Below are 57671 nucleotides of genomic sequence, written 5' to 3' on the forward strand. Positions count from 1 at the left end.
ATTCTACGGTCATTTGATTCGGGATATTCTATTTGTCGTCTGTACTTTGCTCTTATGGTAACAAATAGAATCTTCTCAGCAATTGTGCTATAATTAGATAAAATTTTTTAGGAGACATATCAATGAACTTTTTTAAGGATTTTCGTAAACGACTCGCTTGGTTTGGGATCTTGTTAGTAGCTATCTTTCTCTCTCAAATCCCGATGCAAACTCTAGCTCTACTAGCACTAAGTCAGATCGATCCTATCTGGTCAACACTTATCGTAGCTCTTATTTCGATTCTTGTCATCGCCATCTTTTTGTTCGGTGCCCATAAGAGCAAGTTGCTGGTATTTAAACCTAAACTCTTAGCGATTAACGATGTCCCTCGTATTGTTTTGAGTTATTTGACAATCTTTGTTGGAAATCTTGTAGGTGGCATCTGGCTACAACTCATAAAACAAACAACAACTTCTAATCAGCAAGTAATTAACAACCTTATTTCTGAAAGCTCTCTGATTAGCAGTTTCTTCCTCATCGTTTTAATCGCACCTATTTGTGAAGAAATCATCTGTCGCGGGATTATTCCTACCAAACTCTTCCAAGGCTACGAAAAGTTTGGCTATGTTATTGGTTGGTTGATCTTCCTCCTTGCACACAGACCTTCTAATCTCCCTTCCTTCTTGATTTATGGCTGGATGTCTGCTGTCCTCACTTGGACTGCTTATCGTACCAGACGTTTGGAAATGTCTATCTCAGTCCATATGCTACTTAATAGTATCAGTTTCATCTTACTGGCACTCTTTACAATTTTTATGAAAAATTTCGGTATCTAATACCCAACTATTCTTCCCTTAGGCTAGATCAATCGTCCTAGTCTAAGGGATTTTTTTATTTCAACAAACTTTTCACCTCAGAAAAGCCACTTTTTTCTACAATCTCAAAATTTTTTTAAAAAAATTTTAAAAATATTTTTATGCATAAATTTTATAGAATATAAAAATAAGTTAAATTAACATACATGTCTATGAATAATCTTATAAAAAAATGTAAGAAATCCTTTAAAATAGCCATTTTAAAGCCTTTTAGGCCTTATCATATCCCTTGTAATGCATATTAAATTGTGATACTATTAACTTGTAAGCGATACCAATATCATTTGGTACACACGAGAAAAAAAGGAGGATACACATGTCTTCACATCCAATTCATGTTTTCTCAGAAATTGGGAAACTGAAAAAAGTTATGTTGCACCGTCCGGGTCAAGAATTAGAAAACTTGATGCCAGATCACCTTGAGAGGTTGCTCTTTGATGACATTCCATTTTTAGCAGATGCCCAAAGTGAACACGACGCCTTTGCTCAAGCACTCCGTGACGAAGGAATCGAAGTGCTCTATCTTGAACAGTTGGCTGCTGAATCATTAACTTCTCCAGAAATACGCGACCAGTTCATCGAAGAATATCTCAACGAAGCAAATATTCGTGGTCGACAAACTAAAAATGCCATCCGAAAACTGCTTCATGATATTGACGACAATCTTGAACTGATCAAGAAAACAATGGCAGGTGTTCAAAAAGTTGAATTACCTGACATCCCTGAAGAAGGCAAAGGATTAACTGACTTGGTTGAATCTGACTATCCGTTTGCCATTGATCCAATGCCAAATCTTTACTTCACCCGCGACCCATTTGCGACTATCGGGAATGCAGTATCACTTAATCACATGTACGCCGATACACGCAATCGCGAAACACTTTATGGTAAGTACATCTTCAAGCATCACCCAATTTATGGTGGCAAAGTAGAGCTCATCTATAACCGTGAAGAAACTACTCGGATTGAAGGTGGAGATGAACTTGTTCTTTCAAAAGATGTCCTAGCAGTTGGGATCTCTCAACGGACTGATGCCGCTTCTATCGAAAAACTTTTGGTTAATATCTTCAAAAAGAATGTTGGCTTCAAGAAAGTTTTAGCTTTTGAATTTTCAAACAGCCGTAAGTTCATGCACTTGGATACTGTCTTCACCATGGTAGACTATGACAAATTTACAATCCACCCAGAAATCCAAGGCAATCTTCGCGTCTATTCCGTCACTTACGAAAATGAAGAACTCAAGATTGTTGAAGAAAAAGGAGATTTAGCAGAGCTCCTTGCTCAAAACCTTGGTTTAGAAAAAGTTACACTCATTCCTTGTGGTGATGGGAATATCGTTGCAGCTGCTCGTGAACAATGGAATGATGGCTCTAACACACTCGCTATCGCACCAGGTGTCGTAGTTGTTTATGAACGCAACACTGTGACCAATAAGAAACTTGAAGAACATGGACTTCGTCTCATTAAGATTCGCGGCAGGGAGTTGGTACGCGGTCGTGGTGGACCTCGTTGTATGTCAATGCCGTTTGAACGCGAAGACATTTAAATTCTTCCTATTTCTGCCTAGCATCTGCTAGCAGAATCATGCTTGTTAGAAAAGGATATATAGAATGATACATTCAGTATTTCAAGGAAGAAGTTTTCTAGCTGAAAAAGATTTTACCCGTGCAGAGCTCGAATATTTGATTGGACTTTCAGCTCACTTGAAGGATCTTAAAAAACGAAACATCGAACACCGCTATCTAGCTGGTAAAAATATTGCTCTTTTATTCGAAAAAACTTCTACCCGTACACGCGCAGCATTCACAACTGCTGCAATCGATCTTGGTGCACATCCAGAATACCTGGGGGCAAACGATATTCAACTAGGTAAAAAAGAAACTACGGAAGATACCGCAAAAGTTTTGGGACGTATGTTTGATGGTATTGAATTCCGTGGTTTTAGTCAAGATATGGTTGAAGAATTAGCTAAATTTTCTGGTGTTCCTGTTTGGAATGGCTTGACGGATAAATGGCACCCAACTCAAATGCTTGCAGACTACTTGACAGTACTAGAAAATTTCGGACACCTTGAAGGTTTGACATTGGTTTACTGTGGTGACGGTCGTAACAATGTTGCCAATAGCCTTCTAGTAACAGGAGCCATCCTTGGTGTGAACGTTCATGTCTTTTCACCAAAAGAACTCTTCCCAGATCAAGCAGTTGTTGCACTGGCTGAGGGATATGCCAAAGAAAGTGGGGCTCACATCCTCATCACAGAAGATGCTGATCAAGCTGTAAAAGGGGCTGATGTCCTTTACACTGATGTTTGGGTATCTATGGGCGAAGAAGATAAGTTTGCAGAACGCGTCGCTTTGCTAAAACCTTATCAAGTCAATATGGATCTTGTTAAGAAAGCAGGCAATGAAAACTTAATCTTCCTTCACTGCTTACCAGCCTTTCATGATACGAACACAATCTACGGCAGACAAGTAGCTGAGAAATTTGGCGTAAAAGAAATGGAAGTAACTGATGAGGTCTTCCATAGCAAATATGCTCGTCAGTTTGATCAAGCAGAAAATCGTATGCACACCATCAAAGCCGTTATGACTGCTACACTAGGAAATCTCTACATTCCTAAAGTGTGATACCCACTATAAGAAACAGCTTAGGGGCTGAGACTAGTGTTTTAGTCCGGTCCCTTTTTGTAATAGTTACGAGCTCTGAGTTGGAATTCCCCAATAGTCACCATTCAAGCAAAAACCTCATAACAAGTAACTGCCTTCCAGTTATTCGCATTTCGAAATTCCAACTCAACTCGTCCCTACAAAGTCTTTCTTCTCAATTTCCAAATCCAAGCTTTTAACCAAAATTAGCTTTTGTTCATCCAAAAGAAAGGAGCGCTCATGTCTCATCGTAAAATCGTTGTCGCTCTTGGAGGAAATGCCATTCTTTCCACAGATCCATCTGCTCAAGCTCAAGAAGCCGCTCTGGCAGAAACAGCACGCCATCTGGTGAAACTCATCCAAAATGGTGATGAATTGATTATCACCCATGGCAATGGACCGCAAGTTGGTAACCTTCTCCTCCAACACCTAGCAGCGAATTCCGAAAAAAATCCTGCCTTTCCTCTCGATTCACTTGTTGCTATGACTGAGGGTAGCATCGGTTTTTGGCTCCAGAATGCTCTGGAAAATGCTTTACAGGATATTCATCTTGATAAAACTGTCGTTTCTGTTGTCACACAAGTTGTCGTGGACAAGAATGATCCTGCCTTTCTCAATCCAAGTAAACCCATTGGTCCATTCTACTCAGAAGAAGAGGCTAAAGCAGAAAGCGAAAAAACTGGGGCTAACTTTAAAGAAGATGCAGGACGTGGCTGGCGTAAGGTAGTGGCTTCTCCAAAACCTGTTTATATCAAAGAAATCGATAGTATACGCGCACTCTTAGATAAGGGACAAATTGTCATCGCAGCAGGCGGTGGAGGTATTCCTGTAACCAAAAATGAAAACGGTTACTTCTCAGGAGTAGAAGCTGTCATCGATAAGGATTTTGCATCGCAATGCTTGGCAGAGCTAGTCGAAGCAGATCTCTTCATCATTTTAACTGGCGTCGATTATGCCTATATCAACTATAACAAACCAAATCAAGAAAAATTGGAGCAGGTAACTGTTAACCAACTTCAAGAATACATCAAAGAGGGGCAATTTGCTCCTGGTAGTATGCTACCAAAAATCCAAGCTGCCATTGATTTTGTGACCAATCGTCCAGCAGGAAAAGCCGTCATCACTTCCCTCAGCAATTTGGGAGCCTTGATTGAATCTGATAGCGGAACAATCATCGTGAAAGAATAATAGTTTAGTCATACCTTTCAAGAAAGTTTAGTCAGCACTCTTGCCACATCATTCGTTTTTATACTGTGTGACATAGTTTAGGAGGAAAAACAAATGAGTGAAAATAAAAAAAGGTTTCAAATGCCCTCATCATACACTGTTTTGATCATCATCATTGCCATTATGGCATTTTTGACCTGGGTCATTCCTGCAGGTAAGTATGATACCAATGAAGCAGGTAACCTCATCGCAGGTACCTATCAAACTGTTGACTCAAATCCTCAAGGGATTTACGATGTCTTTATGGCACCAATTCGTGCCATGCTCGGTCACGAACCAACTAGCGCAGCAATCGATGTTGCCTTCTTTATCCTTATGGTCGGAGGTTTCCTTGGTGTCGTAAACGCTACTGGTACACTCGATGTAGGGATTGCCTCCATCGTTAAAAAATACAAGGGCCGCGAAAAAATGTTGATTCTCATCCTCATGCCCCTCTTCGCACTTGGAGGAACTACCTATGGTATGGGAGAAGAAACCATGGCCTTCTATCCCCTTCTTATTCCTGTAATGATGGCAGTTGGTTTTGACAGTATCACTGCCGTAGCCATCATCTTACTAGGTTCTCAAGTTGGTTGTTTGGCATCTACATTGAATCCATTTGCTACTGTTATCGCTTCTGATACTGCAGGAATCTCTTCTATGGATGGGGTTATTCTCCGTGTTATCTTCTGGTTTGTAATGACAGGTATCAGCACTTACTTTGTCTATCGTTATGCAGAAAAGATTCAGAAAAATCCGACTAAATCACTCGTTTACGCTCAACGCGAAGAAGATATCAAACACTTCAATGTTTCAGAAAATGATGATGCACCATCTACTTTGAGCAAGAAACAAAAACATGTCCTCGCTTTATTTGTATTAACCTTTATCATTATGATTGCAAGTTTCATCCCTTGGGTTGATTTGCATGTTACTGTATTTGAAGACTTCAAGAATTGGTTAATCGGCCTTCCTGTAATTGGAGGAGTTATCGGTTCATCTGCTCTACCATTTGGTAGCTGGTACTTCCCAGAAGGCGCTATGCTCTTTGCCGTTATGGGGATTTTGATCGGGGTTGTCTATGGTCTCAAAGAAAGCAAGATTGTCTCAACCTTCCTAACTGGTGCTGCAGATTTACTTTCAGTTGCCTTGATTTGTGCGGTTGCTCGTGGTATCCAAGTTATCATGAACGATGGTATGATTACTGCAACCATCCTACACTGGGGTGAAGTTGGCCTTCAAGGTCTCTCTCCTCAAGTCTTCATCGTATTGACCTATATCTTCTACCTACCTATGTCCTTCCTTATTCCTTCTTCATCTGGTCTTGCTAGTGCAACTATGGGTATCATGGCTCCTCTTGGAGAGTTCGTCAATGTTAAAGCAAGTCTTATCGTCACTGCCTACCAATCTGCATCTGGTGTCCTTAACCTTGTGACTCCTACTTCAGGTATTGTTATGGGTGCTCTTGCTCTTGGTCGTGTCAGCCTTGGAACTTGGTGGAAATTTGTTGGAAAACTCGTCATCGTCATTGTCGTTGCAAGTATTCTACTTCTCATCTTAGGTACCTTAGTGCCATTCTTATAGTAAAGAGGGAAATACGGATGAAATCCTATATTACAGAATCAATCAAAGAAGATTTTCTTCAAAGTTTGAAAACAATCATCTCTTATCCTTCTGTTCTCAATGAAGGCGAAAATGGCACTCCCTTTGGTCAAGCCATTCAAGATGTCCTGAAAAAAACTCTGGACTTGTGTCAAGAACTTGGTTTTAAAACCTATCTGGATCCTCAAGGATATTATGGTTATGCAGAAGTTGGTGAGGGGGATCTCCTTGCTATCCTCTGCCACCTAGATGTCGTTCCTGCAGGCGATTTGACAGACTGGGAAACTCCTCCATTTGAAGCTAGTATCAGAGATGGACGGATTTATGGTCGGGGTGCGCAGGATGATAAAGGACCTTCTCTTGCAGCCCTTTACGCAGTCAAAAGCTTGCTTGACCAAGGAATTCAATTCAAAAAACGGGTTCGTTTCATATTTGGTACTGATGAAGAAACCCTTTGGCGTTGTATGGCAAGATATAATGCCATTGAAGAACAGGCCAGCATGGGATTTGCTCCTGACTCATCATTCCCATTAACCTATGCAGAAAAAGGGCTCCTTCAAGTCAAACTTCATGGACCTGGGTCAGAACAACTCTCCTTAGATATAGGTGGAGCCTTTAATGTCGTACCTGATAAGGCAACTTATCAAGGACCACTTATGGAACAACTCCAAGAAGGTCTAGTAGTTGCTTGTTATGATTATCAACAAAATGATCAGTCCCTTACTGTTCTAGGACTATCTAAGCATGCCAAGGATGCCAGTCAAGGGATTAATGCAGTCATTCGTCTAGCCACCATCCTTGATTCTATTCAATCCCATCCTGCACTTACATTTCTTGCCAAAGAAGTTGGTCAAGATGGTCAAGGAAAAGGAATCTTTGGTGATATCAGCGACCAGCCTTCTGGACATTTATCCTTTAATGTGGCCGCCTTAACCATTACTCCCGAAAGTTCTGAGATTCGAATTGATATCCGAATCCCAGTCCTTGCAGACAAGGATGCCCTTGTTCATCAGCTGATAGAGTGCGCAAAAGCTTACCAACTTAGCTACCAAGAATTTGACTACCTAGCACCACTTTACGTGGCAAGAGATAGTATGCTCGTCACTACTCTCATGCAAGTTTATGAAGAAAAAACTGGTGACAAGAGTCCCGCTCTATCATCTGGCGGTGCAACCTTTGCACGTACGATGCCAAACTGTGTCGCTTTTGGCGCCCTCTTCCCAGGAAGAGAGCAAACAGAACATCAAGCAAATGAATATGCTATCTTAGATGATCTCTATCAGGCTATGGATATCTATGCTGAAGCTGTTTACCGATTAGCGACCTAAAAGACCTCCTAAACTCCGTCCCAAATCGGGACGGAGTTTTAGGAAAATTCTAAATAGCAAGTCACAACAAAAGCCAAGGAAGGGATTTTCTTGGCTTTTTGCAATAGTTTTAAGGTAAGTTACAAACTCAGATACTCTTTTTCACTACGACACTGAGTTTGGCAAATCGATTCTATTTGGCAAACGAAGTTAGTAAGGCAGTTAGCTAGGCCACTTTCTACACGTTACGACACTGAGTTTTACAAATCGATTTTATTTGCCAAACGTAGTTAGAAAGGCAGGCAGCTAGACCGCTTCCTTTCTGTTACTAGGCAAACTGCCATAGCGGTTACCGATTGTTACACTACAACACGGAGTTTAGCAAATCGATCATATTTGCCAAACGAAGTTAGTGAGATAGGCAGACACTTTGCTTCCTTGCCATTACGACGGAAAAATCCACGAATCAAAACCATTCGCGGGTTTTGCCTAGTGAAGCGTTTAGGCAAATCGCCTTAACGGTTACCAATTGATAGATTACGACACGAAGAGGAGAAAACGATTATTTTTCGTCGATGAGTTAGTAAGGCAATCAGGCCACTTTCTACCCATCACGATGTAAAGTTTTACGAATCGATAATATTCGTAAAACTTTACTAGTGGAGCGCCTAGCCAAGTTCTATAGAAACTTGGCGTTAGTTACTTAGATTGTTATACAACCACATAAATTTACTGAACTACGACACGGAGTTTAGCAAATCAATTTCATTTGCCAAACGCAGTTAGTAAGGCAGGTAGCTAGACCGCTTCCTTACCATTACGACGGAAAAATCCACGAATCGATACCATTCGTGGATTTTTCCTAGTGAAGCGTTTAGGTAAACCGCCATAGCGGTTACCGATTATTGGATTACGACACAGAGTTTAGCAAATCGATCATATTTGCCAAATGTAGTTAGCAAGGCAGTTAGGACATACACTATCTAATCGTTACGACGTAAAGTTTTACGAATCGATAATATTCGTAAAACTTTACTAGTGGAGCGCCTAGCCAAGTTCCATAGAAACTTGGCGTTAGTTACTTAGATTGTTACACAATCAAGTAACTTTGGAGATCTACATCTTTTCCTCCAACTCTACATCTGGATACTTGTCCGCAAACCAACGGAGGGCAAAGTCATTCTCAAAGAGGAAGACTGGTTGGTCAAAACGGTCCTTGGCCAAGATATTACGACTAGATGACATCCGTTCATCCAAGTCCTCAGGCTTGATCCAGCGAACGGTCTTTTTACCCATTGGGCTCATAACCACTTCTGCATTGTACTCATTTTCCATACGATGTTTGAAGACTTCAAACTGCAATTGACCAACGGCACCCAACATATATTCACCTGTTTGGTAGTTGGTATAAAGCTGAATAGCTCCTTCTTGCACCAATTGCTCGATTCCCTTGTGGAAGGATTTTTGCTTCATAACATTCTTAGCAGAAACTTTCATGAAAATCTCAGGAGTAAAGGTTGGCAGCGGTTCAAATTCAAACTTGTTTTTTCCAACTGTCAAAGTATCCCCAACCTGATAAGTACCGGTATCGTAAACTCCAATAATATCACCTGCCACGGCATTGGTCACATTCTCACGACTTTCCGCCATAAACTGAGTGACATTAGACAGTTTAGCCCCCTTACCAGTACGAGGCAGATTAACACTCATCCCACGCTCAAATTCACCTGACACGATACGGACAAAGGCAATACGGTCACGGTGACGAGGGTCCATGTTGGCTTGGATTTTAAAGACAAATCCTGAGAAATCCTTGTCGTAAGGATCCACAATTTCGCCATCTGTTTTCTTATGCCCATGTGGTTCTGGAGCAAACTTGAGGAAGGTTTCAAGGAAGGTCTGCACACCAAAGTTTGTCAGGGCTGAACCGAAGAAGACAGGCGTCAATTCTCCAGCAAGGATTGCTTCCTCTGAAAACTCATTCCCAGCTTCATTTAAAAGCTCAATATCGTCTTTGACTTGCTCATAGAAAGGATTGCTTCCAAAAAGCTTGTCTCCATCTTCTAGGCTAGCAAAACGCTCATCCCCCTTGTAAAGTTCCAAGCGTTGGTTATAAAGATCATACAAGCCTTCGAAGGCTTTCCCCATCCCGATTGGCCAGTTCATCGGATAGCTCGCAATGCCCAAGACTTCTTCTAATTCTTGCAAGAGGTCCAGTGGCTCACGACCGTCACGGTCTAGCTTGTTCATAAAGGTAAAGACTGGAATGCCACGGTGTTTCACGACCTCAAACAATTTCTTGGTTTGAGCCTCGATACCCTTGGCAGAGTCCACGACCATAACAGCAGCATCCACCGCCATCAAGGTACGATAGGTGTCTTCTGAGAAGTCCTCGTGCCCTGGTGTGTCTAGGATATTCACGCGCTTGCCGTCGTAGTCAAATTGCATAACAGATGAAGTAACGGAAATCCCACGCTGCTTCTCGATATCCATCCAGTCAGACTTGGCAAAAGTCCCAGTTTTCTTTCCTTTTACGGTACCAGCCTCACGAATCTCGCCCCCAAAGTAGAGCAACTGCTCAGTAATGGTTGTTTTCCCCGCGTCCGGGTGAGAGATGATGGCAAAGGTACGACGTTTCTTAATTTCTTCTTGAATATTCATAAGTTCTCTTTCTTTGATTCTCTATTTTTCTTGTTTCAATAACTAAGAATGATTTCTACATTGGATTTTACCATTCCTTTCAACACTCCATTATATCGGATTTTGCCATTTTTTTCAATTTCTATTTTATGTTAGACTATACTTAGACTATACTTGAATAAAAGCTATTCCTTGTAGTCAAATATATCGAAAACCGTGACAATTCTAGCAAAAATGATATAATAAAAGAAAAAGGAGAAGCACTCATGTTCAAGGAATTTGGTGTAACTAATTTAGAAGTGACAAAAGATGATATTTACAAGAATCCAAGCAACCCTATTTTACGCATGTATGATGACGATGAATTAATTGGAACCTTTAGTATTCTAACTGGAGAAGTATTAGAAAATTTGGACTTGGCAGACTATGACATTCGTTTTGCTCAAAAGCAAATTGAGTTAAATCGCGATAACTACCTTGAAACATGGAAGGACTACGTGGGACTACTACATGCCTAAATATTCTTTCCTAATACTCTTCAAAAATCAAATTCAAACCACGTCAGCGTCGGCTTGTCGTACTCAAGTACTGCCTGTGCCTAGCTTTCTAGTTTTCTCTTTGATTTTTATTGAGTATAAAAGTATGGTATTGAAATTCATCCTAACGAACATAACCATAAAGGTCAAAAAGCGCATATTCACTTTTATATCCACGGAAAAGAAGTGGATTCAATGTTTCTGAACGGTGAACTGAGAGATGGTAAAGCAAAAGCAAAAGACCTAAAAATGATAAGGCAATATGTCTTAGAAAATGCAGATGAACTTCAGGATTTATGGAATGAATACCAAAAGAGTGCATATTAAAATCAAAGAATCTTAGTTTGCTAATCAACAACAAACAAAAACTATCTAGCAATTTTAATGCCTACTATTCAACTATTGCCCCACTTAGGTGCTAACCATCCTACTCCCCTTGCAATTTTTAAAGTAAATGTTGCAATGAATATAGAAAAAGGTGTTGCGACAACAACACCCCACAGAGCCGTTTAAGACGGTGGCTGTAATTACATAACTAAAAAATAGCTCGTTAACTCGCCAAAGTTAGGACGGCTATTTTTTTGTCTCTTTAAAAATCTCTTTCTTGACTTGCCAGATGTCTTTTTTCAGCTTTACCTCCCTTATTTATAGGAAAATATGGTAAAATAGAACAGATAAATAATCATCATTTCACGAAAGGATATCAGATGAAAATTACGCAAGAAGAGGTAACACACGTTGCCAATCTTTCAAAATTAAAATTCTCAGAAGAAGAAACTGCTGCCTTTGCGACTACCTTGTCTAAGATTGTTGATATGGTCGAATTGCTGGGCGAAGTCGACACTACTGGTGTTGAACCAACGACTACCATGGCAGATCGCAAGACCGTTCTTCGCCCAGACGTAGCCGAAGAAGGAACTGACCGTGACCGCTTATTTAAAAATGTACCTGAAAAAGATAACTACTATATCAAGGTACCAGCTATCCTGGATGATGGAGGAGATGCCTAATGACTTTTAACAATAAAACGATTGAAGACTTGCACAATCTCCTTGTTTCTAAGGAAATTTCAGCAACTGAGTTGACACAAGCAACTCTTGAAGATATCAAGTCTCGCGAGGAAGCCCTCAATTCTTTTGTTACAATCGCTGAAGATCAAGCTCTTGCTCAGGCTAAAGCTATTGATGAAGCTGGAATCGATGCTGACAATGTTCTTTCTGGAATTCCCCTGGCTGTTAAGGATAACATTTCTACAGATGGTCTCTTAACAACAGCAGCTTCAAAAATGCTCTATAACTACGAGCCTATCTTTGATGCCACAGCTGTTGCCAATGCAAAATCTAAGGGCTTGATCGTTGTTGGGAAAACCAACATGGACGAGTTTGCCATGGGTGGATCAGGTGAGACTTCTTACTACGGTGCTACTAAAAATGCTTGGGACCACAGCAAGGTTCCTGGTGGATCATCAAGTGGTTCAGCTGCAGCTGTAGCTTCTGGACAAGTCCGCTTATCACTTGGTTCTGATACTGGTGGTTCTATCCGCCAACCTGCTGCCTTTAACGGGATTGTTGGTCTCAAACCAACTTACGGAACAGTTTCACGTTTCGGTCTCATTGCCTTTGGTAGCTCATTAGACCAAATTGGTCCTTTTGCTCCAACTGTTAAGGAAAATGCCCTCTTGCTCAATGCTATTGCCAGCGAAGATGCAAAAGACTCTACTTCTGCTCCAGTCCGAATTGCTGACTTTACTTCAAAAATCGGTCAAGACATTAAGGGCATGAAAATTGCTTTGCCTAAGGAATACCTTGGCGAAGGGATTGACCCAGAAGTTAAGGAAACTATCCTCAACGCCGCTAAGCACTTTGAAAAACTTGGTGCTATCGTTGAAGAAGTGAGCCTTCCTCACTCTAAATACGGTGTGGCAGTCTACTACATCATCGCTTCATCAGAAGCTTCATCAAACTTACAACGTTTTGACGGTATCCGCTATGGTTTCCGTGCTGAAGATGCTAAAAACTTGGACGAGATTTACGTTAATACTCGCAGCCAAGGATTTGGTGATGAAGTGAAACGTCGTATCATGCTTGGAACTTTCAGCCTTTCATCAGGTTATTACGATGCCTACTACAAGAAGGCTGGTCAAGTTCGTACCCTCATCATCCAAGATTTTGAAAAAGTCTTTGCAGATTACGATCTCATCCTTGGTCCAACAGCTCCAAGCGTGGCCTTTGATTTGGATTCACTCAACCACGATCCAGTTGCCATGTACTTGGCTGACCTCTTGACCATCCCAGTCAACTTGGCTGGACTTCCAGGAATTTCAATTCCTGCAGGATTTGCCCAAGGTCTACCTGTCGGGCTCCAATTGATTGGTCCTAAATACTCAGAAGAGACTATCTACCAAGCTGCTGCTGCTTTTGAAGCAACAACAGACTACCACAAGCAACAACCCGTGATTTTTGGAGGTGATAACTAATGAACTTTGAAACAGTCATTGGACTTGAAGTCCACGTAGAGCTCAACACCAATTCAAAAATCTTCTCACCTACTTCTGCTCACTTTGGAAATGACCAAAATGCCAACACTAACGTGATTGACTGGTCTTTCCCAGGCGTACTACCAGTTCTCAATAAAGGTGTTGTCGATGCTGGTATCAAGGCTGCACTCGCTCTTAACATGGACATCCACAAAAAGATGCACTTTGACCGCAAGAACTACTTCTATCCTGATAATCCCAAAGCCTACCAAATTTCTCAGTTTGATGAACCAATCGGTTACAACGGTTGGATTGAAGTGGAACTAGAAGATGGTACGACTAAGAAAATCGGTATCGAACGTGCTCACCTAGAAGAAGATGCAGGTAAAAACACGCATGGTACAGATGGTTACTCTTATGTTGACCTCAACCGCCAAGGGGTGCCTTTGATTGAAATCGTATCTGAAGCAGACATGCGTTCACCAGAAGAAGCTTATGCTTATCTAACAGCTCTTAAGGAAGTGATCCAGTATGCTGGTATTTCTGACGTTAAGATGGAAGAAGGCTCTATGCGTGTGGATGCCAACATCTCGCTTCGTCCTTATGGTCAAGAGAAATTCGGTACCAAGACTGAATTGAAGAACCTTAACTCCTTCTCAAACGTTCGTAAGGGTCTCGAATACGAGGTTCAACGCCAAGCTGAAATCCTTCGCTCTGGTGGTCAAATCCGCCAAGAAACACGTCGTTATGACGAAGCTAACAAGGCAACTATCCTCATGCGTGTTAAGGAAGGAGCTGCAGACTACCGTTACTTCCCAGAACCAGACCTACCGCTCTTTGAAATCTCTGATGAGTGGATCGAAGAAATGCGTACGGAGTTACCAGAGTTTCCAAAAGAGCGCCGTGCACGCTATGTCTCTCAACTCGGATTATCAGACTACGATGCTAGTCAGTTGACAGCTAATAAAGTTACTTCTGACTTCTTTGAGAAAGCTGTTGCCCTCGGTGGCGATGCCAAACAAGTATCTAACTGGCTCCAAGGTGAAGTCGCTCAATTCTTGAACGCGGAAGGCAAGACACTGGAACAAATCGAATTGACACCAGAAAACTTGGTTGAAATGATTGCCATCATCGAAGACGGTACGATTTCGTCTAAGATTGCCAAGAAAGTCTTTGTTCACCTGGCTAAAAATGGCGGAGGTGCGCGTGAATACGTGGAGAAAGCAGGTATGGTTCAAATCTCAGATCCAGAAATCTTGATTCCAATTATCCACCAAGTCTTTGCAGATAACGAAGCTGCTGTTGCCGACTTCAAGTCAGGCAAACGCAACGCAGACAAGGCCTTCACAGGCTTCCTTATGAAAGCAACCAAAGGACAAGCCAACCCACAGGTTGCCCTCAAGCTACTTGCCCAAGAACTGGCTAAGTTGAAAGAAAATTAATATGTAAAAGAAACCAGCCCTGAGGTTGGTTTTTCTTGACAAATACAAGGAAAGCGTTTACAATATTACATGTAAAGTTTCCTAAAAGGAAAACTAAAAATCGCAACAATAAGGAGTTATTCATATAACTACAATGAAAGCAGCTCGCTGGCATGCAGCAAAAGATGTTCGTATTCAAGAAGTAGAAGTTCCTGAGGTACTTCCGCACCAAGTAAAAGTTGCTGTTAAATTCACAGGAATTTGTGGTACTGACCTCCACGAATTTTTAGATGGCCCTATCTTCATCCCAACAGAAGAACATGTCTATTCTGGTCAAAAAGCACCAGTAACACTGGGACATGAATTTTCTGGTGAAATTGTAGAAGTCGGAAGCGATGTTACTCGTGTTAAAATTGGTGATCGTGTTGCTGTAGAACCAATTCTAGCTAAGAATAACTTAGTTGGTAATTATAATTTGGATCCAAACCTTAATTTTGTCGGTTTGGCTGCAGACGGTGGATTTGCCAAATATTGTGTTTTAGACGGTGACTTAGTACATGTCATTCCAGATAGCTTAAGCTATGAGCAAGCTGCTCTCACTGAGCCAGCTGCTGTTGCAGTTTATGCAGTTCGTCAATCAGCACTAAAAACTGGTGATACTGCTGCTGTCTTTGGCTTAGGTCCGATTGGTCTCTTAATTGTAGAAGCCCTTCGTGCAGCGGGTGCTTCTAAGATTTATGCTGTTGAACTATCACCTGAACGTCAAGCAAAAGCTGAAGAGTTAGGAGCTATCGTTGTCCGTCCGGAAGAAGGTGAAACAGCTGTTGAAGCTATTCATCGTTTAACAAACGGTGGTGTAGATGTTTCTTATGAAGTAACGGGTGTGCCAGTAGTTTTAGGACAAGCCTTAGCTGCCGTACATAAAGCAGGTGAGTGCATGGTGGTCTCTATCTGGGAACGAGAAGCAAATATTAATCCGAATGAATTTGCAATCCAAGAAAAGACACTAAAAGGAATCATTGCTTATCGTCATATCTTCCCTAAAGTATTAGAATTGATGGAACAAGGCTACTTCTCTGCTGAAAAATTAGTTACTAAGAAAATTAAATTGGAAAATATCATCGAAGAAGGCTTTATCGAATTAACTCAAGATAAGTCACAAATTAAAATTTTGGTAGAACCAGAATAAAAATCAATCTTTTTAAGACAATACTAACAGGTCGGAGTAAGCTTACTACGGCCTTTTGAAATATAATACTCTTCGAAAATCTCTTCAAACCACGTCAGCTTCCATCTGCAACCTCAAAACAGTGTTTTGAGCAGCCTGCGGCTTGCTTCCTAGTTTGCTCTTTGATTTCCATTGAGTATGAGAAGAAATATAGTGGATACTATTTAACATTAACCACTCCACCTGACTAGGCAATATTCTTTTTCTCCTCTACCATCTCCCAATAACTATTTTGGCTTTATTTCCAGAAGATTTTATGGTAAAATGAAGAGTAATAATATTTATAAAAGAGGTAAAAACATGATTGAAGCAAGTAAACTAAAGGCTGGTATGACCTTTGAAACAGCAGAAGGAAAATTGATCCGTGTTTTGGAAGCTAGCCACCACAAACCAGGTAAAGGAAACACTATCATGCGTATGAAATTGCGTGATGTCCGTACTGGTTCAACTTTTGAAACAAGCTACCGCCCAGAAGAAAAATTTGAGCAAGCTATTATCGAAACAGTTCCAGCTCAATACTTGTACAAAATGGACGACACAGCTTACTTCATGAACACAGAAACTTATGACCAATACGAAATTCCTGTTGTGAATGTTGAAAACGAATTGCTTTACATCCTTGAAAACTCAGATGTAAAAATCCAATTCTACGGAACTGAAGTAATCGGTGTAACTGTACCAACTACTGTTGAATTGACAGTTGCTGAAACACAACCATCTATCAAAGGTGCTACTGTTACAGGTTCTGGTAAACCAGCAACTATGGAAACTGGTCTTGTCGTGAACGTTCCAGACTTTATCGAAGCAGGACAAAAATTGATTATCAACACTGCAGAAGGAACTTACGTTTCTCGCGCCTAATCTCTAGAAACTAGAAAGAGGTCATTCTATGGGAATTGAAGAACAACTTGGCGAAATCGTCATCGCCCCACGTGTACTAGAAAAAATCATTGCTATTGCAACTGCGAAAGTTGAAGGCGTACACTCTTTTTCAAACAAATCAGTATCTGACACCCTTTCAAAACTTTCTCTTGGTCGTGGCGTATACCTAAAAGAAGCCAACGATGAACTTACAGCTGATATCTATCTCTACCTAGAGTACGGTGTCAAAGTTCCTAAGGTTGCTATGGCTATCCAGAAAGCTGTTAAGGATGCTGTCCGCAATATGGCTGATGTTGAAATCACTGCAGTCAACATTCACGTTGCTGGTATCGTTCCAGATAAAACACCAAAACCAGAATTGAAAGACTTATTCGACGAGGACTTCCTCAATGACTAGTCCATTATTAGAATCTAGACGTGAGCTACGTAAGTGTGCTTTCCAAGCTTTGATGAGTCTTGAATTTGGTTCAGATCTAGAAACCGCTTGTCGCTTCGCCTACACGCATGATCGCGAAGATGCAGATGTGCAACTTCCTAACTTCCTTGTGGAGCTCGTTTCTGGTGTCCAAGCTAAAAAGGATGATCTGGATAAACAAATCACTCAACATTTGAAAACTGGTTGGACTATCGATCGTCTGACTTTAGTGGAAAAAACTCTTCTACGCCTAGGAGTTTTTGAAATTACTTCATTTGACACTCCTCAACTCGTAGCTGTTAACGAAGCCATTGAGCTTGCTAAAAGCTTTTCAGATCAAAAATCAGCCCGTTTTATCAACGGACTCCTCAGTCAATTTGTGACAGAAGAAGATTAAGTATAGAAAAAGTGTTTGACTCAAATCAAACACTTTTTTTATTTTCTTATTACTAGCACTATCTAAAAAAACGATAATAGATAAAATTATAAACAAAAATCCAAATAGGTTTAGCGTGGTTGAAAAAGTTGAACAAACAATGACAAAGAATGGTCAATCGTAGATTAGATGTATAACGATAGACAAGAGCGAAAAAGAAACCGAAAAAACTAAAATATAATAAACTAATCGGATCTCGGTGAGATAGTATCAAATGACTGAATCCAAATATAAGAGCTGAGAAGATGACATCCAGATAATACTTGGACTGGGGAAAAAAGGTATTCATAAAATATCCACGATCAAGCGTCTCTTCCAAAATAGGACCAATGATGACTACTAAGATAAAACTAAGAATAGTCGATAAAAAAGTTGGTCGTCCATTAGAAAGCACCATTGTATAAAGGTAATCATGAATATTCTTGTAATCAATCAAATGAGCATAGCGTTCCCAAAAGCGACCTAAAACTTGATTCACCACATAGCATGCAAGCAAGTAAAATATCGTTGACCAGTTCCAACTCTTTTTTTCAAAGACAAAGAGCATCTTTTTCCTTTGTAACCACCAAACTAAAAGAAATAGGATCAGCACTAACTCCATTGTTAAAATAATAGAATAGCTATCTATACCTAGACCTAAAATGATCGTCACATACAAACCAATCGTTTGTGGTAAATAGGTAGATAGGAAACTAATCAGCAAAAACATTCCAAATTGTCTTAGTTTTTTCATCATTACTTCTTTCTAATCAACAAAATTACCAAATCTACAGATCTTCTCAATGACTAGTCAACTCTCCAATTTACTACTATACCTCAATAACGCTTTTAAAGTAGTAGAATAGGGCATCTGAAATTTTTTCATTCTTTCTTCCTAGCCTAGTGACTAGTCCATCAGATTATCATTCCTTATTATATAATATACATCTTTTTTTGACCACACTCACATCTATTTCCTCAACTGTCAATTCTTAATCCCGAAATGTATACCTTACTGTTGAAGCATCTCTTAATCACTTAAAATAGAGAGCTAACTTTCTTCGGGGAAGAATCAAAAGAGTGCTTGACTTCTGCCAAACACTTTTCTTATTACTACTATCTTAAAAAATGATAATAGATAAAATTATAAACAAAAATCCAGATGGGCTTTGCATAAATGAGAAAGTTGAAAAAACTATGGCACAGGATTGTAATTTTCAGGTTCTTTGTCCAACGGTAGACCAGGGCATAGAAGAGACCGCCTAAACTATAAATGATCAAACTGATAGGATCTCGGTGAGTTAGGATCAAATGACTAAGTCCAAAGATGAGGGCTGATAAGATAACATCCAGATAATACTTGGAGTTTGGAAAGAAGGTATTCATAAAATACCCTCTATGAATCAGTTCCTCCAATATAGGTCCGACGACTACTGTTAAACTAAAACTGAGAACAGTTGATAGAAAAGTTGGTTGCCCATTGGAGTATAGAATCGAAATAAGGTCTTGAAAGATATACTTGTTATCAATTAGGTGATGAAACTGTAATTGAAAAGCATCCACCAATTGACGATCAAAATAAGTAGCCACTAGACCAACTACAAGGTAAAAGAATCTTGACTTCTTAGAACCCTTTTTTTCAAAAATATAGAGCATCTCTTTCTTTTTGAGCCAGTAGATAAATAATAGCAAAAGAGCTGTTACTTCAACTGTTAAAAAGATAGAATAGCCATCTATCCCCCATCCTAAAAACTTAGTCAGATACATAATCCCTAACTCTGGTAGATAAACCGATAGAAATACCAGTAAGACAAAGACTCCCAAATGCCCTAGTTTTTTCATACTCACTCCTTTAACTTATCAATAGCCAACACCAGAACTACGTCTAGTCACATCAGCAAGTATAGTTTTCTGATTTGTTGCTATACTAGGTCAAGTCCAAATTCTTTCATCAAACATCCAAATCATACCACCACCTGAAACTTGCTCTAACTCTTCAAACGAAAGAACTGTAAATGTAGCTGTCAAGTAGCTTCTTAAATGATATGTTTCTAAGCCTATATGTTCATTATACATATTTTTTTGATTATTTTAGCAGTTATTTCCTCAACTGTCAATTCTTAATCCTGAAATGTCTTTTTTATAGCAGCCAAAAAGAGGCTGGGACAAAAGTCCTGGCCTCTCAATTGTCTTTGGATTGTCGAGCAAGACGCAGTGGTTGAGTGGGCTCTACTACGCTGATTTCATCAGCTTTTACAGCCCTACTCAACTGTGCGGAGGTGGGACGACGAAATCGAATTCTAACGAATTACCGATTTCTGTCCCACTCTCTTTCTTTTTAATATTTTCTAAAGCGTTGGAAGCGTTCTTCAATGAGTTGATCTAACGGAAGTTTACCAAGTGCATCGACTTCTGCTTGGAGTTGTTCTTTCACTTGCTTGATCAGTTCTTTACTTGATAGACCCACCTCAGAGATGACCTTATCAACAACTTGCATATCCAACAACTCATACGAGGTGATTTTCATCAACTCAGCTGCTTCCATGGCACGAGTTCCATCTTTCCATAAGATAGAAGCAAATCCTTCAGGACTCAGTACGGCATAGATGGAATTTTCAAGCATCCAAACACGGTCAGCTACTGCAAGTGCAAGAGCTCCACCAGATCCACCTTCACCGATAATAATGGCGATAATGGGCACTTTTAGGTCGCTCATTTCAAAGAGATTACGGGCGATAGCTTCACCTTGTCCACGTTCCTCTGCCCCTACACCTGGATAGGCACCAGCAGTGTTGATAAAGGTAACAACAGGACGACCAAACTTTTCAGCTTGCTTCATCAAACGAAGGGCCTTGCGATAGCCTTCTGGATGGGGTTGTCCAAAGTTACGGTTAAGATTATCTTGTAAACTTTTACCTTTTTGGATTCCAACTACAGTTACTGCTTGGTCTCCTAACCATCCGATACCACCAACCACAGCACCATCATCTCTGAAAGAGCGATCCCCATGTAGCTCCACAAAGTCATCAAAAATTCCTGTTGCGAAGTCCAAGGCAGTTAAGCGGGTTTGTTCACGTGCTTCTCTGACGATTTTCGCTATATTCATCAACAATCCCCCTTATGCAACCTTACTAATCGAGCAATCATATCTGGCAATTCTCGCCGTTTTACAATTGCATCTACAAAGCCATGCTCTAGAAGAAACTCTGCCTTCTGGAAATCCTCTGGTAAGTCTTCCCTTACCGTATTTTCAATCACACGGCGTCCAGCAAAACCAACAAGACTTTGAGGTTCCGCTAAGATGATATCCCCTTCCATAGCAAAGGAAGCTGTAACACCTCCAGTTGTTGGATCCGTAAGGATTGTCAGATAAAAGAGACCTGCATTGGAATGGCGTTTAACAGCTGCAGAGATTTTAGCCATCTGCATCAAACTCATGATTCCTTCTTGCATACGGGCACCACCAGAAGCCGTAAACAAGACGACTGGCAATTTTTCAGCGGTCGCATATTCGAACAAGCGAGTGATTTTTTCACCAACAACTGTCCCCATTGACGCCATAATAAAGTTTGAATCCATGATGCCAAGGGCAACCTTCTCTCCCTTAATCAAAGCTGTTCCTGTTACAACAGCCTCATCAAGACCTGTCTTTTCACGCATCAAAGTTAACTTTTTACGATAGCCTGGAAAATTCAAAGGATCCTGAGTCTCAATCCCTTTAAACATTTCCAAAAACGTACCCATATCAATGGTTAAAGCTAAACGCTCTTGAGCTGAAATACGGAAGGTATAGCCACAGTGAGGGCATATACGCTCACTCCCCAAGTCCTTTTGGTAAATCGTATATTTGCAACCTGGACATTGGGAGAAGAGTTCATCTGGAACCTCTGGCTTGATCTGAGGTTGATTTACAGTCGAACGATTGGGATTGATTCGAATATATTTATCTTTTTTACTAAATAGAGCCATACATCCCCCTTTTCGGTCTCATAGTCTTTTTACATTATTCTTTTTCTTGATAGTGTGGTAAGAAGGTCTCCATCAAGAAGGAAGTATCGTAATCTCCAGCAATTACTCGACGATCTGAAATCAAATCGAGTTGGAAATCAGCATTGGTGACAACCCCTTCAATTTCGAGTTCATATAGAGCTCGTTGCATTTTCATGAGAGCATCAAAACGATTTTCGCCATGAACAATAATTTTAGCAATCATACTATCATAGTATGGCGGAATGGTATAACCTGGATAAACTGCTGAGTCAACACGCAAGCCAACACCACCACTCGGTAGATAAAGATTGGTAATCTTCCCTGGACTTGGTGCAAAATTAAAGGCTGGGTTTTCCGCATTGATACGGCACTCAATAGCATGTCCTTTTAGAACAATATCTTCTTGTTTCAAGGTCAAAGGTTGACCTGCTGCGATACGGATTTGTTCCTTGACAATATCCACACCAGATACAAATTCAGTTACTGGATGTTCTACTTGGACCCGAGTATTCATTTCCATAAAGTAGAATTTCCCAGTCGCTTCATCTAGTAGGAATTCAATGGTACCAGCATTCTCGTAACCAACAGACTCCGCTGCACGTACTGCCGCTGCACCAATTTCATTACGAAGGGTTTTTCCAATAGCAATCGAAGGACTTTCTTCTAAAACCTTTTGGTTATTCCGTTGAAGCGAACAGTCACGCTCACCTAGGTGAATAACATGACCCATCTGGTCAGCAAGAATCTGTACTTCAATATGGCGAGCAGGATAGATCACACGCTCAAGGTACATCGCTCCATTACCAAAGTTGGCTTTGGCTTCACTAGAGGCTGTTTCAAAGGCTGACACGAGATCTTCTGCTTTTTCAACCTTACGAATCCCTTTTCCACCACCTCCAGCTGAAGCTTTCAGCATAACTGGATAACCAATTTTTTCAGCAATAGCAAGAGCCTCTTCTGCAGTATGAACTTCTCCATCTGAACCCGGAATGACGGGAACATTAGCCTTAATCATTTGAGCACGGGCGTTAATTTTATCTCCCATGATATCCATGACACGAGCTGATGGTCCGATAAATTTAATCCCAACTTCTTCACACATGGTTGCAAATTTGGAATTTTCACTTAAAAAGCCAAATCCAGGGTGAATGGCTTCAGCTTCAGTCAAGACCGCAGCTGAAAGGATGGCATTGATGTTCAGATAAGATTCTGTAGCCTTCCCAAGGCCGATACAGATAGCCTCATCAGCCAAAAGCGTGTGGAGAGCTTCCTTGTCAGCAGTCGAATAGACAGCGACTGTTGCAATTCCTAATTCTCGTGCCGCACGAATAATACGAACAGCAATTTCACCACGATTGGCAATTAAAATCTTACGAAACATGGAAAACCTCCCTAGTTTCCAATAGCAAAGGTCAGAGTACCGCTTGCTGCAAGCTTACCATCTACTTCTGCCTTCGCTTCTACTACGGCGATTGTGCCACGACGTTTGACAAACGTTGCTGTCATGACAAGCTGATCACCAGGAACAACTTGTTTCTTAAACTTAACCTTATCCATACCAGCATAAAAGACAAGTTTCCCTTTGTTTTCAGGTTTTGATAATTCCAAAACACCTGCTGTCTGAGCCAAGGCTTCCATAATGAGGACTCCAGGCATAACTGGGTATTGAGGAAAATGACCATTGAAGAAAGGTTCGTTAATCGTCACATTTTTAATGGCAACAATTGTATCTTCACTAACTTCTAAGACACGATCTACTAAGAGCATGGGATAACGGTGTGGCAAAGCTTCTTTAATTCCTTGAATATTAATCATTTGATACGTACCAAGCCTTTCCCAAACTCAACCATTTCTTCATTTTCAACAAGAATTTCTGTTACGACACCGTCTTTAGGTGCTGGAATTTCGTTCATGACCTTCATAGCTTCGATGATGACCAGAGTTTGGCCTTTTTTAACAGTATCACCGACTGAAACAAAATTAGGTTTGTCTGGTCCGGCAGCCAAGTAAGCAACTCCGACAAGTGGACTTTCTACAAGGTCCCCTTCAGCTTCAGATTCACTAGCACCTGATTCTGAAACTGCTTCTACAACTGGTGTTGTAGTTGGAGTTTGTGGTGCAAGTGTAGATTCAGTTACTGAAACCGCTGGTTGAGGTGCTGGACTTGTTTCTGAGATAAATTTTGCTTCATTTTTACTGAAAAGCAACTCATCCGTTCCATTTTTATAAGAAAATTCTCTCAAGCTTGACTGGTCAAATTGTGCCATCAAGTCTTTGATTTCATTTAAATTCATCTTTACTTATTCTCCCAACGTTTGAAAGCAAGAACTGCGTTATGCCCACCAAATCCAAAGGTATTTGAGATAGCATATGGAATTTCACGTTCCAATCCTTGTCCATAGATAACGTTTGCTTCAATGTAGTCTGATAATTCTATCGTTCCAGCTGTCATTGGAACATAGCTTTGACGAATAGCTTCAATAGTAGCGATTGCTTCAACAGCTCCTGCCGCTCCTAGCAAATGGCCTGTAAATGACTTAGTTGAAGATACAGGTACTTCCTTACCAAGAACAGCTACGATTGCTCCACTTTCTCCTTTTTCATTAGCAGGAGTTGAAGTACCGTGAGCATTAACATAAGCTACTTGATCTGGTGTGATCTCTGCTTCATCCAAGGCAAGTTTGATGGCTTTAATAGCTCCTTGACCTTCTGGATGTGGTGAAGTCATATGATAAGCATCACAGGTATTCCCGTAGCCAACAACTTCTGCTAAGATAGTCGCTCCCCGTTTTTCAGCATGCTCTAAACTTTCAAGAACCAACATTCCTGATCCTTCTCCCATGACAAAACCATTACGGTCTTTATCAAAAGGAATCGAGGCACGACTTGGATCTTCAGTTGTTGAAAGAGCTGTCAAGGCTTGGAAACCAGCAATGGCAAATGGAGTGATAGAAGCCTCAGAACCACCAACTAGCATAACATCTTGGTAACCAAACTTGATGGAACGAAAGGCATCCCCAATTGCATCATTTGAAGAAGCACAAGCAGTATTGATAGATTTACAAATACCATTAGCACCAAAGCGCATAGCAACATTTCCTGAGGCCATATTTGGTAAAGCTTTTGGAAGGGTCATCGGTTTCACACGTTTTGGACCTTTTTCATGAAGGCGAATGACTTGATCTTCGATTTCCTTGATTCCACCGATACCTGAAGCAACGATAACACCAAAGCGATCCTTATCCAGAGCTTCTACATCAAGACCTGCATGATTAACGGCTTCTTGTGCTGCATATAGCGCATACAAAGAATAAGCATCAAAACGATTGGTATCTTTTTTTACAAAATATTTGTCAAAAGGAAAATCTTTGATTTCTGCCGCATTATGCACTGCAAATTCACTATGATCAAACTTAGTAATTTCACCAATTCCAATCTTACCAGTTTTTAAGCTGTTCCAAAATTCTTCTGGTGTGTTGCCGATTGGAGATGTCACTCCATAACCTGTCACTACTACTCGATTCAGTTTCATTCTTCTACCTCTATTTTAACTCTTATTGCATGGTTAGTCCACCATCAATTGCAATTACTTGTCCTGTTAGATAATCTTGACTAGCAAGAAAGGCTGTCACATCAGCCACCTGCTCTGCTTGTCCAAACTGTTTCATCGGAATTTGCGCCAACATGGCATCCTTTACTTTATCTGTCAAGACAGCGGTCATATCCGATTCAATCATTCCTGGCGCAATAGCATTTACTCTCACATTGCGATTGGCAACCTCACGTGCTACAGACTTGGTAAAACCAATCAATCCTGCCTTTGAAGCAGCATAGTTCGCTTGACCGATATTTCCCATCAAACCAACAACACTGGACATATTGATAATGGCACCCTCACGAGCTTTTAGCATCTGTTTCAAGACTGCTTGTGTCATATTGAAGGCACCTGTCAAATTGACTTTTAAAACCTTCTCAAAGTCTACTTCTGTCATCTTGAGCAGGAGAGTGTCTTGGGTAATCCCGGCATTGTTGACTAAAACATCAACTGAGCCCAACTCCTCAATCGCTTGGTCCACCATGCGCTTAGCATCCGCAAAATCAGAAACGTCACCAGAAATAGCAAGGACCTTCACTCCGTATGGTTTAAATTCGGCTAGAAGCTCCTCGGAGATTTCACCACGACTATTCAAGACAACATTGGCTCCCAAGCTGGCAAATTTATGAGCAATGGCAAGACCAATTCCTCGACTTGAGCCTGTAATAAAGACATTTTTCTGTTCTAGTTTCATGTTTCTCCTTTCAAAACTTCTACCATTTTGGTCTAATTTTCTAAGAGTGCTTGTAAACTTGCTTGATCTTCCACATTAGCAAGTTGAGCTGTTTTATCTATCTTTTTGACGAATCCTGACAAAACTTTACCAGGTCCAATCTCGATAAAACGAGTGACACCCGCTTCTTGCATCACTGCAATACTTTCATAAAAGCGAACGGGTTCCTTAACTTGACGAGTTAAGAGTTCTGCAATGCGTTCTTTTTCCATGACCTTTGCTTCTGTATTTCCAACTAGTGGACAAGCAAAATCAGAAAACTCAATCTCTGTCAAGGCTTGAGCTAATTTCTGACTAGCAGATTCCAATAAAGCTGTATGGAAAGGTCCAGAAACATTTAGCGGAATTAAGCGTTTTGCTCCTGCTTCTTGCAAGAGTTCAACTGCACGATCCACAGCAACCACCTCACCACCAATAACAATCTGGCTTGGGGTATTGTAGTTAGCTGGAGTCACAACACCAAGTTGAGAAGCTTCTTGACAAGCTTGTTCAATTACTTCAACCGGTGTATTAAGCACAGCTACCATTTTCCCTGATCCTGCTGGTGCCGCTTCTTCCATATAAGCTCCACGTTTAGCAACTAGAGCCACTGCATCTTCGAAATCCAAGGCACCACTAGCTACAAGGGCAGAATATTCTCCAAGAGACAGACCTGCCACCATATCAGGTTGGTAACCTTTTTCCTTTAGTAGTCGGTAAATAGCAACGGACGTAGCTAAAATAGCTGGTTGCGTGTAACGAGTCTGATGTAGCTTTGTTTCATCATTATCAATCAAGTCACGAAGGTCATAGCCTAAGACTTGGCTAGCTTGGTCAATTGTTTCCTTGACGATAGCATATTGGTCGTATAGTTCACGTCCCATTCCAAGGTACTGGGCTCCTTGACCTGCAAATAGAAAGGCTGTTTTAGTCATTTCTTGTAACTCCTGCCCAACGAGCAGCTTCTGATTGAATCTTTTCAGCTGCACCGTAGTAAATATCTTTTAAGATTTCTTCAACAGTTTCTTCTTTCGAAACCAGACCTGCAATCTGGCCGGCCATTACTGAACCGCCATCCACATCACCATGGACAACAGCCTTAGCTAAGGCTCCTGCGCCCATTTGTTCAAAAATTTCTAAATCTGGATTTTCTTGTTTGAAGGCATCTTTTTCAGCTTGCTCGAAATCACGAGTCAATTTATTTTTAATGGCACGAACTGCGTGTCCAAAATGTTGTGCTGAGATAGTTGTGTCAATATCACGAGCTTTTAAAATTTTAGCTTTATAGTTTGGATGAGCATTCGATTCTTTAGCAACTACAAAACGAGTTCCTACTTGCACAGCTTCTGCACCAAGCATAAATCCAGCTGCAGCTCCCTCACCGTCTGCAATACCACCAGCAGCGATAACAGGAATTGAAACAGCAGCTACAACTTGACGAACCAAGGTCATAGTTGTTAACTTGCCAATGTGTCCCCCAGCTTCCATACCTTCAGCAATGACGGCATCCGCACCAATTTTTTCCATGCGTTTTGCCAAAGCTACGCTAGGAACTACAGGAATAACGGTGATTCCTGCCTCATGGAATCGTTCCATGTATTTACTTGGGTTTCCAGCTCCAGTTGTAACAACCTTAACCCCTTCTTCAATCACAAGATCAACGATATCTTCAACAAATGGAGACAAAAGCATAATGTTGACACCAAATGGCTTGTCTGTTAATGATTTAATCTTATCAATATTGGCCTTAACCACTTCCTTGGGAGCATTTCCTCCACCAATGATACCTAGACCACCAGCTTTGGAAACAGCACCTGCCAGGTCACCATCAGCGACCCAGGCCATTCCTCCCTGAAAGATAGGATATTTAATATTCAATAATTCTGTAATACGTGTTTTCATAGTGCCTCCATGATTCTTGCTTAGGTAATAGTTCGACCATATTATACTTTGACCGTCAAACTATTACCTGAACAAGAGGGAGCGGGTTCCCCCTACTCCTTCTTCATTTATTTTAATTATTTTGTTTGCTCTTCAACGTAGGCAACCAAGTCACCAACTGTTTTCAAGTCATCTTCTGCTTCGATTTGAATATCAAAAGCATCTTCAATTTCTGAGATTACTTGGAACAAGTCCAATGAATCTGCATCCAAATCATCAAAAGTAGATTCAAGTGTTACTTCTGATGCATCTTTCCCAAGTTCTTCAACGATAATTCCTTGTACTTTTTCAAATACTGCCATGATAGACTCCTTTAAAATAAATAGTTTTTATAACAATGTGTTCACCACATGATTACCTAAATTGTAACAACAAGTGTGCCCCATGTCAAACCTCCACCGAAGCCTGACAAGAGTATTTTTTGGCTACCATCCAAACGAATGAGCCCTTCTTCTACACACTCTGAAAGTAGTATCGGAATACTTGCCGCACTAGTATTGCCATACTTGGTCATATTTGCGGGAAGCTTATCACGATCTACACCGATTTTTCTAGCCATCTTATCCAAGATACGGTTATTGGCCTGATGAAGCAGGAGATAGTCTAGCTCTTCTGCAGATATAGGACTCATTTCTATGGTCTCCTTGATAGACTTAGCAACGTCTCGAATTGCAAAATCAAAAACTGCCCTACCATCCATTTTCAAGAAAGCATCTGGCTTTTCTTGAACTGAAAATGGGGAAGTCAAGCCTGTCTGCCCATAGGTCAAGCACTCACTACGTGAACCATCGCTATTGAGACTCTCCGCTAGGAAATGTTGCTTATCGCTTGCTTCTAACAAGACGCCACCAGCTCCATCTCCAAATAGGACAGCTGTTGAACGATCTGTCCAGTCTAAGGCTTTGGACATAGTTTCACTACCGATGACCAAGCCCTTTCTAAATCGTCCAGATGATATGAATTTCTCAGCAGTTGAAAGGGCAAAGGTGAAACCACTACAAGCGGCGGTTAGATCAAATGCAAAGGCCTTACGAGCACCAATACGAGCCTGTACACGTGCTGCAGTAGAAGGCATCATTGAGTCAGGTGTCATCGTAGCTAGGATGATGAAATCCAACTCTTCAGCAGAAATCCCTGACTTCTCTAGGAGTTGTTTTGCAACTGCCGTTGCCAAATCTCCAGTTGATTCTGTCTTAGAAATGCGACGTTCCTTAATCCCAGTTCGACTTGAAATCCATTCATCACTCGTATCCATAACCTGAGCCAAATCTTCATTTGTGACAATCTGCTCTGGAACATAATGAGCAACCTGGCTTATTTTCGCAAAAGCCATTATTTCAAATCCTCCAAAAATTGATAAAGATTGGTCAAACCTTTACTCATGACATCCATTTCCTCTGGGCTCATGCCTTCGATGATCCTTTCGACCATGGCCTTGTGGAAACGTTTATGGAGACGATGTACGAGTCGACCTTTCTTGGTCAAATGCAGATGTACTACACGACGATCCTGATCTGAACGTAAACGTTCGATGTAACCTTTTCGTTCCAAGTTGTTCAAGCTAGTTGTCACTGTTCCTAGAGTTACCATCAACTCTTTGGACACTTGACTTGGAGTCACATCTGGAAACTTGCCAATCACATCAATCGTGTGCATTTCCTTGATGGAGATATCCTTGAAACGACTACCTCTCAAACTCACTTCCTCAATCACCAGGACGTTATTAAAAATAGATGTTAAATAGTCATTGATCCGTTGGTAGTCCAATTCTTTTCCCTCCCTCATCAAAAAAAGTTTAACTATCAAAACATTTGACAAAAAAAGTATATCAAACTTCAAAGAATTGCGCAAGTATTTTATTATTTCCCCAAAAATTTTGGACGTCTTCTTTCAGAATGTGCACGAACACCTTCTTTGAAATCCTCCGTATAAGATAGAGATTTTTGCAATTCCAATTCTAGCTCTGCGTACTCGTGCCACTGCTTAAACTCGCTCTCCCAAACTAACTTCTTAATAGCAGCATAGGAGTTAGAGGAGCCTCTTCTCAACTTCTTCAACAATTGTTCTCTTGTCTTTTCTAATTGATCACTAGCACACAGACGATAGACAGCTCCAGCTTCCAGTGCTTTTTCTGCTGTGAAAGCTTCACCTGTCATAGCTAATTGCGTTGCCCGAGTCGCACCAAGTGATCGTGTAAGCAAGAATAAGCCACCTGCATCAGGAGCTAAGCCCACACCTACAAAGGCCTGGATGAATTTAGCTCTGTCAGAAGCAATACAGAAATCAACTGCCAAAGCCATATTAGCCGCCGCCCCAGCAACTGCTCCATCTACTTCCATGATGACAGGCTTAGGAATTTGCTTAATTTTATAAGAAATGGCATTGACTAATTCTGCAATCTGAGCCAAGGAGGCAATATCATCCTCTTCGACAGCACGTTTCATTTCTACTAGATCGCCCCCAACAGAGAAGACTTTGCCAGCAGCATTGATGAGAATAAACGAAACCGAAGCATCTTTTTCAGCCAATTCCAATGCTTCTAGAATTTCTTGACACATAGGAATATGAAAACCATTGGCCACCTCAGGACGATTTAAAGTTAGTATCGCTAAATCGTCTTGAACTTGATAGAGAATATGATCCATAGGCACTCCTTTCAATTTGCAACGAAGATTAAATTATTTTATTTTCAAATTATATCTTTTTTTGATTTATTAAACAAGAGAAAAATCGACCGAAAATGTCTCGGCCGATTTTAAAAACTTAGTTTGGTCTCTAAAAATAAAGGAAAACCAGTACTTCTATCATCCATGAAATCATAAATGACTTCAAGCATCCGCCCTCCTTCTCTCTGATAGAGCTGTTCTTTGTTGAATCCTTTATGGTAGAATTCTCCTGAAACCATGTAAAAAATACGATTGGGATCTTCTAGGTAGGCAAAAAGATTCCCTGTAAAAGGAGCTTCCTTATCCCCGTCCTTGTTGACCAGACTTGCAGCTAAGAGTTTCGTGATTCCTCTAAATTGTCCACTTTCATCTGTTCGACAGTAAAACTTGACTATAGCTTCATAGTTAGGATTGACGATAACCTTTTCAGAGAGAATTCGATAAGTCCTTGACTTACTATCTGACAAGCCGATAGATAAGATAATTTTAGCCCTCTCAACTGATATCTGACCTTCCTTAGCATACTCAATCGCTAATTCTTCTCCAGTCAAACGACCACTGGAAAGAGGATGAGAAGTTGCTCCGATACTTGTAGGAATCATCACGAAGGTAAGAAATAGTATTAAACAAAACACTCTTTTAATCATCTTTCCCAACTCCTTTCATCAGAAGAGTTTTTCCCCCTATACCTTTATTATAAGCTTTCCTGATGAGACATTCAAACAATTATATAGGACATTTTCCAGATTGAAAAAAGCCCCTCTTTCTGCTATAATCGTATAAAATACTTACTTTAGGAGTTCTTATGAAGGTTGTTAAATTTGGTGGAAGCTCGCTTGCCTCTGCTAGTCAGTTAGAAAAAGTTCTAAACATTGTAAAAAGTGACCCTGAACGTCGTTTCGTAGTTGTATCTGCTCCAGGCAAACGTGACGCCGAGGATACTAAGGTGACAGATGCCTTAATTAAATACTACCGCGACTATGTAGCTGGTAACGATATCAGTAAACGTCAAAACTGGATTATTGATCGTTATGCTGCCATGGTTAGTGAGCTAAAACTCAAACCAACAGTTCTAGAAAAAATCTCAAAAAGCATCCGTGCTCTTGCAACTCTTCCTATAGAAGAAAACGAATTTCTCTACGATACTTTCCTAGCAGCCGGTGAAAACAACAATGCCAAATTGATTGCTGCCTACTTTAACCAAAACGGTATCGATGCACGCTATGTTCACCCTAGAGAAGCTGGGATTGTGGTAACAAGTGAACCTGGCAACGCTCGCATCATTCCATCAAGTTATGACAAGATTGAAGAATTGACAAATGCAAATGAAGTCCTTGTCATTCCTGGTTTCTTTGGAGTTACCAAGGAAAATCAAATCTGTACCTTCTCACGTGGGGGTTCAGATATCACTGGTTCTATCATTGCTGCTGGTGTCAAAGCTGACCTCTATGAAAACTTTACGGATGTAGATGGAATCTTTGCAGCCCACCCTGGTATTATCCATAAACCACACTCTATCCCTGAATTGACCTACCGTGAAATGCGTGAATTAGCCTATGCTGGATTCTCTGTACTACACGATGAAGCACTTCTACCAGCCTACCGTGGGAAAATTCCTCTTGTCATTAAAAATACCAACAATCCAGACCACCCAGGTACTCGCATTGTGCTACAACATAGCAGCGACAAATTCCCAGTTGTTGGGATCGCTGGTGATTCTGGCTTTGTCAGCATTAATATGTCTAAATATCTGATGAACCGCGAAATCGGTTTTGGTCGTAAAGTTCTTCAGATCCTTGAGGACCTTAATATTGGTTGGGAACATATGCCAACTGGTATCGATGACCTGTCTATCATCTTACGTTCACGAGAATTGACTCCGATTAAGGAAGAAGAAATCCTTCGTCAATTAGTCCAAAAAGCAGAGGTAGACCACGCTGAAATCGAACACGACCTCTCTATCATTATGATTGTTGGGGAAAAAATGAAGCGTCATATCGGGGTAACTGCTACAGCCACTCGTGCCTTATCTGAAAACAACATCAACATCCAAATGATGTCACAAGGTTCTAGTGAAGTTTCTATCATGTTTGTTGTCCACAAAGACCAAGAAAAAGCCGCTCTTAAAGCTCTCTACCAAGCATTTTTCGGTGAAAATAAGGAAGACTAAACATGGCACAATCCCTCAATAAGGTCGTCGACTTGCAAACAACTGGAACCTCCTATCTCTCCATTACAGGAAAGGTTGGAAAATTTCTGGTCGGAGATCATGCCCTAGAATTTTACTCAGATCGTAATGTCGAGGACTATATTCAAATCCCTTGGTCCAGCGTTAATCAAATCGGAGCCAATGTTTCAGGCCGCAAGGTTAGTCGTCATTTTGAAATCTTTACAGATCAAGGAAAATTCCTCTTCGCCTCAAAAGACTCTGGAAAAATTCTTAAGATTGCTCGTGAAAAATTGGGAAATGACAAGGTAGTCAAACTTCCTACCTTAGTCCAAATCATTGGTCGAAAAATTAAAAATCTATTTGCAAAAAAATAGAAAGTTTAGTATAATCATAGAAACGGATAAGTAGGTTACTTCCTTCTTTCAGAAAGTCTGCGGGTGCTGCGAGCAGATAGAAGATTTAATTGAAATTCTACCGTTGTTTTAAATCAAATACAGAATCAAGTGCACACCTGTGAAGTTGGATGGAACCGTGGCCCTGCCACTCCAACGCTTTGTCAGGTGTGCTTTTTTCATAAAGGAGTTTATATGTTAGATATCAAACGTATTCGTACAGACTTTGATGCTGTCGCAGAAAAACTAGCTACACGTGGTGTAGATGCTGCTATCTTGAACGAGATGAAAGAAATCGATGCCAAACGACGTGACATCTTGGTTAAAGTTGAAACTCTCAAGGCTGAACGTAACACAGTTTCTGCTGAGATTGCCCAAGCTAAACGTAACAAGGAAAATGCAGACGACAAGATTGCAGCTATGCAAACCCTCTCTGCCGAGGTAAAAGCTCTTGATGCAGAATTGGCTGAAATCGATGCTAAATTGACAGAATTTACCACAACACTTCCAAATATCCCAGCTGATAGCGTGCCTATCGGTGCAGACGAAGACGATAACGTAGAAGTTCGCCGTTGGGGAACTCCTCGCGAGTTCGACTTTGAACCAAAAGCTCACTGGGATCTAGGTGAAGATCTTGGTATTCTTGACTGGGAACGTGGTGGAAAAGTAACTGGTGCCCGCTTCCTCTTCTATAAAGGCCTTGGAGCTCGTTTGGAACGTGCTATTTACAACTTTATGTTGGATGAACATGGAAAAGAAGGCTACACTGAAGTCATCACACCTTACATGGTTAACCATGATTCTATGTTCGGTACTGGTCAATATCCAAAATTCAAAGAAGATACATTTGAATTGAAAGATACTAACTACGTCCTCATTCCTACTGCTGAAGTTCCTCTGACCAACTACTACCGTGATGAAATTCTTGATGGGAAAGACTTGCCAATCTACTTTACTGCTATGAGCCCATCTTTCCGTTCTGAAGCTGGTTCAGCTGGTCGTGATACTCGTGGTTTGATTCGTTTACACCAATTCCACAAGGTTGAAATGGTGAAATTTGCCAAACCTGAAGAGTCATACGAAGAACTAGAAAAGATGACGGCCAACGCTGAAAACATCCTTCAAAAACTCAACCTTCCATACCGTGTGGTAGCTCTCTCTACAGGAGATATGGGCTTCTCAGCAGCAAAAACTTACGACTTGGAAGTGTGGATTCCTGCACAAAACACCTACCGCGAAATCTCAAGCTGTTCAAATACAGAAGATTTCCAAGCCCGTCGTGCGCAAATTCGTTACCGTGATGAAGCCGATGGTAAGGTTAAACTTCTCCACACCTTGAACGGTTCTGGACTTGCTGTTGGACGTACAGTGGCAGCAATTCTTGAAAACTATCAAAACGAAGATGGTTCTGTTACTATTCCTGAAGTACTTCGTCCATACATGGGTGGTGCTGAAGTCATTAAACCATAATAAAATAAACATAAAAAGAGGAAGTCGAGCTTCCTCTTTTGCATTTCATGTAAAAAAACAGGTAGAAAATCTTTCATCTCTACCTGTTATTTTTATATTCTCTAGTAACCACCCATCATTGATGGATCCATAGCTGGTACTGGGGCTACTGGTTCTGGTTTGTTAGCCACAACTGCTTCTGTTGTCAAGATAAGACTTGCTACTGAAGCGGCGTTTTGAAGGGCTGAACGACTAACCTTAACAGGATCGATAATTCCTGCTTCAATCATGTTGACCCATTCACCTGTTGCAGCATTGAAACCTGTTCCAAGTTCTGCATTTTTCAAACGATCAATAACAATTGAACCTTCATAACCTGCATTATAAGCGATTTGGCGTACAGGTTCTTCCAAGGCACGAAGAACAATGTTACGTCCTGTTGCTTCATCACCTTCTAACTCCAAGGTCGCAACAGCAGAGATAACATTGACAAGGGCAGTACCACCACCTGCAACGATACCTTCTTCAACAGCTGCGCGAGTCGCATTGAGAGCGTCTTCGATGCGGAGTTTCATTTCTTTCAATTCTGTTTCTGTTGCAGCACCAACCTTGATAACTGCTACCCCACCTGACAACTTAGCCAAGCGTTCTTGGAGTTTTTCACGGTCAAATTCTGAAGTTGTTGTTTCAATTTGTGATTTTATGACAGCAACACGGTTAGCAATTGCTTCAGGATTACCTGCACCTTCTACAATGACTGTACTATCTTTATCAACAGACACTTTAGCTGCTTGACCAAGTGCTTCAATGGTAGCATCTTTCAATTCAAGACCAAGATCTTCTGTGATAACAGTTCCGCCTGTCAAAATGGCAAGATCTTCCAGCATAGCCTTACGACGATCACCAAATCCAGGCGCCTTAACAGCAACTACGTTGAAGGTTCCACGAATTTTGTTCAAAACAAGAGTTGGAAGAGCTTCACCGTCAACATCGTCTGCAATAATCAAGAGTGGACGACTGCTTTGAAGAATGCTTTCTAGAAGTGGCAAGATTTCTTGGATATTTGAAATCTTCTTATCTGTAATCAAAATGTATGGATTTTCAAGGTCTGCAACCATTTTTTCATTGTCAGTGACCATGTACTGTGATAGATAACCACGGTCAAATTGCATTCCTTCTACAACTTCAAGCTCTGTTTCCATCCCACGTGATTCTTCAATAGTGATAACTCCATCTTTACCAACTTTTTCCATGGCTTCAGAGATGTATTCACCAACTTTTTCAGAACGAGATGATACTGCAGCGACCTGAGCGATAGCTTCTTTATTGGCTACTGGAATAGCATTGTTCTTCAAGGCTTCAACGGCTGCAGCGACCGCAGTTTCAATCCCACGGCGAATACCAATTGGATTTGCGCCAGCAGTTACGTTTTTGATTCCTTCACGAACGATAGCCTGAGTCAAGACTGTTGCAGTAGTTGTCCCGTCACCAGCGATATCATTAGTCTTAGAAGCTACTTCTGATACCAATTTGGCACCCATATTTTCAAAATGGTCTTCCAATTCAATTTCTTTAGCGATTGTTACACCATCATTGGTAATCAATGGAGAACCAAATGATTTTTCAAGAACAACGTTACGACCTTTAGGTCCCAAAGTTACTTTAACAGTATCTGCTAGAATATCAACACCACGAACCATAGCTGAACGAGCGTCTGATGAAAATTTAATGTCTTTTGCCATACTTACTTTCTCCTATTATTCTTCAACGATTGCTAAGATACTAGCTTCACCCACGATGAGGTATTTTTCATCCCCATCTTTGACATCAATACCTGCATGAGCTTCTACCAAAACTTGATCTCCAACTTTTACACTCGGAGCAACTAGCTCACCGCTCAAGGTACGAACACCTTGTCCAGTAGCCACTACTGTAGCTGTTTTAGTTTCTTCTTGAGCTGATTTTGCGAGGACAAAGCCTCCAACAGTTGCTTCTTTTTCTTCAATTTTTAAGACCACACGGTCTCCTAATGGTTTCAACATCTGTTTTCCTCCATAATTCAATCATATTATTAGCACTCTTTGTATACGAGTGCTAAACCATAGTTCTATTGTATCACTTGGTCAAAAATAGTCAAGAAAAAAGTCTGATTTATAGCATAAAAAAGAGTTGGAGAAAACTCTCAAACTCCTATCGTTTTAGAAGGGAAGTTCCTCTTCTTCCAAGACCAAATCTGCTAAGTCTTGTCCTGCATTATTTTCACGCATAGCACGTTGGGCACGGCTTTCTAAGAGTTGGAAACCTGTACAGAGAACTTCTGTTACATAGTTGGTCTGGCCATTCTTCTCAAACTTACGGGTACGAAGTTCCCCATCCACAGAAATGAGACTACCCTTGCTTCCATAACTAGCCAAGGTTTCAGCCAATTTTCCCCAGACCACAATATTGATGAAGTCTGCTTCACGTTCCCCATTTTGATCTTTATAACGGCGATTCACTGCGATAGTTGCTCGTGCAACAGACTTATCATTGTTGGTTTTGTGCAACTCTGGTGTAGACGTCAAACGTCCGATCATAATAACTTTATTATACATTTTTTCATCCTCCTACTTATCTATTCGAAGGTAAAAGAAAAAAGTTACAAAATTTGTAACTTTTTTAAATAATGTTAATCTCTGTGAATCATAAATCCAGTTGCTTGTTGATTGGCCATGATGGTCATATCTGTAATTTGCACACGACGTGGTTGACTGGTCACATAAACAACGGCATCAGCGATGTCTTGTGCTTGCAAGGCTTCGAGCCCCTGATAGACCGTCGCAGCCCGTGCCTCATCTCCATGGAAACGGACTTTTGAAAAATCAGTCTCTACAATACCAGGCTGAATGGTTGTCACCTTGATATCAGTCGCAATGGTATCAATCCGTAGTCCATCTGAAAAGGTTTTGACTGCAGCCTTGGTTGCTGAATAGACTGCTGCACCAGCGTAAGCGTAAATACCTGCGGTTGAACCCATATTAATGATATGGCCTTGATTTGCAGTCACCATAGAAGGCAAGAGACAACGAGTAACAGCCATCAGGCCCTTGACATTGGTATCCAGCATGGTCAGCATATCCCACTCTTCATAATCCTGATAGGGAGCTAAGCCTAAAGCAAGTCCAGCGTTATTGACCAATATATCAATCTGACCCACAGTTTTTAGAATATCTGAACAGACAGTCTTAACCATGCGCATATCCGTAACATCTAAAGGAAAGGTCCAAACTTTTTGATTTAGAAAGATTTCTGCGAACTCAGTTTTGAGAGCTTCAAGTCTTTCTGTTCGACGTCCTGTGAGAACAATATTCTCACCTTTTTCTAGATAGGCACGCGCAATAGCTTCACCAATACCTGATGTTGCACCTGTTATCACAACATTTTTTGCCATCTTACTTTCTCCTATCTAACTTAACAAATTTAAGCTGTCCAGTGTTTTGCTGGGTCAAATGGAGTTCCAACAACTTGGTCTTCGGACAATTCAATGACACCACGTTTTTGTGGAGCATTTGGCAAATGCAATTCACGAGGACTACACATCATGCCAAAACTCTTTTCACCACGAAGTTCCCCTGGGAAAATGAGATTGCCTTTTGGCATCATAGCTCCTGGAAGAGCTACAATGGTTTTCAAACCAAGACGCGCATTTGGAGCACCTGCCACGATTTGTACTGTTTTGTCATTCCCAACAGCAACTTGACAGATGTTCAAGTGATCACTATCTGGATGTGCCACCATCTCTACAATTTCTCCAACCACAAATTTTGGTTCCTTGTCGTTGATAATCTCTTCGGTAAAGTCTTGTGCCTGCAATTCTTGATTCAAACGAGCTACTTGGTCATCAGTTAAAAAGACTTGCCCGCGCTCAGCGATTTCAAACATGCTAGAAACTTCAAAAATATTCCAAGCAACAGTTTCACCTGTTTCCTTTAGGAAAACACGCGCCACATTGCCTTTACGTTCAACATCTAGTTTGGCATCGCCACTGTTTTTCACGATGACCATAAGGACATCACCAACATGTTCTTTGTTATATGTAAAAATCATTCTTTCTTTTCTCCTATTTTAATCCTGCTAAAAAGTCGTTAATTTGTGCCTTGGTTTTACGGTCACGATTGACAAAGCGCCCAATCTCCTTGTCCTTGTCTAAAACAACAAGACTTGGAATCCCGTAAACATCCCAAAGTTTAGCTAGTTCCATGTACTCATCACGGTCTACTCGTATAAAGGTAAACTCTGGATTTGATTCTTCAATCTCTGGCAAAGCAGGGTAGATATAACGACAATCGCCACACCAATCCGCAATAAAAAGGAAGACCTTCTTGCCATCCTGTTCAACTAGATTAGCTAGTTCTTCCAAACTATGAGGATTTATCATAAGATTTCCTCCTCATAGATGAGAGCATCATCATCATAGACAAAGGTATAGTGACGACCATCCTCAAAAATGACACCACCAACGAGACGCTCTAAGCTACTTTCGTAGACTTGGACATAGAGAGTCGCAATTTCACCCATCTCTGAAAAGGAGTCACGCACAATAGCGGTCAACTCTTCCTGCGTTTTCATGAGTTTATGGTCATCAGCTACTTTCTTAGCTCCAAAAGCAAGTGCTCCAAGGCCGATTATGGCAAGACCTGTCTTAAAAATATTTTTCGTTTTCATGCTAACATTGTAACACAAAAAGATAAGTAGGACAAATCGTGAATGCTATTTTCATTTGAACTATATGTACCTCATTTCAAGAAATATTGACTCCTATCTCCTCCTATGCTACAATACCTCAAAGTAACGATTTACTTATCCATAAAATTCTAAGGATATTCTAAATGAACAAAGAAAGCTATTTCGACGGTGGATTACTCAGCTTTATCGGGCACTCGATTGTCGCTTTTTTCATCATCGCCTTAACTCTAGGAATTGCCACACCTTGGGCCGTTTGTTTTATGCAAGGTTGGAAAGTCAGACATACTGTCATCGATGGTCAACGTTTATATTTTGATGGAACTGGCGCCCAGTTATTTGGAAATTGGATCAAATAGTTCTTACTGACGATTATCACTCTTGGAATCTATTCATTTTGGTTAAAAATAAAAACAGAACAATGGATTACCAAACATACCCATCATATGTAAAAAGTGCGGTTTATAGACCACACTTTTTTTATAGCTCTTAATAATGTCTCTCACCAAATAAACCTTCTGGCAATTCATGGAACCCCTTGCCTGCCTTGAAGTTTTCAAATTTTCCTAGCAAGAACTGGTAGGCATCCAAGCGGCTTTCATAGCGAATCATGGCATCTTTAGCACGCTCATCTTGGTCTTCTTCATAGACCTTTTGGCTTTCCTTGAAAGCCATATCATTAATCATGATCTGGGTATTGACCCAGGCTTCAAATTCTTTCATAAATTCTTGTTCGTAACTCATTGTTTCTCCTTATTCTATTCCTCGATAGTAGTCTGTATCAATCTCACGGTAGGGTTGAATATCCTGAACATATTCCAACACACCTTGAAATTCCCCGTTCTCATCGTGTACTGCAGCATAGGTGATATGGACAAACTTACCTCGTGACTCGGACTTGAACCACATCTCATACTTGTCCTTGACCCCGTCACGAAGACCTTTCATAATGGTCTTTACCTTATCAAGGTACTTGGGCGGGTGACAAAGCTCAACATTTCTCCCTACTTGAGAAGGTGTTCGCTTGAAAATCATTTCATCCGCTGGTGTATTGTCATTATAATACTGGAAGATATCATCCTTATTAACAAAGGTAATCTCCATCGGCAAATGATTAAGGATAAGATTAGCTTGTTCAATTGAAAGATAGCCATTTCCAAAAGCCTGCTGACTATTTCGGTCCATCACTGCTTCCTTTTCCTTAGGTGTGAAGGTGATGGTAAACTGACCTTCTGGCGTATCAATCACTTGTTGAACCTGTCCATCTACAGTTTCTGGCTGACTTGGTTCTTCTACACTTTTCTTCTCAACAAAGCTTTTACGTTCTGGAATCCATTTTTCAGACGGACGGATAATGGCATAGCCATAAGCATCACTTTCCTCAGCAATCTGAATCCAGTCATCCTGGGTGAAGGATTCGAGTAGAATCATGAGGAGGATAGATTCTTCCTTGAAAATCATACTTTCAAACTCTGTCGCAAAAGCTTCAAAAGCTTCCTTTACAGTGCTAATTGGTATCTCTGGTAAGGATTTGACTGTCTCCATTGCTCTTTGAAAGAGTTCCCTGATCTGGTCATCCACTCCCCACATGACTTTTGGAGGCGAATCATGTCCATAACGCTCCATAATAGGAAAGAAGAGTTCTTCCTTGCGCTGGTAGTGACGGTCAAATTGACCTACAAGGCCCATCTGCCGAACCAAACCCTTACGCATCTCCGCAAGCATTTCCTCGTCTTCCATAGACTCATATGTATCTAACAATCTACGAACACGAATCAAGGCAGCACGGAGGGCTAGATTTTCATCTTTAAAGACACGCACAGGATGACCAGGATGCTCTGTATCTTCAACTTCGACACCCTTAACAGCATTTTTAAAGAGATTGGCATGGACATCACAGAGCTCCATGACGTCTTCAAAGGTCACACCTGAGTCAGAGTTCATCAACTCATGCTCCATGAGAGAAATCTCGATAGCTGATACACCTGTAAAGGTCGCATCAAAGCGCTCCTGAACGGATTCAGGTGAGACTCCATTATGCAATTCTAATAAAATATCCCGTAGGACATGAATTCGTTCATCTGTCATTAGTCTAATCCAATCACTTCGTAACCATTTGCTTCCAGTGTGCGTACAATCTTGTCCATAGGAGTTCCCTCGAGCTTAGACCCCTGTTTGAGCGATACTTTGCGACCGACTGTATTTCGCATCAAGGGATTAGCAAGAGGCTTGAAACCGAGCTCCACTAGTATATCTAAAACTTCTGGATGTTTGTCCACCACTTCCGCAACAGGAATAGATACATCAATGATATTGTCCATCATAACCTCCATCTTATTCTCTAACAGTTTTTTCTTTTTTATTATACCACAAGGGCAAAGATTAAAAAACTAGCAGTAGAAGACTTGCTAGTTTATTTCGTATCACTTCATTATTTCTAAATATATAGACTCTTCCTAGTAAATATCCCAAAGTCTTAATGTATCTTTAGTATTATCATTAAAGAAGTTTGAAAAACCAGTCTATGATCTTGAAAAGAATCTTATAGAACAGTAATTGGAAGGCGAAAGAGATTAAAAACCAGAGAATTTTTATCAGACCGACAATTGGTGTTATAAAAAGAAGAGTGAAGAGCTTCCAAAAAGATTTCATTCTTTATCCTCCGGCTTCATCAACCAAGTAGCTGTATCCATAAGCTTATCTACGAGAAGTAATTTTCCCAAACTAACGACTGTGTTTTCATCTTTTTTTATGGTTTCTGCAACTTTTAAAGCTTGCCTTGTAAGAACATAATTACCATATGTTTTAGCTAATATCTTAATGACTCCCATGTTTCCCTCCTTCATTTCCGATAGCATGGATACAGCTTACTATTTCACTTCACCATAAAGGATTATCTTTACAATTTTTCTAGAATTTTCACTATCGATTTGATTATCCACTCAAGAAACATTCATACCCATAATAGGCTTCAACATCAATCCAATGCTTTTAGCTACTTTTCACTTTGTGAGCCTGGCTCCAAATAGATCATCAGTTTTACTAGTTATATTTATAATATCATACTATAGAAATTTTATAAAGCAATTTGAAAAACTTGCTGCCTAAGAATTCCTTTATTATTGTCTAATAGGAGTTGAATATAAAAAGAGGGGTCACCCTCTTTCTACTTAGTTTTTATCCAGATTGCGTAGCATCTCGTCAATCTTGTTTCCATATTCGATGGATTCGTCTTTGACGAAAGTTAAGTCTGGAATTTTGTACAATTTCAAATTGCGACCAAGCTCACGTTTGATAGTTCCGGTTGCTTTTTCAAGGCCAATTTGGGCCTTTTGATTATCTGAAGCCAGGTTACTCAAAATAGTGTAGTAAACCTTAGCTACAGACAAGTCACCTAGCATCTGAACATCAGTGATAGTCACACCTTGGACTCGTGGATCACGGACTTTCTTTTGCAAAATCTCATTGACTTCGCGCTTGATCTCCATGCCCACACGATCCGTACGGAAATGATTTGCCATATTTCTTCCTTTCTCTCAATTGAACCAAAAGCTAGGCCAGCAGACCTAGCTTTGTCTAGTAGATAGAGGAACTAGAGCCATTTGAATCTAGGAAACAAGCCTTAGATAGAACTACGGGTTCATCAAGGCGCTGTTGACGACGAGTCAAATGAGCTATCGTTTCTCTATTATCGTTTGATTTCTTCCATGATATAGGCTTCAATCACATCATCCATCTTAAGATCATTGTAGCCGTCAATCATGAGACCACCTTCACGGCCGTTTGTAACTTCTTTAACGTCATCTTTATAGTGTTTCAAGCTAGCTAGAGCGCCATCGTAAATAACAACACCATCACGGATAACACGGACTTTAGAGTCACGGGTAACTTTACCGCTGGTAACCATGAATCCTCCGATTGTTCCCACTTTAGATACCTTGAAGGTTTCTCGGATGATCGCTTCACCAATAACTTTTTCTTTAAATTCTGGGTCAAGCATCCCTTTCATGGCTTCTTCCATCTCTTCGATAACCTTGTAAATGATACTGTGGAGACGGATTTCTACATCGTCAGCTTCTGCTTGTTGACGAGCTTGTGGTGTAGGGCGTACGTTGAAACCAACGATAAAGGCATTTGAAGCCTCGGCAAGAGTCACGTCAGATTCGTTGATGGCACCGACAGCTGCATGGACGATAGTAACTTTCACGCCCTCAACATCAATTTTTTGAAGTGAAGCAGAAAGTGCTTCAACAGAACCTTGTACGTCTGCCTTGATAATGACGTTAACTGACTTGAGTTCGCCAGCTTTAAGGGTATCAAAGAGATTTTCAAGGCTGACACGTTGTGTAGCTTGACGTTGCTTCATAAGAGCACGTTTAGCACGTTCTTCACCAGCTGCACGAGCTGATTTTTCATCTTCGTAAACGGCAAAGTGGTCACCCGCCATTGGCGCTTCGTTCAAACCAGTGATCGATACTGGTGTTGATGGTCCTGCAACCTTCACACGACGTCCAAGGTCGTTGGTCATGGCACGGACACGTCCGAAGGTATTTCCGACAACGATTGGATCTTGAACGTTCAAAGTACCTTGTTGAACAAGGAGGGTTGCAACCGCACCTTTACCTTTATCCAAACGAGCTTCGATAACAGTACCGATGGCACGAACTGTTGGGTCTGCTTTGAGTTCTTGGATTTCAGCCACAAGAAGGACAGTTTCCAAGAGTTCATCGATATTTTGGTTGAACTTGGCTGAGATTTCTACAAACTCAGAATCTCCACCCCAGGCAGTTGACATAACACCATGTTCAGCCAATTCACCGATAACACGTTCTGGGTTGGCACCTGGTTTATCAATCTTGTTAATGGCAACGATGATTGGAACATTAGCTGCTTTTGAGTGGTTGATGGCTTCGATAGTCTGAGGCATAACCCCATCATCTGCCGCTACTACCAAGATAGTAATATCGGTAACAGAGGCACCACGTGCACGCATTGAGGTAAAGGCCGCGTGTCCTGGTGTATCAAGGAAGGTAATCTTCTTGCCATTTTCCACGATTTGGTAGGCACCGATATGCTGAGTGATACCACCTGCTTCACCTGTTGCAACACGAGAATTACGAAGGGTATCTAGGAGTGTTGTCTTACCATGGTCAACGTGTCCCATGATGGTAACAACTGGTGGACGCTCTACAAGTTCATCTTCATTGAGATAACCATCTTCAGCGAAGAAACGTTCGATATCAGCATTGTCCACTTCAACCTTTTGTTTCGCATCAATACCGTAATCGACCATGAGGAGTTCGATTGTTTCACCGTCTAAGGACTGGTTTTGTGTCGCCATCACGCCCATCATGAAGAGTTTCTTAACAATCTCAGCTGGTTCGCGCTTGATACGTTTTGCAATTTCCGCGACGGTCATACCATCTGTATATTCAAATTCTGTTGGCAATTCATGGAACTTACGCTCTGTAACAGGTTTTGGTGCCTGACTACGGTTGTTTTTGTTATTGCCTTTTTTATTCTTTTTGTTATTGTTCCAGTTACTATTTCTTTGATTTCTCACTTGATTTTGACTACTTCGATTCTTTTGTTGTTTTCTAGGACCATCTTCTTCGTGATCGAAATCATCACGTTCTTTGTCTGGTCGGGCTTGTTTCTTACGACGTGTATCCACTACAGGTTCTTTAGCTGCAGGAGCTACTTCAACCACTGGTTGAACTTGCTGTACTTGTTCAGCCAATTTAGCAGCTTCTTCAAAGATTTCCTCAGGTTCCTTGCGTTTGTTTGCTTGAGCCAAGGCTTCTTTGGCAGCTTGAGTTTGCTTGAAGCGTTCCTCACTTGAACGAGCATATTCTGCATTTTGCTCTGCCTTTAGAGCAGCTGCACGGGCTTTAAAGTCAATGCGTGGGCCAGCTTGATTTGGACGTTTGTCCTCTTGTTGACGGCGATCATTTCCGCGATTTTGCTGACCTTGTTGTTTTTTTCCTTGATCATTAAAGCGACGATTGTCACGATTTCCTTGACCTTGTTTACCACCATTACGGTTATCATTTTTTTGACGATTTCCATTTTGTTGGTGGTCACGGTTATTGCCCTTATTTTGCTTGCGTCGTTCTGCCTGCTCTTTTGCACGGGCTTCACGCTCAGCCTTAAAGTTTCGACTCTGTGGTTTTACTGGTGCCACTTTTTCTTCTTTAGGGGCAACTGGCTCAGCCGCTTTTGCCTCTTCCTTAGCTACAGCTGGTTTCGCTGGCTCAGATTTCTCGGCTTTCTTTTCTGCACTTGCTTTTTGTTCTGTAGGTTTTGCTTCTACTTTCGGAGTAGCAGACTTAAAGCTGGCAGCGATTTTTGCAGCGACAGCTTCTTCCACACTTGATGAGTGGCTTTTCACATCCAAGCCCAACTCTTTTGCACGCGCTACAACTTCTTTACTTTCTTTTCCAAGTTCTTTTGCGATTTCGTACAATCTTTTCTTAGACAAATCATGTCCTCCTCTTCTATTCCATAAGAGACCTCATTTTCTTTGTAAATCCAGCATCTGTTACAGCCAAAACCTTTCTCGATTTTCCGACTGCTATGCTTAATTCCAGTGTTGAAAACACGGTTACAATTTCTACTTGATAATAATGACTTTTATCTTGAATCTTCTTGGTTAGATTGGGTCCAGCATCATAGGCGAGAAAGACCAGTTTTACTTTCTGGTCTTGGATGGCCTTGACCACCATTTCTTCACCCGAGATGATTTTCCCTGCTCTCTGAGCAAGTCCCAAGAGATTACTTATCTTTTGCTTATTCAAGTCCTAACTCTCTTCTTTTTACTTTGTGATCGACATAGGCAATCAACTCGTCATAAAAGCTTTCTTCAACTTCCATATTAAAGCTACGGTTAAAGACTTTTTTCTTTTTGGCCTCAAGGGCTTCTGCATTGTCTAGTTTGATATAAGCGCCACGGCCATTGGCCTTGCCTGTCGGATCGATAAAGACTTGTCCTTCCTTGTTCTTGACAATGCGGAGCAAATCCCGCTTATCAATCACTTCATTGGACACGACAGACTTGCGCAAAGGGATTTTTCTCGTTTTCATCTTTCCCTCCTCTAGCAGCTTTTATTCTTCGACCAATTCGTCTGTTTCTACTTGGTCAGCTTCTTCTGCTGCTTCCATGGCTTCAAACTCACTTGCAGACTTGATATCGATACGATATCCTGTCAAATGAGCTGCCAAGCGAACGTTTTGTCCACGGCGACCGATGGCAAGAGATAGCTTGTTATCTGGCACAACGACCAAGGCACGCTTGCTGTCGTTTTCATCAAAGATAACTTGGTCAACTTCAGCAGGAGCGATAGCGTTGTAGATAAATTCAGCTGGATCGGCTACCCATTCGATAACGTCGATGTTTTCTTCGATTGGAACCATACGATCGCTCTTAGCATCGTAGCGAGCTGGGTGGAATTTGCTAGTGATTTTCTTAATGTTAGCACCACCACGTCCGACGATTGTCCCGATCGCATCCACGTTTGGATTGTGGCTACGAACAGCAACCTTGGTACGGTCACCTGCTTCACGAGCTACGCTCATGATTTCAACAGTTCCGTCATAGACTTCAGGAATTTCTTGCTCCATCAAGCGTTTGATCATTTCTGGATGGCTACGGCTCACAAATACGTTCACACCACGAGGATTGTCTTCAACCTTGTAGACATAAACTTCGATACGATCATGAGAAGCAAAAACTTCTCCAGGGATTTGGTCTTGTTTTGACAATTGTGCTTCGATGCTGCCAAGGTTGACATAGATAAAGCGGTTGTCAAATCGTTCTACCGTACCAGACATGATTTCTTGTTCATGCTCTTTGTAAGTATTGTAGGTAATGGCACGTGTTTGCTTGCGCATTTTTTCCATGATGGTTTGTTTGGCAGACTGAGCTGCTACACGACCAAACTCACCTGGTGCTTCTTCAAATTTAATCTTGTCCCCAAGCTCGTAAGCTGAGTTAATGGCAAGAGCATCTTTCAAGCTGATTTCCAAACGGCTATCAAATACTTCATCAACAACTTCACGAACAGTATAAACTGTAAAGTCACCTGTCTTTTCGTTGAAATCAATGGCTACACTATCAGACTGCCCATAGCGTCTGCGATAGGCTGAACGAAGTGATTCCACCACTGCATCAATGATGTCTTCTTTTTTGATTCCCTTGTCTTCTTCCAAAATGCGGAAGGCCTCTAGCATTTCTTTACTCATCTTCTATTCACTTTTGAATCTTCAAAAGCTTCCTTTCTTTTACTATAATTTTACTGCTAAACGTGCTTTCGATACCAGACTGTATGGGATTTGGACTGTTTTCTTACGAGTCTTGTCCATATATTCCACCGTCAACTCATCCTCTTCAAAGGCTAGCAAGGTTCCTTCAAAGACCTTTTGCTTATCGATGGCTTGGTAAAGTCCAACATGGATGTATTTCCCAACTGCTCCAGCAACTGCTTCCTTGGTTTTCAAAGGACGCTCCAAGCCTGGACTGGTGATTTCTAGGAAATATTGTTCTGGGAAGGGATCTGGCTTGATAGTATCTAGGACAGGACTGATGATTTCTGTCAAGTCCGCTGTGTCGTTCAAGGTAATTCCCTCTGGTTTATCTACAAAAATACTAAGAATCATGTCACTGCCAATCTTTCCGTACTCGATATCCACGAGTTCAAAGGGAGCTTCAATGACAGGTTCTACGACTTCTCTGACTAATTCTACGATAGTTGCGATTGCGTCCACCTCCTCATAAGCAAGAGGCGAAGATATTTCCCCGCCTCACTTTCTCATATTCTTACTTACAGTATAACACTTTTGACTACTTATGTAAAGTATAAGCACTCAGAAGGCTTGATTTTAAGCTTTTTCTTAAAATTCTGCCTCAACTCGATAGATGACCTGACCCTTACTTGAGAATTTTTCTTCATATTCAGTCATGACATTGCCTTCAAAGTCGCTGGCGTGCAAGTCCAACCAAACTCCATTGAGCTTCATGCCATATTGAGAAAAACTCACTAGGCTATATTCAAACAAGCCACGGTTATCCGTTTTGAAATGAATCTCACCGTGTTCAGGCAAGATACGCTTGAAGGTATCCAAGAAACTCTTATAGGTTAGACGACGTTTTTCATGGCGCTTTTTAGGCCATGGATCTGAAAAATTCAGATACAAGCGATCAATCTCACCATCTTCAAAGTAGTCAGTCAAATCTGAACCATCAACCCACAACAACTTGATATTGGGGACTGCAACTTCCAAAACCTTGTCCAAAGCATAACTCAAAACAGACTTTTGAATATCAATCCCGATATAGTTGATATTAGGGTTTTGCTTGGCCATACCTGACACAAAGGCTCCCTTACCACTACCAACCTCAACATGGATAGGATTGTCATTTCCAAAGAGGTCTCGCCATTTTCCTTTGGCTTCTAAAGGATTTAAGACAACATACTGAGGATTAGCCTCTAGTAATTCTGTTGCCCCTTTACGATTTCTAACTCTCATCTCTTCTTTCCATACTTGTCGCGGAAGATACGCAAGGCATAAATCTCCCGATTGACATTTTCTAGATCTTCATTTGTATAATATTTGGCAATCTGGCTCAAGAAGGATAACTGAGCATACCAAAATAGTTTGTTGATGACTGTTTGGTTGTATTTGTAACCGTAATAAGTCAACCACTCTTTCCACTGATAGTCTGGAATATAGTGACATAGCATATGCGCTACATCAAACATGCGATCCGTTAAACGAACGGAATCCCAATCCACTAAATAAACAAGACCGCTCTCTGTCTCAATCCAATTACTATGTCGTACATCTCCATGAACGATCGTTGCATAATCTTCCCTAAAGTTTGGCAAGCTTCCTCGCAAATCCTCTACTACCATTCTTAGATACTGATTGTTCTTCAAGGATTCTGGAACATCTTTTAACCAAGCCTGAAGCAAGTCTAAAGGTGTTTCTAAAGAATAGCCCAAACGAGTCAATTGCGTCATCAAAGGACGCGAACGATGCAAACGACTCAGAATATTGATAATCTGCTTGCGATTCATATCATAAGGGGTCAAAATTTTACCATTCAACCATTCTTGGGCACACATATCACGCCCATCCGATAAACGGCGAGTCCATAATAATTGAGGAGCGATTTGTTCCTTGGCTAAACCAGGTAGGATTGGAGAGGTGTTCATTTTAATAAAGACGCGCTTCCCATCAGGGTAGCTTCCCATATAAGCTTTTCCGCTTTTCCCAGGTATAGGGGTCAGCGTTAGCTCAATATCACCCAAGTCCATTTCTTTCCTCCGTATAAAGTTTCCTTACTATTCTACTAGTTTTTAGGCTATTCGTCAACCAGTCCAGACCTGATTCTCAAATAAAAGCCTCTGGGGTGGTTTGGATTATCATTATAGAAAGAAAAAGGTAAGCACAATCTCCTACTTACCTTTCATGATTTTTATAAATAAAATAAGAGTGGCCAACTGTTGTAAAACATATGGACTAGAGTAGAAACCCATAGATTTTGGCTCTTTTTATAAGCAAAGCCCAGTAACAAGCCCCCAAGTAGATAAAAAATAAACGAAGGGACATTAGAAGGTCCATGCATGAAAGAAAAAAGAGAGGAAGTTAGCACAAGCCCTAACCAAGAATTTTCAAAAACCGCACCTTGAAGAAGTCCTCTGAAAATGAGTTCCTCCTGGATGGGTCCAAAAACTGAGGTAGTCAAAATCAAAGACAGAGAAATTCCTCTGCTGACTTCCTCCAAGTGTTGAACTCCTGCGCCAGAAGAAACAGCGAAGAAATGAATATAAACTAGCGTCTCAAGCACACTTAGAAGAAAGATTGCAATGAAAAGCAAAAGTTGTTTCTTGCTTAACATCCCAAAAGAAATCATTTCAAACTTTCTAGCATAAGCAACACTCAGCGAGGTTACTAGAAAACTTACAATAATCAATGCAGATTCATTTTGAAAAAAATCCCCATGGTTAATCGTATAAGGAACTGTAATTACGATTATTAGTACTAAAAATCCAAAACAAAAGGCATGAAATTTATCAAAAAACTCCATAAAATTATCCTCCCCACCAAACAGACTTCCTACAAGTCATCCTTTAGTGCTAGTCTTTCCAAAACAAACCATTTGAGTAACCAAAATCCGACCACATAACCAGCCCCTAAGAAGATAGCCATTAAAGATAGCATGGGATTTAGGAAATAAAAGACCACCACAGATACAAAGGTTAGCACAAAAACATTAAAGGCAATGGTGTCAGAAGCCAAATCTAGAATATAGGGTGTCAACCAGTCTAAGGTTTTTGAATCTAGGAAAAATAAGTGTTTATACATGATGACCTCCTGTATGGCTGAAAAGCAAGCCTTTTGGTTTTTTACCCCAAGACCCTATGTAGAAAAGTGAGTAAAAATGGTAAGTTTGCGATGATATTATTAACAATATGAATCGCGTAAGAAGGATAGATACTCTTGGTATAGCGTGTCAAACCACCAAATATACATCCAACTGTTGTATAAACCAGGATGTCTAGTAGACTAGGTAAACTTGAAAAATGGGGTAAGGCGAACAAAACTGACGGAAATAGAATATCCAGTCCCCATCTTGAATTCTTAAAGAAGGCATGTTGAAGCAGTCCCCTACATACCAATTCTTCCATCAGAGGTCCTAGTACGATTAAGGTTAGGTAAACACCGAACTCCGCAAAATTCGTCTCACTATAGACAATAAACAAATTCCAACTTTCGTTTGTTCCCTGAACGTGTTTAGCTGTCAGATAGTTAAAGCTTATAAGAACGACAGCTGCTAACACCGTCAGAACAGAATAGCTCAACCACTTTTTCCTAGGGATACAAAAGAGATAAGCATGACCCGACCTAACCAAAATCCAAATCATCAAGCCAATAAAGAGAAGACTGATGATGTTTCGAATCCAGATGACATTTCCTACCCAAGACGAGAACTCCCAATAATTTCTCCAAAATTGGGTAGTCCAAAACAATCCGAAAAACAAAAATAAATAAGAAATGACTGCACTTGTTTTGAAAAGAATAGAATATTTTTTCATAGAAATTCCCTAATGGCTTTGCTATCGTAACTGCCAACAATTATCATTTATACTCAAATTCAAACCACGTCAGCGTCGCCTTACCGTATATATGTTACTGACTTCGTCAGTTCTATCTGCAACCTCAAAGCAGTGCTTTGAGCAACCTGCGGCTAGCTTCCTAGTTTGCTCTTTGATTTTCATTGAGTATTAATCCTCCAGCATTCAGTCTCGGTAGCTATCACCATAACTTTGATAAGCCAATACATCTACCCTTGTGTACTTTTGTTGCTGTTAAAAACTTTATATTTTTCATCATCTAGGCAGTCAATTCTTTACAAAATGATAGACCATCATCCTTTTTCTACCTAATCATTTTATAAAACTTGATAGTCTCGATGAAAAGCCTTGGCAGATACCACTCTATGATTTGTGAGGTCAAGATAATCTCCTGGATAGCCAAGGACATACATACTATAACCGGCAAAACCTCCTCCTGCCGTTCCGACTAGGCCAATTTTGAGATTGGTTACAAGAGAAGACTGAAGCCCTGCCATTAAAATTCGGACATGTTTGTCTAGCCATACTATGTAATTCTTTTGAAAGGCGTCTTCTACCCAACTTGGTTTCGGAGTATCTTTACCAATTTCCCAAACTTCTACTATTTGATTTTTATATTTTGCTTGCATCTTTTTAATCTTTCTTTTAGGACTCTCACAGGGTTTTTATGTTCTTCTTGCCTGGTCTATGTTTTAGCAGACTATAGATCGTAACAGGGGTACTCACCAGTACAAGGACATGTCTCCAGAGTTCTGTTGAAATCATGAGTACTCTTATACAAAGAACAAGAGAAAGCAATATTATTACAACTCGGGCAAATAAATCTAACAATTCGACATACTTTTTCATACGATTCCTCCTTTTAGAATTATCAAAATAAGGATGCAAGAATTTTGTATTTCACAGATAATACTTAGCAGATATTAATTTAAAACTATTCATTCTATTTAGATGATCCATTCTAGACCTATAAAACTTCTATGTTCAAGATTCAAAGTGGCTTTTTCTCCATTTTTTATTGAACTGAACGAAGATATAAACCGAAGCAAAGTATGCTAGTGCATCCATTACATAATACCACTCATTTCCTCTAAGCGGATAAAGACAAGTTTGCATGATTACATACAAGATGACAATCGTAATTATTTTTTTCGCCATAAGAATAACTCCTTTATTTCAGTTTAGCATTGGTATCCTTGTAACTTTTACACACTCAGTATAGCACTGCTTTTTTAGGTTTTGCATCCAAATCTTAAACGGTCGTCAAAAACTCTTAAATTACAAGAATTTCTCTTAAAAAAGACCAGCAGTCTGAAAACACTGCCTGTAAGTTCTTTTTTATCTTACTTTTTATAATAATTCAAGCCCCAAATGAGCAGCAGCATGATGATTAAGCAGAGAACAGAAGCAATATAACCAATCAGCTGCTGATAGGATTCTACCGCCGTTATACCTCTATACAAACCTATAATCGACATAAAACCTGTCAATCCGATGAACATGAGTTGATTGGTTCTAGGATTGACCAACTCATCATCTTCAAACTTTCTCACTCTCATTTCCCTAGTGAGGTAAACAATCACCAAAATAGAAGACAAGTTGATAATCACTAGAAGCAATTGAAAAACCAAGGAAAAATTTAAAAACTGACGTGATAGAAATAGATAAGTAGAGACAAGCAAGGGCAACTGACCTAGGAACAATCTCGCAAGGAAGATGTTCCGTTTTTTAGCAAGAATAGTTTTCATTTCTTTGCTCCTTTCTTTTTCATTAAAGCAAAATAGATCATAACTGCAATCAGATAGGCTATGGTATAAAATAAATGATACCAATTACTCTCCCCAAGCGGAGACATGATTAGATACAAGATGAAAATGACAAGTATTTTTTGCTTCATAAGATGTCCTCCTAAATGTGTGCTTTATTTTAGTTGAGCTATATCCTTTACACTGCTAGTATAGCACTCCTTTCGGCCTTAATTCCCCCAAATCATGAATGGTCGTCAAAACCTCCTAAATTGTAGAAAAAATGCAAGCATGGAAAACATGCTTGCCCTAATATATCTTAACAAATCAAAACGCACTCATCTTTACTTCCCTTTTTTCTGATACATTCTCATGATAGCTAGGAGGATAAAGGCTAGCCAGCTTGCTAAAACTAGAAGGGTGAGGCCTGTATGTAAGATTTCAGGTGTCCTCTCTATTCGGCTGATAAGACGGACTAAGGAAACCACTGCCATCTGAATGAGGAGCAAGGATTCTGCCCTTACCAATGATGTCTGCTGATTTTCAACTGCATGTAAAAAGGCTGGTAGCAAGACACAGGTTGTAACAATTATAATCAGATTAGCTCCTGTACCTTCTCCCTCCTTGACTAGAGAAAAAATGAGAAGATTTGATAGGATGATTAGTAGAGAACAAGCTATAAAATAGGATTTCTTATTCATATAGGATACCTCACAAACTAGAGTATATATTATTTTTGGTTTCTGAATGATATTCATTATTTTGGTAAGGAGAAAGTTCTTTGTTCAATTCAAGATGTTTCAATAACCATTCAAGATTTGGATGAAAATTTTTTAAAAATAGTACTATACTAAACTTGTCAAAGTTGCAACAAGACAAAAAAGAAATGTATTAATCTTATAGGTTTTATTCATAGTAAATACCTATAAGGTATATTGTATGGACCAAGTTAGAGTGTATATCAATTTTGTAAAATGGGGGTGGGGGCTTGATGAAATTTCAAAACTGTAGTTCGCAATTTGGCCTATGTTTATTTGGTCTGTACATAGTTGTAGAGCATCAGGATTTATTAAACTTTATTATTGGAGGTGTGTTAATTATTACTTCCATTATATCGTGTCATGTTAATTATAAGAAATACAAAAGGAGAAAAAATGATTGATTTAGCTATTAAATTTCAAAAATTAGAAACCTCTCCCGATGGTTGATGATAGAGAAAATTATTTTATACAAGCAATTTACTGTAACTCAAAATTACTTTGATTAACTATTCAGCCATACAGACCGAGAAACAAGAATTCTCGGTCTTATTTTCATCATTCTGTATGTATCATAGTAAGCACCTGACGAAAGACTTGATCTTGACAGGTGGTATTGAGACTGGCATTGGGATAAGTTTCCACAAGCTTCATAACGGTATAGAGACCAACTCCTCTCTCCTCCCCTTTAGAACTAACTCCAAAGGAGAAGATTTCAGAAATATCGATCCCCTCGTCTTTAATGGAGTTTTCGATGATAAAGGTCTCCTGTGCTCCATTTTTTAAAAAGGCGATTGAGACACGAGGTTGACTGGCCTCTGCACTAGCTTCAATGGCATTGTCACAAAGGATAGACACAATAGTCAGAAAATCAAGCAGACTCATACTCTCGACTTGAATCTCCTCAGGAACTTCGACATTAAAGACAATATCCTTTTCTCTGGCTTTTAGAAATTTTCCTGCTAGGAGACTTTTAAGGGCACGATCCCGAATATTCACCAATCTGCCAAGGTCATATTTATTGTCCTGCAATTTTTGGCTAGAGTCCTTCAAGACGGAGTCGTAGACCTCTTTTATCTGCTCCATATCCTCCTCTTCAATGCCCAGACGTAAGCTGGTCAAGAGGTTGGTATAATCATGACGAAAGCTCCGTACTTCCTTGTAAAGCTCCTCTATATGCCGACTATACCGCTCCATATCTCTGTAACGCAAGTCCTGCTCTTGGTTCAGTCTCTCATGGAGTTTGTCCTTCAAATAGGTATCCAATTTCTTGATAATTCCCATAAAAAAGAGCAGGTAAAACACTAGGATGAGATGACGAACAGTCTTTGATTGAATGCTTTGTTCATATTCAAAGAAAGACAGAGTTTCCATGACTAGATAGTAGCCCCCCATTATCCAGTTAATCTTAGTCAGGGACTTTTGAAAAGCTTTATCGAGAATCTCCTTTCTCAAGCTAGTGAAATCATAGTCTAACCATTTCAAAAAGGCTAGAGAAATGAAGAAATTGAAAATTATTATACATAACCCAGTAAATGAGTAGCCATCATATACTTGCCCTTGTCCCAAAAATGGAAGCACAAAATAAGAAACACCTCTATAAAAGAGATTCACCAATATCATTGGAAAGAGACCATAAAAGACAAGGAGTTTTTTAGGAAACCCTCTTAACAATAAGAAAGATAAGCCGATGCCGTACAAGGGTTCCATAAAATAAGATAGGTAAGTATTTCCTACTATATAGCTAATCATTACAAAAACAAAGGCCAATAGTATCTTAAAAAGAAAGGCCTTAAAAATTCTCTCAAAAGTGAGACCAATTCCATCCACCTTAAAAAAAATGACAATTTCTAGTCCCTGAGTAACAAGTGTATACAATATAATCCAAATATTATACATAAGTTCTCCTAACTCAATGCAAGTTATTGATAGCTTCAGACACTTCCCTAACCTTATAACGCGCGATCAGACAGCTTCCACCATTGGGAAAGAAAAGGAGTTTTTCTTTCTTATCCAAACGAACTACATTAGTTGGATTGACTAGAAAAGAGCGATGGCACTGCAAGAGACGAGGCTCCTGCTTGAGAACCTCCTCTAAACTCGCCGTAAATTCTAACCTGTCTGTCTTGGTATAGAGAATAACACGATGGGGTCTTGGGGACGTTTCGAGATAGTAGACCTCTTTAAAGGGATACTGAAATTGGGCAAATTTTGATTTAAAGTAAAAGCAATCTTCCGCCAGACTTTTACTGTCTTGACTATTGGCATAGAGGAGGGCTGTCTCGATACGAGATTCAAATTCCTCTGCCGACAAGGCCTTATCAATGTAGTCCAAAGCTGAAACTTGGTAGCGAAAGGACAGGGGCATAAACTCTGAGTGAGTCGTCACAAAGACAATCAGGGCATAAGGATCCCGATCCCGAATCTTTCTAGCCACTTCCAGACCCTTCATCTCTTCGTTTCGAATCTCAATGTCCAAAAAGAAAAGCTGATGCGCCCCCTTCTCATGCACATCTGCCAGCAGTTGGTCTGGTTTCCCAAAGACTTCAAAAGAACTGGGAATGATACTCTGTTTTTTCAAAAGTTTTTCAATCGTCGTTTCAATTCTAGCTTGTTGGGAAAAATCATCTTCTAAAACAAATATTCTCATCTTCTTACTCTCCTTGTTTCAACCATTTTTGGCGAATTTCTCTATAGCGACGTCTGGAATACTGAACGGCATATCGACCTTCTTCTCCAAGAAAAAGAGTCTTCGATTGGAGTTCCATGGATTTTACTCGTTCAAGGTTGACCAGACAATTTCGATGGCATCTCGTTAAGGTTTCCCCATATTGTTTCTCAAGCTTGCTTAAATTTTGAAACAGATCAAAGCTAGCGTCTTCTGTAACAATCTGCACGGTATGAGCTTTCCTTGGATGCGTTTGGATGTAGTAGATATCCTTTATGTTTAATTTGAAAATTTCTTTCTCTTTTTGGATGATGATATAGCTCATGGATAAAACCTCCTGAAGAGAGGATACCATAAGTCTAGAAATCATTTTTTGCCAAATCCTAAACGGTTCTTAAAAATTCCTAAAGAGTCGAAGTTTTTTCAAAATAACTATGATAACCTTACAACTATTTTATCATAAAATCCCACTATTACCATTCAGGAAATTTCAATGACAATTAAAGATTTGAAAGTAAAAAATGAGTAAAAAGTGATAGGTTAGGATTATAGAAAGACAAAGGCTTCAAACAACTTTAAAACCATCACAAAGGAGGAATTCTCATGACGGATACAAACCCAATCAAAACTGCTCAGACACTGATAACTGAGTTAAACAAAGCTTACCAAGTCTGCAAACAGGCAACAGCTGATGATATCCGCTTTCAGGAGCAACTGGACAATATCCTCCGCTTTCTCTCCAAAACTGAGACAGTGGATAATCGATTCTTGATTGAGCTGGAAAAATTTTACCAAACTTCCAGTCTTCTCCTGGGCCTCAGTGCCCTCAATCCAGATGCTCCTACTCGCGACGCTTGGAGAGCTTATGACCGCTTCCACTTTGACCAAGTCAAAACCAAGTTGAGTCTCTACGGGCCAACCCTTATCTTGTAGTAACTAAAAAGAAGCTGAGACAGATTGAACTCAACTTCTTTTTTAGTATCATATAAGCAATGTTATAGTCAATGAAAATCAAAGAGCAAACTAGGAAGCTAGCCGCAGGTTGCTCAAATCATCGCTTTGAGGTTGCAGATAAAGCTGACGTGGTTTGAAGAGATTT

67 protein-coding genes and 1 pseudogene (1 of these 68 only partly in view) are annotated in these 57671 nt (G+C 40.4%); 21 read left to right on the forward strand and 47 right to left on the reverse strand.

The window, feature by feature from the left end; translation table 11 throughout:
- From QM928_RS02000 to QM928_RS02030, 7 genes are all read left to right on the forward strand, one after another.
- On the forward strand, positions 1-61 hold the 3' portion of the coding sequence (locus tag QM928_RS02000) for a hypothetical protein (protein ID WP_281335143.1). The gene continues 572 nt to the left of window position 1, outside the view; the window shows 61 of its 633 coding nt (coding positions 573-633); its start codon lies beyond the left edge, outside the window; it ends in the stop codon at positions 59-61.
- A gap of 61 nt (positions 62-122) precedes the next feature.
- Positions 123-815, forward strand: a complete 693-nt coding sequence (locus QM928_RS02005) for a CPBP family intramembrane glutamic endopeptidase (RefSeq protein WP_075232049.1) — start codon at positions 123-125, stop codon at positions 813-815.
- A gap of 355 nt (positions 816-1170) precedes the next feature.
- A complete protein-coding gene (gene arcA / locus QM928_RS02010; protein ID WP_153225069.1) occupies positions 1171-2400 on the forward strand; it encodes an arginine deiminase in 1230 nt (409 codons plus the stop codon).
- 67 nt (positions 2401-2467) lie between these two features.
- Entirely contained in the window at positions 2468-3481 is a 1014-nt protein-coding gene (gene argF, locus QM928_RS02015; protein ID WP_414285311.1) for an ornithine carbamoyltransferase, read from the forward strand.
- 258 nt (positions 3482-3739) lie between these two features.
- Positions 3740-4687 carry a carbamate kinase gene (arcC, locus tag QM928_RS02020; protein WP_281335144.1) on the forward strand — a complete coding sequence of 316 codons (948 nt, stop codon included), beginning with the start codon at positions 3740-3742 and terminating at the stop codon, positions 4685-4687.
- A 93-nt stretch (positions 4688-4780) separates the two neighbouring features.
- Positions 4781-6289 carry a YfcC family protein gene (locus QM928_RS02025; protein WP_414285292.1) on the forward strand — a complete coding sequence of 503 codons (1509 nt, stop codon included), beginning with the start codon at positions 4781-4783 and terminating at the stop codon, positions 6287-6289.
- Between the two features lie 17 nt (positions 6290-6306).
- Complete coding sequence (locus QM928_RS02030) at positions 6307-7635, forward strand: dipeptidase (protein ID WP_414294449.1); 1329 nt, start codon at positions 6307-6309, stop codon at positions 7633-7635.
- A gap of 1095 nt (positions 7636-8730) precedes the next feature.
- Here QM928_RS02030 and QM928_RS02035 read toward each other — a convergent pair.
- Positions 8731-10275, reverse strand: coding sequence for a peptide chain release factor 3 (locus QM928_RS02035; RefSeq protein ID WP_311522608.1), 1545 nt, complete (start codon positions 10273-10275; stop codon positions 8731-8733).
- A gap of 245 nt (positions 10276-10520) precedes the next feature.
- On the opposite strand from QM928_RS02035, the gene QM928_RS02040 reads away from it, so the two are divergent.
- The 9 genes from QM928_RS02040 to nusB all read left to right on the forward strand — a co-directional run bounded on the left by QM928_RS02040 (position 10521) and on the right by nusB (position 17609).
- Positions 10521-10772, forward strand: coding sequence for a hypothetical protein (locus tag QM928_RS02040; protein WP_000471833.1), 252 nt, complete (start codon positions 10521-10523; stop codon positions 10770-10772).
- A gap of 129 nt (positions 10773-10901) precedes the next feature.
- Positions 10902-11117 (forward strand): DUF4160 domain-containing protein, encoded by a 216-nt coding sequence (locus QM928_RS02045; RefSeq protein WP_311522643.1) that lies wholly within the window; start codon positions 10902-10904, stop codon positions 11115-11117.
- Positions 11118-11497: 380 nt separating this feature from the next.
- Positions 11498-11800: an Asp-tRNA(Asn)/Glu-tRNA(Gln) amidotransferase subunit GatC gene (gene gatC, locus QM928_RS02050; RefSeq protein WP_311518865.1), complete on the forward strand. Its 303-nt coding sequence runs from the start codon at positions 11498-11500 to the stop codon at positions 11798-11800.
- The gene (gatA, locus tag QM928_RS02055) at positions 11800-13266 is read left to right on the forward strand and encodes an Asp-tRNA(Asn)/Glu-tRNA(Gln) amidotransferase subunit GatA (RefSeq protein ID WP_414294450.1); all 1467 of its coding nucleotides are present in this window, start codon (positions 11800-11802) and stop codon (positions 13264-13266) included. The genes gatC and gatA overlap by 1 nt, the downstream gene beginning before the upstream one ends.
- Positions 13266-14708: an Asp-tRNA(Asn)/Glu-tRNA(Gln) amidotransferase subunit GatB gene (gatB, locus tag QM928_RS02060; protein WP_414294451.1), complete on the forward strand. Its 1443-nt coding sequence runs from the start codon at positions 13266-13268 to the stop codon at positions 14706-14708. Before gatA ends, gatB begins: the two co-directional genes overlap by 1 nt.
- 124 nt (positions 14709-14832) lie before the next feature.
- Positions 14833-15876 carry a 2,3-butanediol dehydrogenase gene (locus QM928_RS02065; RefSeq protein WP_281335191.1) on the forward strand — a complete coding sequence of 348 codons (1044 nt, stop codon included), beginning with the start codon at positions 14833-14835 and terminating at the stop codon, positions 15874-15876.
- Between the two features lie 339 nt (positions 15877-16215).
- A complete protein-coding gene (efp, locus tag QM928_RS02070; protein WP_000568646.1) occupies positions 16216-16776 on the forward strand; it encodes an elongation factor P in 561 nt (186 codons plus the stop codon).
- A 28-nt stretch (positions 16777-16804) separates the two neighbouring features.
- A complete protein-coding gene (locus tag QM928_RS02075; RefSeq protein WP_049548992.1) occupies positions 16805-17194 on the forward strand; it encodes an Asp23/Gls24 family envelope stress response protein in 390 nt (129 codons plus the stop codon).
- Positions 17187-17609, forward strand: a complete 423-nt coding sequence (nusB, locus tag QM928_RS02080; RefSeq protein ID WP_281335152.1) for a transcription antitermination factor NusB — start codon at positions 17187-17189, stop codon at positions 17607-17609. The genes QM928_RS02075 and nusB overlap by 8 nt, the downstream gene beginning before the upstream one ends.
- Before the next feature lie 58 nt (positions 17610-17667).
- On the opposite strand, the gene QM928_RS02085 is transcribed toward nusB, so the two are convergent.
- From QM928_RS02085 to QM928_RS02165, 17 genes are all read right to left on the reverse strand, one after another.
- The gene (locus tag QM928_RS02085) at positions 17668-18381 is read right to left on the reverse strand and encodes a CPBP family intramembrane glutamic endopeptidase (protein ID WP_281335192.1); all 714 of its coding nucleotides are present in this window, start codon (positions 18379-18381) and stop codon (positions 17668-17670) included.
- Between the two features lie 362 nt (positions 18382-18743).
- Entirely contained in the window at positions 18744-19469 is a 726-nt protein-coding gene (locus tag QM928_RS02090) for a CPBP family intramembrane glutamic endopeptidase (protein ID WP_281335153.1), read from the reverse strand.
- A 90-nt stretch (positions 19470-19559) separates the two neighbouring features.
- Positions 19560-19655, reverse strand: coding sequence for a bacteriocin (locus tag QM928_RS02095; RefSeq protein ID WP_281335154.1), 96 nt, complete (start codon positions 19653-19655; stop codon positions 19560-19562).
- Between the two features lie 310 nt (positions 19656-19965).
- Complete coding sequence (locus QM928_RS02100; RefSeq protein WP_281335155.1) at positions 19966-20733, reverse strand: acetyl-CoA carboxylase carboxyl transferase subunit alpha; 768 nt, start codon at positions 20731-20733, stop codon at positions 19966-19968.
- Positions 20733-21596, reverse strand: a complete 864-nt coding sequence (accD, locus tag QM928_RS02105; RefSeq protein WP_281335156.1) for an acetyl-CoA carboxylase, carboxyltransferase subunit beta — start codon at positions 21594-21596, stop codon at positions 20733-20735. The genes QM928_RS02100 and accD overlap by 1 nt, the downstream gene beginning before the upstream one ends.
- Before the next feature lie 34 nt (positions 21597-21630).
- Positions 21631-22998, reverse strand: a complete 1368-nt coding sequence (gene accC, locus QM928_RS02110; RefSeq protein ID WP_414294452.1) for an acetyl-CoA carboxylase biotin carboxylase subunit — start codon at positions 22996-22998, stop codon at positions 21631-21633.
- An 11-nt stretch (positions 22999-23009) separates the two neighbouring features.
- A complete protein-coding gene (fabZ, locus tag QM928_RS02115; RefSeq protein WP_414294453.1) occupies positions 23010-23432 on the reverse strand; it encodes a 3-hydroxyacyl-ACP dehydratase FabZ in 423 nt (140 codons plus the stop codon).
- A complete protein-coding gene (gene accB, locus QM928_RS02120; RefSeq protein WP_414294454.1) occupies positions 23429-23911 on the reverse strand; it encodes an acetyl-CoA carboxylase biotin carboxyl carrier protein in 483 nt (160 codons plus the stop codon). Before accB ends, fabZ begins: the two co-directional genes overlap by 4 nt.
- 2 nt (positions 23912-23913) lie before the next feature.
- Positions 23914-25149, reverse strand: coding sequence for a beta-ketoacyl-ACP synthase II (gene fabF, locus QM928_RS02125; protein ID WP_414294455.1), 1236 nt, complete (start codon positions 25147-25149; stop codon positions 23914-23916).
- Positions 25150-25171: 22 nt separating this feature from the next.
- A complete protein-coding gene (gene fabG / locus QM928_RS02130; protein ID WP_414294456.1) occupies positions 25172-25906 on the reverse strand; it encodes a 3-oxoacyl-[acyl-carrier-protein] reductase in 735 nt (244 codons plus the stop codon).
- 32 nt (positions 25907-25938) lie between these two features.
- A complete protein-coding gene (gene fabD / locus QM928_RS02135) occupies positions 25939-26859 on the reverse strand; it encodes an ACP S-malonyltransferase (protein ID WP_414294457.1) in 921 nt (306 codons plus the stop codon).
- Positions 26852-27826, reverse strand: a complete 975-nt coding sequence (gene fabK, locus QM928_RS02140; RefSeq protein WP_414294458.1) for an enoyl-[acyl-carrier-protein] reductase FabK — start codon at positions 27824-27826, stop codon at positions 26852-26854. The genes fabD and fabK overlap by 8 nt, the downstream gene beginning before the upstream one ends.
- Before the next feature lie 116 nt (positions 27827-27942).
- Positions 27943-28167, reverse strand: a complete 225-nt coding sequence (locus QM928_RS02145) for an acyl carrier protein (RefSeq protein WP_414294459.1) — start codon at positions 28165-28167, stop codon at positions 27943-27945.
- A gap of 56 nt (positions 28168-28223) precedes the next feature.
- Positions 28224-29198: a beta-ketoacyl-ACP synthase III gene (locus tag QM928_RS02150; protein WP_414294460.1), complete on the reverse strand. Its 975-nt coding sequence runs from the start codon at positions 29196-29198 to the stop codon at positions 28224-28226.
- Positions 29198-29632, reverse strand: coding sequence for a MarR family winged helix-turn-helix transcriptional regulator (locus tag QM928_RS02155; protein ID WP_000386343.1), 435 nt, complete (start codon positions 29630-29632; stop codon positions 29198-29200). Before QM928_RS02155 ends, QM928_RS02150 begins: the two co-directional genes overlap by 1 nt.
- A gap of 92 nt (positions 29633-29724) precedes the next feature.
- A complete protein-coding gene (locus tag QM928_RS02160) occupies positions 29725-30510 on the reverse strand; it encodes an enoyl-CoA hydratase (RefSeq protein WP_414294461.1) in 786 nt (261 codons plus the stop codon).
- 110 nt (positions 30511-30620) lie between these two features.
- Complete coding sequence (locus QM928_RS02165; protein WP_414294462.1) at positions 30621-31178, reverse strand: hypothetical protein; 558 nt, start codon at positions 31176-31178, stop codon at positions 30621-30623.
- Between the two features lie 158 nt (positions 31179-31336).
- Here QM928_RS02165 and QM928_RS02170 point away from each other — a divergent pair, with 158 nt between their 5' ends.
- From QM928_RS02170 to serS, 3 genes are all read left to right on the forward strand, one after another.
- The gene (locus tag QM928_RS02170) at positions 31337-32701 is read left to right on the forward strand and encodes an aspartate kinase (RefSeq protein ID WP_315640827.1); all 1365 of its coding nucleotides are present in this window, start codon (positions 31337-31339) and stop codon (positions 32699-32701) included.
- Positions 32702-32703: 2 nt separating this feature from the next.
- The gene (locus QM928_RS02175) at positions 32704-33075 is read left to right on the forward strand and encodes a DUF956 family protein (RefSeq protein WP_153225089.1); all 372 of its coding nucleotides are present in this window, start codon (positions 32704-32706) and stop codon (positions 33073-33075) included.
- A 213-nt stretch (positions 33076-33288) separates the two neighbouring features.
- On the forward strand, positions 33289-34563 hold the full coding sequence (gene serS / locus QM928_RS02180) for a serine--tRNA ligase (RefSeq protein ID WP_000884217.1): 1275 nt from the start codon (positions 33289-33291) through the stop codon (positions 34561-34563).
- Between the two features lie 101 nt (positions 34564-34664).
- On the opposite strand, the gene groL is transcribed toward serS, so the two are convergent.
- The 7 genes from groL to QM928_RS02215 form a co-directional block, all read right to left on the reverse strand.
- Positions 34665-36284 (reverse strand): chaperonin GroEL, encoded by a 1620-nt coding sequence (gene groL, locus QM928_RS02185; protein ID WP_414294463.1) that lies wholly within the window; start codon positions 36282-36284, stop codon positions 34665-34667.
- A gap of 15 nt (positions 36285-36299) precedes the next feature.
- Complete coding sequence (gene groES, locus QM928_RS02190) at positions 36300-36584, reverse strand: co-chaperone GroES (protein WP_142558245.1); 285 nt, start codon at positions 36582-36584, stop codon at positions 36300-36302.
- A gap of 156 nt (positions 36585-36740) precedes the next feature.
- Positions 36741-37136 carry a single-stranded DNA-binding protein gene (locus QM928_RS02195; protein ID WP_000282453.1) on the reverse strand — a complete coding sequence of 132 codons (396 nt, stop codon included), beginning with the start codon at positions 37134-37136 and terminating at the stop codon, positions 36741-36743.
- Positions 37137-37210: 74 nt separating this feature from the next.
- Positions 37211-37972, reverse strand: coding sequence for an SDR family NAD(P)-dependent oxidoreductase (locus QM928_RS02200; RefSeq protein WP_373094315.1), 762 nt, complete (start codon positions 37970-37972; stop codon positions 37211-37213).
- Positions 37973-38001: 29 nt separating this feature from the next.
- Positions 38002-38628: a YtpR family tRNA-binding protein gene (gene ytpR, locus QM928_RS02205; RefSeq protein ID WP_414294464.1), complete on the reverse strand. Its 627-nt coding sequence runs from the start codon at positions 38626-38628 to the stop codon at positions 38002-38004.
- A 13-nt stretch (positions 38629-38641) separates the two neighbouring features.
- On the reverse strand, positions 38642-38959 hold the full coding sequence (locus tag QM928_RS02210) for a thioredoxin family protein (RefSeq protein WP_375555671.1): 318 nt from the start codon (positions 38957-38959) through the stop codon (positions 38642-38644).
- Complete coding sequence (locus QM928_RS02215; protein WP_414294465.1) at positions 38956-39246, reverse strand: DUF4651 domain-containing protein; 291 nt, start codon at positions 39244-39246, stop codon at positions 38956-38958. The genes QM928_RS02210 and QM928_RS02215 overlap by 4 nt, the downstream gene beginning before the upstream one ends.
- A 164-nt stretch (positions 39247-39410) precedes the next feature.
- Here QM928_RS02215 and QM928_RS02220 point away from each other — a divergent pair.
- Positions 39411-39716, forward strand: a pseudogene (locus QM928_RS02220) (DUF898 family protein).
- A 37-nt stretch (positions 39717-39753) separates the two neighbouring features.
- Here the strand turns inward: QM928_RS02220 and QM928_RS02225 are convergent.
- The 22 genes from QM928_RS02225 to QM928_RS02330 form a co-directional block, all read right to left on the reverse strand.
- Entirely contained in the window at positions 39754-40008 is a 255-nt protein-coding gene (locus tag QM928_RS02225) for a DUF1912 family protein (RefSeq protein ID WP_414294466.1), read from the reverse strand.
- Positions 40009-40017: 9 nt separating this feature from the next.
- The gene (locus QM928_RS02230) at positions 40018-41352 is read right to left on the reverse strand and encodes a DUF438 domain-containing protein (RefSeq protein WP_414294467.1); all 1335 of its coding nucleotides are present in this window, start codon (positions 41350-41352) and stop codon (positions 40018-40020) included.
- Positions 41352-41585 (reverse strand): DUF1858 domain-containing protein, encoded by a 234-nt coding sequence (locus tag QM928_RS02235; RefSeq protein WP_000368732.1) that lies wholly within the window; start codon positions 41583-41585, stop codon positions 41352-41354. Before QM928_RS02235 ends, QM928_RS02230 begins: the two co-directional genes overlap by 1 nt.
- 327 nt (positions 41586-41912) lie before the next feature.
- Positions 41913-42095, reverse strand: a complete 183-nt coding sequence (locus tag QM928_RS02240) for a hypothetical protein (RefSeq protein WP_414294468.1) — start codon at positions 42093-42095, stop codon at positions 41913-41915.
- Positions 42096-42434: 339 nt separating this feature from the next.
- Entirely contained in the window at positions 42435-42785 is a 351-nt protein-coding gene (rbfA, locus tag QM928_RS02245) for a 30S ribosome-binding factor RbfA (RefSeq protein ID WP_001273601.1), read from the reverse strand.
- A gap of 167 nt (positions 42786-42952) precedes the next feature.
- Positions 42953-45745, reverse strand: a complete 2793-nt coding sequence (infB, locus tag QM928_RS02250; RefSeq protein WP_414294469.1) for a translation initiation factor IF-2 — start codon at positions 45743-45745, stop codon at positions 42953-42955.
- A 16-nt stretch (positions 45746-45761) separates the two neighbouring features.
- Positions 45762-46061 carry a YlxQ-related RNA-binding protein gene (locus QM928_RS02255; protein ID WP_414294470.1) on the reverse strand — a complete coding sequence of 100 codons (300 nt, stop codon included), beginning with the start codon at positions 46059-46061 and terminating at the stop codon, positions 45762-45764.
- Positions 46054-46347 carry an RNase P modulator RnpM gene (gene rnpM, locus QM928_RS02260; RefSeq protein ID WP_000857560.1) on the reverse strand — a complete coding sequence of 98 codons (294 nt, stop codon included), beginning with the start codon at positions 46345-46347 and terminating at the stop codon, positions 46054-46056. Before rnpM ends, QM928_RS02255 begins: the two co-directional genes overlap by 8 nt.
- A 21-nt stretch (positions 46348-46368) precedes the next feature.
- The gene (gene nusA, locus QM928_RS02265; protein WP_049504279.1) at positions 46369-47505 is read right to left on the reverse strand and encodes a transcription termination factor NusA; all 1137 of its coding nucleotides are present in this window, start codon (positions 47503-47505) and stop codon (positions 46369-46371) included.
- 42 nt (positions 47506-47547) lie between these two features.
- Positions 47548-48027, reverse strand: coding sequence for a ribosome maturation factor RimP (rimP, locus tag QM928_RS02270; RefSeq protein ID WP_070460205.1), 480 nt, complete (start codon positions 48025-48027; stop codon positions 47548-47550).
- 126 nt (positions 48028-48153) lie between these two features.
- Positions 48154-48789 (reverse strand): tRNA (guanosine(46)-N7)-methyltransferase TrmB, encoded by a 636-nt coding sequence (trmB, locus tag QM928_RS02275; protein ID WP_049508543.1) that lies wholly within the window; start codon positions 48787-48789, stop codon positions 48154-48156.
- A complete protein-coding gene (gene ccrZ, locus QM928_RS02280; RefSeq protein ID WP_414294471.1) occupies positions 48786-49580 on the reverse strand; it encodes a cell cycle regulator CcrZ in 795 nt (264 codons plus the stop codon). Before ccrZ ends, trmB begins: the two co-directional genes overlap by 4 nt.
- Before the next feature lie 161 nt (positions 49581-49741).
- Entirely contained in the window at positions 49742-50353 is a 612-nt protein-coding gene (locus QM928_RS02285; protein WP_153225106.1) for a CPBP family intramembrane glutamic endopeptidase, read from the reverse strand.
- A 29-nt stretch (positions 50354-50382) separates the two neighbouring features.
- Positions 50383-50631, reverse strand: a complete 249-nt coding sequence (gene blpZ / locus QM928_RS02290; RefSeq protein WP_153225107.1) for an immunity protein BlpZ — start codon at positions 50629-50631, stop codon at positions 50383-50385.
- 41 nt (positions 50632-50672) lie between these two features.
- Positions 50673-51362: a lysostaphin resistance A-like protein gene (locus QM928_RS02295; RefSeq protein WP_414294472.1), complete on the reverse strand. Its 690-nt coding sequence runs from the start codon at positions 51360-51362 to the stop codon at positions 50673-50675.
- Between the two features lie 356 nt (positions 51363-51718).
- Complete coding sequence (locus QM928_RS02300; RefSeq protein WP_414294473.1) at positions 51719-52030, reverse strand: role in replication; 312 nt, start codon at positions 52028-52030, stop codon at positions 51719-51721.
- 714 nt (positions 52031-52744) lie between these two features.
- Positions 52745-53149 carry an immunity protein gene (locus QM928_RS02305; RefSeq protein ID WP_414294474.1) on the reverse strand — a complete coding sequence of 135 codons (405 nt, stop codon included), beginning with the start codon at positions 53147-53149 and terminating at the stop codon, positions 52745-52747.
- On the reverse strand, positions 53146-53298 hold the full coding sequence (locus tag QM928_RS02310; protein WP_414294475.1) for a hypothetical protein: 153 nt from the start codon (positions 53296-53298) through the stop codon (positions 53146-53148). The genes QM928_RS02305 and QM928_RS02310 overlap by 4 nt, the downstream gene beginning before the upstream one ends.
- Before the next feature lie 192 nt (positions 53299-53490).
- Positions 53491-53847: a hypothetical protein gene (locus tag QM928_RS02315; protein WP_414294476.1), complete on the reverse strand. Its 357-nt coding sequence runs from the start codon at positions 53845-53847 to the stop codon at positions 53491-53493.
- Between the two features lie 615 nt (positions 53848-54462).
- On the reverse strand, positions 54463-55803 hold the full coding sequence (locus tag QM928_RS02320) for a sensor histidine kinase (protein ID WP_414294477.1): 1341 nt from the start codon (positions 55801-55803) through the stop codon (positions 54463-54465).
- A 13-nt stretch (positions 55804-55816) separates the two neighbouring features.
- On the reverse strand, positions 55817-56554 hold the full coding sequence (locus QM928_RS02325; RefSeq protein ID WP_414294478.1) for a response regulator transcription factor: 738 nt from the start codon (positions 56552-56554) through the stop codon (positions 55817-55819).
- 4 nt (positions 56555-56558) lie between these two features.
- Positions 56559-56897, reverse strand: coding sequence for a LytTR family DNA-binding domain-containing protein (locus tag QM928_RS02330; RefSeq protein WP_414294479.1), 339 nt, complete (start codon positions 56895-56897; stop codon positions 56559-56561).
- 278 nt (positions 56898-57175) lie between these two features.
- Here QM928_RS02330 and QM928_RS02335 point away from each other — a divergent pair, with 278 nt between their 5' ends.
- Positions 57176-57505 carry a helicase BlpT gene (locus tag QM928_RS02335; protein WP_414271042.1) on the forward strand — a complete coding sequence of 110 codons (330 nt, stop codon included), beginning with the start codon at positions 57176-57178 and terminating at the stop codon, positions 57503-57505.
- Positions 57506-57671 lie beyond the last annotated feature (166 nt).

This window comes from Streptococcus infantis (genome assembly GCF_047460405.1).
GTDB classification, from domain to species: Bacteria; Bacillota; Bacilli; order Lactobacillales; family Streptococcaceae; genus Streptococcus; species Streptococcus infantis_Q.

Coding starts and splice junctions, on each gene's coding strand:
- QM928_RS02005 (WP_075232049.1), top strand. CDS start 123: ATGAACTTTTTTAAGGATTTTCGTAAACGACTCGCTTGGTTTGGGATC.
- arcA (WP_153225069.1), top strand. CDS start 1,171: ATGTCTTCACATCCAATTCATGTTTTCTCAGAAATTGGGAAACTGAAA.
- arcC (WP_281335144.1), top strand. CDS start 3,740: ATGTCTCATCGTAAAATCGTTGTCGCTCTTGGAGGAAATGCCATTCTT.
- QM928_RS02025 (WP_414285292.1), top strand. CDS start 4,781: ATGAGTGAAAATAAAAAAAGGTTTCAAATGCCCTCATCATACACTGTT.
- QM928_RS02030 (WP_414294449.1), top strand. CDS start 6,307: ATGAAATCCTATATTACAGAATCAATCAAAGAAGATTTTCTTCAAAGT.
- QM928_RS02035 (WP_311522608.1), bottom strand. CDS start 10,275: ATGAATATTCAAGAAGAAATTAAGAAACGTCGTACCTTTGCCATCATC.
- QM928_RS02040 (WP_000471833.1), top strand. CDS start 10,521: ATGTTCAAGGAATTTGGTGTAACTAATTTAGAAGTGACAAAAGATGAT.
- gatC (WP_311518865.1), top strand. CDS start 11,498: ATGAAAATTACGCAAGAAGAGGTAACACACGTTGCCAATCTTTCAAAA.
- gatA (WP_414294450.1), top strand. CDS start 11,800: ATGACTTTTAACAATAAAACGATTGAAGACTTGCACAATCTCCTTGTT.
- gatB (WP_414294451.1), top strand. CDS start 13,266: ATGAACTTTGAAACAGTCATTGGACTTGAAGTCCACGTAGAGCTCAAC.
- efp (WP_000568646.1), top strand. CDS start 16,216: ATGATTGAAGCAAGTAAACTAAAGGCTGGTATGACCTTTGAAACAGCA.
- QM928_RS02075 (WP_049548992.1), top strand. CDS start 16,805: ATGGGAATTGAAGAACAACTTGGCGAAATCGTCATCGCCCCACGTGTA.
- nusB (WP_281335152.1), top strand. CDS start 17,187: ATGACTAGTCCATTATTAGAATCTAGACGTGAGCTACGTAAGTGTGCT.
- QM928_RS02085 (WP_281335192.1), bottom strand. CDS start 18,381: ATGAAAAAACTAAGACAATTTGGAATGTTTTTGCTGATTAGTTTCCTA.
- QM928_RS02090 (WP_281335153.1), bottom strand. CDS start 19,469: ATGAAAAAACTAGGGCATTTGGGAGTCTTTGTCTTACTGGTATTTCTA.
- QM928_RS02100 (WP_281335155.1), bottom strand. CDS start 20,733: ATGAATATAGCGAAAATCGTCAGAGAAGCACGTGAACAAACCCGCTTA.
- accD (WP_281335156.1), bottom strand. CDS start 21,596: ATGGCTCTATTTAGTAAAAAAGATAAATATATTCGAATCAATCCCAAT.
- accC (WP_414294452.1), bottom strand. CDS start 22,998: ATGTTTCGTAAGATTTTAATTGCCAATCGTGGTGAAATTGCTGTTCGT.
- fabZ (WP_414294453.1), bottom strand. CDS start 23,432: ATGATTAATATTCAAGGAATTAAAGAAGCTTTGCCACACCGTTATCCC.
- accB (WP_414294454.1), bottom strand. CDS start 23,911: ATGAATTTAAATGAAATCAAAGACTTGATGGCACAATTTGACCAGTCA.
- fabF (WP_414294455.1), bottom strand. CDS start 25,149: ATGAAACTGAATCGAGTAGTAGTGACAGGTTATGGAGTGACATCTCCA.
- fabG (WP_414294456.1), bottom strand. CDS start 25,906: ATGAAACTAGAACAGAAAAATGTCTTTATTACAGGCTCAAGTCGAGGA.
- fabD (WP_414294457.1), bottom strand. CDS start 26,859: ATGACTAAAACAGCCTTTCTATTTGCAGGTCAAGGAGCCCAGTACCTT.
- fabK (WP_414294458.1), bottom strand. CDS start 27,826: ATGAAAACACGTATTACAGAATTATTGAATATTAAATATCCTATCTTT.
- QM928_RS02145 (WP_414294459.1), bottom strand. CDS start 28,167: ATGGCAGTATTTGAAAAAGTACAAGGAATTATCGTTGAAGAACTTGGG.
- QM928_RS02150 (WP_414294460.1), bottom strand. CDS start 29,198: ATGGCTTTTGCGAAAATAAGCCAGGTTGCTCATTATGTTCCAGAGCAG.
- QM928_RS02160 (WP_414294461.1), bottom strand. CDS start 30,510: ATGGATCATATTCTCTATCAAGTTCAAGACGATTTAGCGATACTAACT.
- QM928_RS02165 (WP_414294462.1), bottom strand. CDS start 31,178: ATGATTAAAAGAGTGTTTTGTTTAATACTATTTCTTACCTTCGTGATG.
- QM928_RS02170 (WP_315640827.1), top strand. CDS start 31,337: ATGAAGGTTGTTAAATTTGGTGGAAGCTCGCTTGCCTCTGCTAGTCAG.
- QM928_RS02175 (WP_153225089.1), top strand. CDS start 32,704: ATGGCACAATCCCTCAATAAGGTCGTCGACTTGCAAACAACTGGAACC.
- serS (WP_000884217.1), top strand. CDS start 33,289: ATGTTAGATATCAAACGTATTCGTACAGACTTTGATGCTGTCGCAGAA.
- groL (WP_414294463.1), bottom strand. CDS start 36,284: ATGGCAAAAGACATTAAATTTTCATCAGACGCTCGTTCAGCTATGGTT.
- groES (WP_142558245.1), bottom strand. CDS start 36,584: ATGTTGAAACCATTAGGAGACCGTGTGGTCTTAAAAATTGAAGAAAAA.
- QM928_RS02195 (WP_000282453.1), bottom strand. CDS start 37,136: ATGTATAATAAAGTTATTATGATCGGACGTTTGACGTCTACACCAGAG.
- QM928_RS02200 (WP_373094315.1), bottom strand. CDS start 37,972: ATGGCAAAAAATGTTGTGATAACAGGTGCAACATCAGGTATTGGTGAA.
- ytpR (WP_414294464.1), bottom strand. CDS start 38,628: ATGATTTTTACATATAACAAAGAACATGTTGGTGATGTCCTTATGGTC.
- QM928_RS02210 (WP_375555671.1), bottom strand. CDS start 38,959: ATGATAAATCCTCATAGTTTGGAAGAACTAGCTAATCTAGTTGAACAG.
- QM928_RS02215 (WP_414294465.1), bottom strand. CDS start 39,246: ATGAAAACGAAAAATATTTTTAAGACAGGTCTTGCCATAATCGGCCTT.
- QM928_RS02225 (WP_414294466.1), bottom strand. CDS start 40,008: ATGAGTTACGAACAAGAATTTATGAAAGAATTTGAAGCCTGGGTCAAT.
- QM928_RS02230 (WP_414294467.1), bottom strand. CDS start 41,352: ATGACAGATGAACGAATTCATGTCCTACGGGATATTTTATTAGAATTG.
- QM928_RS02235 (WP_000368732.1), bottom strand. CDS start 41,585: ATGGACAATATCATTGATGTATCTATTCCTGTTGCGGAAGTGGTGGAC.
- QM928_RS02240 (WP_414294468.1), bottom strand. CDS start 42,095: ATGGGAGTCATTAAGATATTAGCTAAAACATATGGTAATTATGTTCTT.
- rbfA (WP_001273601.1), bottom strand. CDS start 42,785: ATGGCAAATCATTTCCGTACGGATCGTGTGGGCATGGAGATCAAGCGC.
- rnpM (WP_000857560.1), bottom strand. CDS start 46,347: ATGAAAACGAGAAAAATCCCTTTGCGCAAGTCTGTCGTGTCCAATGAA.
- nusA (WP_049504279.1), bottom strand. CDS start 47,505: ATGAGTAAAGAAATGCTAGAGGCCTTCCGCATTTTGGAAGAAGACAAG.
- trmB (WP_049508543.1), bottom strand. CDS start 48,789: ATGAGAGTTAGAAATCGTAAAGGGGCAACAGAATTACTAGAGGCTAAT.
- ccrZ (WP_414294471.1), bottom strand. CDS start 49,580: ATGGACTTGGGTGATATTGAGCTAACGCTGACCCCTATACCTGGGAAA.
- QM928_RS02285 (WP_153225106.1), bottom strand. CDS start 50,353: ATGGAGTTTTTTGATAAATTTCATGCCTTTTGTTTTGGATTTTTAGTA.
- blpZ (WP_153225107.1), bottom strand. CDS start 50,631: ATGTATAAACACTTATTTTTCCTAGATTCAAAAACCTTAGACTGGTTG.
- QM928_RS02295 (WP_414294472.1), bottom strand. CDS start 51,362: ATGAAAAAATATTCTATTCTTTTCAAAACAAGTGCAGTCATTTCTTAT.
- QM928_RS02300 (WP_414294473.1), bottom strand. CDS start 52,030: ATGCAAGCAAAATATAAAAATCAAATAGTAGAAGTTTGGGAAATTGGT.
- QM928_RS02305 (WP_414294474.1), bottom strand. CDS start 53,149: ATGAAAACTATTCTTGCTAAAAAACGGAACATCTTCCTTGCGAGATTG.
- QM928_RS02310 (WP_414294475.1), bottom strand. CDS start 53,298: ATGAAGCAAAAAATACTTGTCATTTTCATCTTGTATCTAATCATGTCT.
- QM928_RS02315 (WP_414294476.1), bottom strand. CDS start 53,847: ATGAATAAGAAATCCTATTTTATAGCTTGTTCTCTACTAATCATCCTA.
- QM928_RS02320 (WP_414294477.1), bottom strand. CDS start 55,803: ATGTATAATATTTGGATTATATTGTATACACTTGTTACTCAGGGACTA.
- QM928_RS02325 (WP_414294478.1), bottom strand. CDS start 56,554: ATGAGAATATTTGTTTTAGAAGATGATTTTTCCCAACAAGCTAGAATT.
- QM928_RS02330 (WP_414294479.1), bottom strand. CDS start 56,897: ATGAGCTATATCATCATCCAAAAAGAGAAAGAAATTTTCAAATTAAAC.
- QM928_RS02335 (WP_414271042.1), top strand. CDS start 57,176: ATGACGGATACAAACCCAATCAAAACTGCTCAGACACTGATAACTGAG.